This is a genomic window from Candidatus Paceibacterota bacterium (genome assembly GCA_035452965.1).
Lineage (GTDB): Bacteria > Verrucomicrobiota > Verrucomicrobiia > Limisphaerales > UBA8199 > UBA8199.
Genome location: DAOTCE010000002.1, coordinates 296,912 through 354,582 on the forward strand (window position 1 = coordinate 296,912; position 57,671 = coordinate 354,582).

The following is a 57,671-nucleotide window of genomic DNA, read 5'->3' on the forward strand; positions in this document are numbered from 1 at the left end:
CTTGCAGTATGAGATCTTCCGGCGCGTGTTTGCCACGCCGGAGCATCAGCTCTTCCTGATCGGCGACCCCAAGCAGGCCATCTACGGATTCCGGGGAGCGGACATCTTTACTTACCTCGAGGCCAGCCGGCAGGCCAGCCAGACCTATACCCTCAAAGAGAACTGGCGCTCGGAGTCGGGCCTGGTCCGCGCCGTCAACACCGTGTTCGGCGAGTCCCCACAGCCGTTCGTGTTCGACGACATCGGCTTCCACGCCGTCGAGGCCAGGGGCGAGGCGGACAAGCACCCGCTGAAGGTGGACGGCGAGCGGCAGCCGGCCCTGCGGTTCTGGTTTTGCCGGCGGGACGAGAAGCCGATCACCATGGAGACAGCCAAGGTGAGGTTGCCGGCAGTAGTCGCCTCAGAGATCGTCGCGTTGCTCAACGGCCCGGCACGGGTGGGAGACCGGGACCTGTTGCCTCAGGACATCGCTGTGCTGGTGCCAACCAACCGCCAGGCGGAATTGCTGCAGCAGGCGCTGGGCCGGCTCAAGATCCCCAGCGTGCTGCACACCACCGCCAGCCTCTTTGCGTCGCGCGAGGTGGCGGAAATGCAACGTGTGCTGGCCGCCATAGCCAACCCGACGCGGGAATCGGAGTTGCTGGTGGCGCTCGGGACCGACCTGCTGGGTTACACCGGCGCGCAGCTCGAGACCCTCGTCAGGCAAGAGGCCCAATGGCAGGACATTCTGGAGCGCTTCCGCGGTTACCTCGATCTCTGGCTCCGCCGGGGCTTCATCCAGATGTTCCGCAGTTTCATGCAGCGGGAACAGGTCCGGCCCCGCTTGCTGGCCTTCCCCAACGGCGAGCGCCGGCTCACCAACCTGCTGCACCTGGCGGAAGTGCTTCACCAGGCCAGCCTCGAGCGCCGGCTCGGCGTCGCCGGCCTGCTCAAGTGGATCGCCGAGCAGCGGGAGGTTAAGGACCAGGCCAGTGAGGAACACCAGCTCCGGCTCGAGACCGACGAGCGGGCGGTGAGGCTGGTCACCATCCACAAGAGCAAAGGGCTGGAATACAACGTGGTCTTCTGCCCCTTCTCCTGGAAAGACAAGGACATCGAACACCATGGCGAAGACCAGGTCCTCTACCACGAGCAGGGGGATGGAAGACTCACGCGCGACCTGGACAGTCCCGAGTACGACGCCCATCGGCAGTCGGCCCTGGTCGAGCGGCTGGCGGAGAATGTGCGTCTGCTCTATGTGGCGCTGACGCGCGCCCGGCACCGCTGTTACTTCGTCTGGGGCGCCTTCAACGGCGCCGGCACTTCCGCCCCGGTCCGCCTGTTGCATCCGCCCCCCACCAACCAACCCAACGTGGTCTCGGCTCAGGAGCAGCACTATAAGAATCTGAGCGACGAGCAGCTCCTGGCTGACCTGCGCCAGCGGGTGGACCAGTCGGTAGGCCCGGAGGATGGCCCTGCCATCGAGGTGCAGGACCTGCCCGAACCAGCGGAGACGCCGCTTGCCGCTCCGGTCTCAACCGCCCCGGCGCTGACATGCCGCAAATTCACTGGCGCCATTGCTCGCGACTGGCGCATCAGCAGCTTCACTTCGCTCACGGCCAATCAAGACGAAGAAAGGCCCGACCACGACGAGCTCGGCGCCCAGGGCAGGGACGGCCCGCCGGGGCGTCCGGAGTCCATTGCCTCCGGCATCTTCGCCTTCCCCGGCGGCGCCAAGCCTGGCACCTGCCTGCACAAGATTCTGGAGCAGCTTGATTTCACTCAATGGAACCAGCCGGCCACGCATGAGCTTGTGCGCGACCAACTCCAGGCGCACGGCCTGCCCGCAGCTGAATTCTCCGACATCATTGTTGAGATGTTGGGCCGGGTGCTGACCGTCCCGCTGGATGAGAAGGTTGCTGGCCTGACCCTGGCGAAGCTCTCTACCGGGCAGCGCCTTCAGGAACTCGAGTTCCACTGCCCGCTCGGCAGGATTTCGCCGGAGACACTCCGGCCCCTGCTCCGGGAACACCGGTTCGCCGGGGCGAAGGATCCCGGCATCGAGCCGGAGGGCTTCTCCTTCACCCCCGTTCGCGGGATGCTCAAGGGGTTCATTGACCTGGTGTTCGAGTTCGGGGGCCGGTTCTACGTGCTGGACTGGAAGTCTAACCACTTGGGCAACCGGGTCGAAGATTACGCGGCGGCCGCTTTGGCTGACGAAGTGCGCCGCCGGCATTATTGCTTCCAATATCAGCTCTACACCGCTGCCTTGGATCGGTATCTCCGCTTGCGGCTGCCGGGGTATAGTTACGAGAAGCACTTTGGTGGCGTGTATTACCTGTTCCTGCGCGGCATTGACCCGGCCCGGCCTGGCTTCGGTATCCACCGGGACCGATTGAAGGAGTCCTTCGTCCGAAAACTCAATGGTCTGCTGACCAGCGGCGCGGGAGGATCGACGGCATGAGGATTATCCGCCAATTGCTGGGCAGCGCGGCCTTTAGCGATGTGGACCGCCACTTCGCGGCCTTCATCGAGGCACAGCATGGCCGGGCTCAGCCGATGCTGGCCTTGGCGGCAGCGCTGGCGAGCCGGCAACGGGGTGAAGGGCATATCTGCCTGGATCTGGCGGGCCTTGCAGGAAAGGTCTTTCCGGACAAGCCGACTGCGGGCGTCATCCCGATCCAGCTTCCGCACCTCAAGGACTGGCTGAAAGACCTCGGGGCCTCCGAGGTGGTCGGGGTGCCAGGCGAATTTCGGCCACTGATACTGGATGACCGCCACCGGCTCTACCTGCACCGCTACTGGAACTATGAACAGAGCCTCGCCAAGGCAATCCGGGCTCGCGCAATCGAACAATCGGATGGACCAGACCCAGCCGCATTCAAGCAGAAGCTCCAGGCGCTGTTTCCACCCGAACCCGGGGGAGGCGTTAACTGGCAGGCGGTTGCCGCGATGGCCGCGGTGCGACGGAAGTTCTGTGTCATCTCCGGCGGGCCGGGCACGGGCAAGACTCACACGCTGGTGCTGATCCTTGCGTTGCTGCTGGAACTGGACCGCTCCCGCAAATTGCGCATCGCCGTCACTGCGCCGACCGGAAAGGCTGCGGCTCGCATCCAGGACTCTATCCAGCGAGTCAAAGAAAAGCTGCCCTGCGGCGACACGATCAAAGCCCAACTGCCCGAGCGCGCCACGACCATCCACCGTTTGCTGGGATACGTCCCTGACTCGACTCAATTTCGATACAACGCCGACAACCTGCTGCCCTATGACGTGGTCGCAGTGGACGAAGCCAGCATGGTGGACCTGGCCCTCATGGCCAAGCTCTTCGACGCCATATCCCCCTCAGCCCGCGTGATACTCCTGGGAGACAAGGATCAGTTGTCTTCGGTCGAGGCGGGGGCGGTTTTGGGCGATATATGCTCCGCGGCCGTTCCTGTGAATCCTGATGCTGGTGGATTACCTGAGAAATCTGGGTCTGCGGGGTCGCTCGCCCTCCCCGCCAATCACACTTTGGGCGACTGCGTCGTCCAACTCCAGCGGAACTACCGCTTCGGCGAGCAAAGCGGGATCTATCGGCTAAGCAGTGCCATCAACGCCGGGCAGGCCGAGGAGGTCTGGCGAGTTCTTCGCGACTGCCAGGGCAGCAGGGAGGGCGACCTTGTCGGGGTGGCGCTCCCTTGCCGCGCGGCGTTGAAGGAGGCTCTGCGGCAGCAAGTGATAGCCGGTTTCAGCGCATTTCTGAAAGCCTCCGATCCACTCCAGGCATTGGCGGCGCTGGCGCAGTTCCGCATCCTGTGCGCCTTGCGCGAAGGCCCGTTTGGAGTCGCCAGTCTGAACGAGATGACGGAGGACATTGTGGAAGAGGAAGGACTGATCAGCCGACAGGATCCCTGGTATGACTGCAGGCCCATCATGATCACGCGCAATGACTACAACCTCAAGCTCTTCAACGGCGACATCGGCCTGATCCTGCCCGAGGGCGGGAGCGGCGAGCCGCGGGCCTTCTTCGCCGGGCCGGACAACACCGTGCGCAAGTTCCTCCCGCTCCGCTTGCCGGAGCATGAAACCGCTTACGCGCTGACCGTGCACAAAAGCCAAGGCTCGGAGTTCGACCGCGTCCTGCTCGTCCTGCCCGACCGCGACAGCCCCGTCCTGAGCCGCGAGCTCCTCTACACCGGCATCACCCGCGCCCGGAAAGGTGTGGAGCTATGGTATGCCGAGGCGGTCCTCTGCGCCGCTCTCGCGCGCCAGGTCCGCCGCACCTCCGGACTCCGCGACGCCCTCAGAAAGTAGTGGTAAACTTGCCCCGCCCATAGTTCACGATCGGACGGTCCCGGTCCCACTTCACATTCCAGAATTGGATGTAGTTGCCGTGGGGTTTCCATTCGAACGCCGAGAAGACCAGCCCCCTTTTGTGCTCGACTACTTCCCAACCGCTCCACAAGCCGGGGGCCGGCCAGTTAAAGTCCAGGGCTTCCCAGTTCTTAGACTTGGGATCACGGGTTTTGTAAAGCTTGCGGCCGAGGCTGCTGCTGGCAAAAAGGTAATAGGTGCCGCGGTGTTCGAAGACGCGCGGGCTTTCTGGTTGGCTGAATGTGATCACGGCCGGGCCGAGGTCTTTCCAGGTCACCGCATCCGGCGAACTCAGCAGGGCGATCGCCCCTTTGCCCTCCCGGGTGGTCGTCATGATGAACAGGAGGAATTCCTTCTTGTAACGGATGATGTGGGCGTCGCGCCAATCCACCCAGCCGTTTGGGTGGTGCAGCACCCATTCCGGCGCGGTGCTGATCGGATTAGCCGAGTGACGCACCCAGTCGAACAGATTCCTGCTGGTTGCAAGCCCGATGCTCTGTTTCCCGAGCGCGCGATTGTCGAACCCGGTGTAAACCATGTAGAACAACCCGGAGTGCTTCACGATGGAAGGCGCTGACACCACCTGCCCTTCCCAGGTGTTGGAGCGCACCTGCAGTATGCGGGGATGATGCTCCCATTCCCAAAGATCGGGCGAGGTCGCATGCCCGAAGGCCTTTTCGTTCGCTGGTTCCTGCCAATCCTGGGTGGCTCCGGCGTCGCCCACGTTGTAGTACAAGTGGAAAGTCTTCCCTTCCTTGAACACGTAATAATCCTTCAGATACTCGCCTTTGCGCTCGAACCAGCCCACGCCTCCGATTCGAGAGACCTGAGTGGGAACACTGGCCTTTGTTCCGGCCGTGTTTTCGGCGGCGAGAACGTTGGCGGACAATAGGCTAATCAGCGGGAAGGAACAGTAGGCAGCTGCCATCCAGTCATTCAATCGTCTGGTTTCCGTCATGGTGGGCTCGGAGCATTTCGCGCCCGTTGCCGATTGTCGAGAAGATTGCGGTGAGAGGGAAGAATACCACGCCTGACATGATCAACTCCATCATCGACCAGGTGAAGCCGGACTATATCCAAATCGATTGCAAGGGTCACCGCGGACTCTCCGGCTACCCCACGAAGGTTGGCAACCTCACGCCCGGCTTTTTGGGCGACCCGCTGCGCACATGGCGCGAAGTGGTCCGGGTTGAGGTCATAGATGGCCAGCCTGTCTGGCACACCTTCCCCCCACTCACGCGCCACCCCCGGTGGAGGCGTCCGCGGCCTACATCCCCATGATCTGGTAGCCGCAATCCACGTAAATCACTTGCCCGGTGATTGCTGCGGCGCCGTCGCTGGCAAGGAATAGGCCGGTCGCGCCCAGTTCCTCGGGCAGGACGTTGCGCTGGAGTGGAGAGTGGGCCTCGTAATGCTTGAGCATCTCGGTGAAGCCGCCAATGCCGCGCGCGGCCAGCGTGTTCACGGGGCCGGCGCTGATGCAGTTGACGCGGATCTTCTTCGGGCCCAGGTCGTAGGCGAGGTAACGGGTGCTGGCTTCGAGCGAGGCCTTGGCCACGCCCATCACGTTGTAGTGCGGCACGACCTTCTCGGCCCCGTAATAGCTCATGCCGATGATGCTGCCGCCGTCGGTCATCAGCGGCGCGGCGGCGCGCGCCAGCGCCACCAGCGAATAGGCGCTCACATCGTGCGCGATGCGGAAGGCCTCCCGGCTGGTGTTGACGAACTCGCCTTCAAGGGCGTCCTTGGGGGCGAAGGCCACCGAATGCAGCAGCAAGTGCAGCTTCCCGAACTTATCGCCCACCGCCTTGAACACGCTGGCGACTTCCTCGTCGCGGGTCACGTCGCAGGGCAGGATGAGAGTGTCCGCGCCGAACGCTCCCGCCAGTTCCGCGACGTTCTCCTTCAGCCGCTCGCCCTGGTAGGTGAACGCGAGCTTCGCCCCCGCGCTGTGCCAGGCCTGGGCGATGGCCCAGGCAATGGAACGTTTGTTGGCCACGCCGAAGACGATTCCATGTTTACCAGCCAGTAGGCCCATACTTGGTCAAATAAGTTGTCGAGTTAATCGGGTTAAGTCGGTGGAGAAACCAGTAGGCCAAGCCGGGCCGACTGGCAAGGGCTTTTGGCGGCGGACCTCACGTCCCTCTTCGCCAAACGGCCAGCAGGCCGCCCAGCCCCAGCAGCAGGAGGCCGCTCACAGCCAGCGCGCCGCTGTGTGTATATTGGGGCAGGAAATAAAGCGAGGCCGCGCCGACCGCCGGGCCGGCGAAGTTGCCCAGGCCTATGGCCGCTTCGTGAATGCCGCCGTGCTCGCCTTTGGTGTCGCCCAGGTCCATGGAGTAGAAAAGCGAGGAGTAGTAAATCAGACCGGCGACCACACCAAAGATGAGCTGGGCCAGGATGACAACCGCAAGGTTCGGCGCCATGACGATGACGGCGAAGGTGACGATCATCGTCACGTAGGAAGCCGCCAGCCAGCGGAAGCGGTAATGCCAGCCCGCCCAGTGCCACAGCACGAAGAACGACGCCACCCGTGAAAAGCACCAGAGCGAACAGCAGAAACCGGCGGCGGTCGTTGAGAGGTCCAGGCGGCCCGCGACGCCGGGCATCACGGCGATGAGCGTGTTAATGGCGATGTAGGCAAAGGGGTTGGCCAGCCACGCGAGTTGCAGGAACACCTTGGTCCTGGTGGCTGATACGAGCGGCGGGGTCGCGGGTGCAGAGCGCTCGGCGGGCGAGTGCGGCGCCAGCCCGGCCTTGGCTTCCAGCCAGAAGGTAAGGCAGAACTGCACGAGCACGATGGCCGCGGGGAGATAGAAAAGGCTGCGGGGGCCGAGCACCTCGAACACGGCGCCGCCGATGAAGTAGGAAACGGCGGCCGTGCCGGACCACATCACATTGTAGATGCCCACCATGCGCTGGACGCCGGCGCGGCTTTCGCCCTCGCTGACGAGCGCTTCGAGGGTGGGCCAGGTGAAACACATGCCGACCACCGCCAGGGCCATGATCATGATGTGGCCGGCGGCGGAATGAAGCTGGCTGCCGACCGCCAGGGCGGCAATCATGATGCCGAAGCCGAGCTTCAGGGCGGTGAAGTAGCCAAAGCGCTGGGCGAACATGCCCCCCAGCCAGGCCATGAGGGCATAGACGCCGCCGTTGAGGGCGGCCAGCAACAGGTTGGCCCGGTTGCCGTAGCCGAACTCCGTCTGCATGAAGAAGTAGAAATAGTAGAAGTAGTAAACGGTGGCGAAGGAGTTGAGTCCTTCGAGGACGAAGCAGCCGGCTTTGAGGCGACGAGGGAACATGGAAGCTATGGCTCGGTGTTTGGTGCGTGTGGTGTGGGGTGCTTTCGGGGTCTGCCCCCCTCCACTTTCAACCCTCAACCCCTTCCAGCGCCGCGCGGCAATACCACTTGACCGCGTTAGTCATCGGAGGCTGGAGCTGCTCGAGGTCGGCGGCGGCGCACCAGCGGATATCGTGATGTTCGGAGGCCGACAGCGTCAGCGTGCCGTTCCTGAGCCGCGCCCAGTAGATCATGCCGATGTGCTGGTGGGTGTCCGTGATGCGATGGATGTCCAGAAAGCGCGGGGCGATCAACGCGCGAGTGCCCGGCTCGGTCGTCGGGGGGCGTTCCCCCACCAACTCGACTTCCAGCCCGCTCTCCTCCCTGGCCTCACGCAGCGCGGCGATCTCCGGGTCTTCGTCCAGCTCCACATGTCCGCCCAAAGGCAGCCACTTGTTCAAGTTGCGGTGGTGAACGAGCAGCACCTTGCCCCGGTGAATAACGAAGATGGCGACGGTGAAGTCAATTCTCTCGTGGATGTGAGCCATGCGGGCTAATCACCAGCCATCAGCCGCCGGTGGGCTTCAGTAGTCATACAGCCCGCTATCGTGCGAGTAACCCCCCATCCCGCCGGGGCCACCCATGCCGCCTTCTTCGTCTTCTCCGCCCATGAAATCGCCGAGCACATCGCCCATATCCGCCTCGATCTTCTCCGGGTCTTCGCCGGCTTCGAGGCGCTTGATGGCGACCTCGAGCTCTTTGGGCATAGTGCCAGGCGGCATGAGGTCCTTCATCTTGCGCATCATGTGGGCCATGTGCCTGGGATTGTTCTCATCCAGATGCTCCATATCGCGCTCCATCTCCATCATGGCGCGCTCCATCCGCGGATCTTCGAAATCGGGCATCGGCGGCTCGCCGGCCTCAGGCTCCTTCTTAGCCGACGGTTCCTTGAGACCGCGCGAGGTGGCAAAACGGCTCATCTGCTTCAACAGCTTCTTGTTGCCGCACTTGGGGCAGACCGGCGAGCGGTCGGGATTGATCCGCTTCGAGAGGAAGTTAAATATCACCCGGCACTTCGGGCAGGCATATTCGTAAATTGGCATAGTGTGCTGGTAAACTCGTCAGGAAAATATTAGCAGAAGGGCAGCAGGACGGAAAGTGGGAATCGGTTCCCCTCGCGCAGCCCGCGGTGGACTCAGGCGCCCACAGCCGTCCCAGGCCCTCCAGTGCTAGCTGACCAGCCAGCTTAGGATCGCCTTCTGAACGTGGAGGCGATTCTCTGCCTGGTCGAAAATGGTCTGCGCGTTGGCTTCGAAGGTCTCCTCGTCTATTTCCTTCCCGCGATAGGCGGGCAGACAATGCATTACGAGCGCGCCGGGCTTGGCCAGCCGGACAACCTCGGCGTTAAGCTGGTAGCCGCCCATCTGCTGGTTGCGCTCGACAGACTCCTTTTCGCGTCCCATCGAAACCCAGACGTCCGTATAGAGCAGATCCGCCCCTGCGGCCGCGGCTCGGACGTCATCCGTGAGCACGATCCCGCCGCCCGCCCGTTTGATGAGTCCCGCCGCGGGCTGGAACGCTTTCGGAGCGGCAATGCGCAACTCGAAGCCGGCCTTGCCGGCAGCAAAGACATACGACGTGGCCATATTCCCCGCACCGTCGCCAATGAAGGCAACTGTCTTGCCCCGGATTGCCCCCCGCTTCTCCTGATAGGTGAAGATGTCCGCCAGAATCTGGCACGGGTGCTCGTGGTCCGTCAGAGCATTGATGGTCGGAATGCCCGCGTACTGGGCGAATTCCTCGACGTCGTTCTGGGCAAAAGTCCGGAAGACAGCGCCGTGCACCATCCGCCCCATGACCCGCGCGGTGTCCTTGATCGGTTCGCCGCGGCCAAGGTGGATCTCGTTGGACGGCAGAAAGATCACCTGCCCGCCCAACTCGCGGATGCCGACCTCGAACGAGAGACGGGTGCGCGTGGAGGACTTGGTGAAAACCATTGCCCAGGTTTGCCCGGCCAACGGCAATCTGGTGTGCCGCCCCCGTTCCTTCTTCAACGTCACCGCCTCAGCCAGAATGGCATTCATGTCCGGCTCGGCCAGTTTCTCAATGCTCAACAGATGCTTCATGTTCAATGCCGGCCAGGTGTCGAACCTGGCCGGAAGCTGGCTAGTCTGCCAAACCAGCGACCACCGACTCAAGTATCTTTAAGCCGTCCTCGGCCTCGGCGGGCTTCAGATTCAGCGGAGGCAGGAAACGCAGGACCCGGCTTCCGGCGGGAATTGCCAGCAGTCCGGACGCATGCAGCAGGTTGGCGAACCGGGCGGACGGGTTCTTGGCCGGGTCGCCGGGCAGCTTCGGCAGGGCGGGTGCCAGCTCCATCCCAAGCATCAAGCCAAGCCCGCGCACGGCCTGGATGACGGTGGGATACTTGCCGGCCAGTCGCTGCAGGCCGGCCTTCAGCAAAGCGCCAACCTGCCGTGCGTTGTCGGCCAGCTTCTCGCGCTGAATCACCTCGAGAATCTTCAGGGCGACGGCGCAGGCCAGCGGCGAACCGCCATACGTTGTGCCGTGCGAGCCCGCGCCCAGCAAATCGGCGTAGGGCGCCCTCACCCAGAATGCGCCGATCGGAAAACCGCCGCCCAGCGACTTTGCCATCGAGATGCCGTCCGGCAGAAAACCGCCGCCCCCCGGCACGCCCTCCAGGATGCGCTGGAAGCTCTGGAAGCGCCCGCTGCGGAAATGACCGCACTGCACGCTGTCCATGAGCAGCAGCAGCTTCTTCTCATCGCACAGCCGCCTCAACCCCAGCAGGTAGTCCGGTGCGGCCGCCAGCACGCCTCCTTCCCCCTGGATGCCTTCGATCATGATGGCCGCCGTGGCGGGCGAAAGGGCCGCGCGCATGGCCTCCAGGTCGTTGTAGGGCACCTGCCGGAAGCCCGGCACCATCGGTTCAAAGCCCTTCTTGACCTTCTCCTGGCCGGTCGCGGCAATGCCAGCCAGCGTCCGTCCGTGGAAGGAATTCACTGTGGTGAGGACCTCGAAGCGCCCTTCGTCGTGGCCGAACTTGCGCGCCAGCTTGAACAAGCCTTCATCGGCCTCCACGCCGCTGTTGCAGAAGAAGCACTTGCCGGGGCCAATGAGCCCAACCAGCGCCTGCGCCAGCCGGCCCTGCGGCTCGTGGTAATAGAAATTCGACGTGTGGATCACCTTGCGCGATTGCTCGACCAATGCTTCCGTGATCGCCGGGTGCGCATGGCCCAGCGAACTCACGGCAATGCCGCCGCCCAAATCCAGGTATCGCCGCCCCGTGATGTCGCAAAGGTAGCTGCCCGAGCCGTGGCTGAGCACGATGTCGAAACGACCATAGCTGGGCACGACATTCTGTTGAAAAAGGGCCTGCACGGCTGCGGCGTCGTTGCGGACAACCGGTGGCGGCGACGGAACAATATCTTTCATAGTCTGCGCGTCTAACGGATTAGGGAGATTGTTAACAGGAGTCCGTGGTGAGGAAAGCCAAATACCCGGTCGCTTGTGGCCGCCGGTGCCTTCAGTCGGGGCCAGGCATACCAAGGGATACACACCATATACGCGCCGTATCCACACCGTATCCACACCGTGGATACAGCCTTGACACCTGGAACGGGGGCTTTTGGCATAACCCACTGTCCTTATTGCACTTATATGCCATTTTGACCAAATAGCATCTCGGCAGGCCCAACGGGGCGCCCGCAGGCGCTTCTTGTGCCGCGGAGACGATTTCTGGCAGATAGCTTGAGTCACCGCACCCGCTTGCCTAGATTGGTCGAATCATGAGCACACCGTTGAACGAGCAGGTGCAGGCGACAGCCGGCTGGATTCGCAGGCTGCGCGAAGAGATCGCCCGGGTCATCGTTGGCCAGGAGCAACTGGTGGACCGGTTGCTGGTCGGCGTGCTGGCCAACGGGCATGTCCTGCTGGAAGGCGTGCCGGGCCTGGCCAAGACCATGTCGGTGCGCACGCTCGCGGCAGCCGTTCACGCCTCCTTCCATCGCATCCAGTTCACCCCCGACCTGCTCCCCGCCGATATCGTCGGCACGCTCATCTATAGCCCCCAGGACGGCAAATACCACGCCACCAAAGGCCCCGTGTTTGCCAATTTCGTCCTGGCCGACGAAATCAACCGCGCGCCCGCCAAGGTGCAATCCGCCCTGCTCGAAACGATGCAAGAACGGCAGGTGACGCTCGGCGGCGAGACAATGCCGCTGCCGCTACCCTTCCTCGTGCTGGCCACCGAGAACCCGATTGACCAGGAAGGCACCTACCCCTTGCCCGAAGCGCAGGTGGACCGCTTCATGTTCAAAGTGCTGCTCGACTACCCCTCCTTCGCGGAGGAACGGAAAATCCTCGACCGCATGGCCTTCACCGCGCCCGAAACGCAGGTCCAGCCGGTCATCCCCCTGGAGGAAATCCTCCGGACACGCAAGCTGGTGGACCAGATTCACGTGGACGAAAAGGTGCGGGATTACGTGGTGCACATTGTGTTCGCAACCCGCAAACCGGAGCAATACAAGCTGGACCTGAAGCATTTCATCCAGTTTGGCGCCTCGCCGCGAGCAACCATCTACCTCACGCTGGCCGCCAAGGCCTGGGCGCTGTTGCAGGGCCGGGCGTATGTCACCCCCGAGGACGTCAAAAGCATCGGCCCCGATGTATTGCGGCACCGGATAATCCTCACCTACGAGGCCGAGGCGCAAGCGGTGACCACAGATGCTATCATCAAAAAGATCTTCAACGCCGTGCCGGTGCCGTGACCATTTCTGAGCTGCTCGAAAGCGTTCGCCGCGTGGAGGTGCGCACCAACCGCCTGGTCAACGACACCATGGTGGGAGCCTACCTCAGCCATTTCAAAGGCCGGGGCATGGACTTCGAGGAACTGCGCGAGTATATCCCCGGCGACGAGGTCCGCGACATTGACTGGAATGTCACCTTCCGGATGGGGCGTCCCTTCGTCAAGCGCTACCGCGAGGAGCGGGAGCTGGCCATGGTGCTGGCCGTGGATGTCTCGGCCTCGTCCGCGTTCGGCTCCCTGCGCCGCACCAAACGCCAGTTCGCGGCCGAAATTGCCGGCACGCTGGCAATCTCGGCCACCCGCAGCAGCGACAAAGTGGCCCTGCTGCTGTTCACCGACCAGGTGGAACTGTTCCTGCCGCCGCGCAAAGGACGGCGCCACATCCTGCGGCTCATCCGCGAGATGCTCGGCTTCCAGCCGAAGCATAGCGGCACCAACATCCCCGCCGCGCTGGCGTTCCTGAACCGCATCCTGCACCGGCGCTCGATCGTCTTCCTCCTCACCGACTTCCTCCACAGCTTCGGCCCAACGGTCACCCAGCCGGGCTCCGGCCGCGACACCGTCCAGGAAATCGGCCTCACCAACGCCCGCCACGACCTGGTGTGCGTGCACCTGCATGACCCGCGCGAAAGCAGCCTGCCTTCCGCGGGTTTGCTCACCGTCGAAGACGCCGAGACCGGGGAGTTGCTCGAAGTGGACTCCGGCCGCGCCGTCGTGCGCGCGAAGTTTGCCGAGACCAACGCCGAGCGCCTCGCGGAACTGGATCGCGCCCTGCGCCGCGCCGGGGTGGACACGTTGCGCTTCAGCACCGCCGAATCCTTCGCGCAGACGCTGCAATCCTTCTTCGAAACCCGCCGCGGCAGGAGGAGAGGATGAAAGGCCGAAATCCGAAGGCCGAAATCCGAAGGCCGGACAGCGAGATCCTGAGCGCCGGCGGAATGCCGTCATTGCCAACCCCAGCCGCCGAGGCACACATGCCTCGTGCTGGGTCCTCATTCAGCCTTCGGATTTCGGCCTTCGGCCTTCGGGTTTTACCCTTGAGCCTTTGGCTGCTCGGCGTCCAACCGCTATTGGCCGTCGTTACCAACACCACCGCCTCGAAAGTGGTCCCCCCTTCCGAAGTTCGGGTCGAAGGTGCCGTGCGTGGTGATGTTACCAACACGGCCGAACTGGAGGACATCCCCGCCCTGCGCCCGCCGCATGCCGAGATTCCGCCCAGCTTTCAGGAGCGATACGGCCTTTGGGTGATCCTGGCCGGAATAGCCCTGCTGGCCCTGGTTGGCGCCGCCGTTTGGCTGATGCTCCGGCCCAGGCCGCCGGAAGCCGTGCCACCGGACGTCGCGGCCCGCCGGGCGCTCGAGCCGCTGAGCCAGCAGCCGGAAGACGGCCTGCTCTTGAGCCGGGTTTCGCACATCCTGCGCCATTACGTCGCCGCGGCATTCAACCTCCCGGCCGGAGAGTTGACGACGGCCGAGTTTTGCCGCGCTGTCGCCGGGAACGGCCAGGTCGGCCCCGAACTCTCCGCCGCGCTCGGTGAGTTCCTCCGCCAGTGCGACCAGCGCAAGTTTTCCCCTCCGCCCGCGCCCGCCGCGCCGTTCGACGCGGTGCTGGAGGCGCTCAAACTCATTGACCAGGCCCAGATCCGGCGCATCGCCACGGCCCGGGCAACTGCCCCACCCAACCCCAACCTTGCCGCCACCCCGTCCGCGACGGGCGCACAGATATGATCTCCCTGAGCCTATCGCGGCCTGCAGCGCCCGGCTTTCGGGGGGTGGACTTCCGTAAATGACCGGCAACCTGGAGTTCCAGTATCCCTGGCTGCTGGGGCTTTTGGCCTTGCTGCCGATCTACGCCTTTCTGCGCGGGCGCATCGGCAAGCTGGCGGCACTGCGCTTTCCCAGCGCCGACATTGCCCGCGCTGCCGGCGCCGCCGCCCGGGCCGCCTCCGGCCGCCTGTTGCTCTTCCTGCGGCTCCTCACGGTCGCCTTGTGCATCGTGGCGCTGGCCGGGCCCCGCTTTGCCAACGACCACACCGAGACCGAGGCCAGCGGCGTGGACATCATGCTCGTGCTGGACCTGTCCTGGTCCATGATGGCGCTGGACATGAGCGGGCCGAATGAGCGCGTCTCACGCTTCGACATCGCCGCCCAGGTGCTCGAGGACTTCATCCGCAAGCGCCCCAACGACCGGCTCGGGCTGATCGTCTTCTCCGCCGTGCCGTACCTGGCCAGCCCGCTCACGCTCAATCACGACTGGCTCATCGAGAACCTCCGCCGCCTCCACGTCGGCCTCATCCGCGACCTCGGCACCGCCATCGGCGATGCCGCCGCCGCCGGCGCCAAGCGCCTCAAAGCCCTCAAGGACAGCAAAAGCCGCATCATAATCCTGTTGACTGATGGCGATAACAACAAGGGCGACATTGATCCCGTCCCGGCCGCCCAGCTGGCCGCCGCGCTGGGCGTGAAGGTTTACACCATCGGCATTGGCATCGAGCAGCCCTGCACCTTGTTCCTGTTCGATCCTTCGACCGGCAAGCTGGAGTTCGACGCCAACGGCAACCTCAGGCCGGGGATGAGCTTGCAGCCGGCTAATTACACCGTGCTTGGCAAAATGTCCGCGCTGTCCCGTGCCAAGTCCTACCGCGCCACTAACCGCCGCGAGCTGCAACGCATCTACAACGAGATTGACCGCCTGGAGAAGACCGAGATCAAGCTCCGCCGCTTCACCACTTATCGGCCGTTGTACCAGTGGCCCCTGCTGGCCGCCTTCGGGCTGCTGGCTCTGGAACTGATCCTGGCGAACACGCGCCTCCGGAGGGTGCCATGATAGACCTGGGCAACCCCCATTTCGCCGAACCGGCCTGGCTCTGGCTGGCCCTGCTGGCCCCGCTGCTGCTGGCCGCCTTGCAGCGTTACTCCGCCTGGGCGCGCCGGAAGCAACTCGCGCAGCTCGCCGCCCCCGAGTTTATTGAAGAGCTGACGCGCTCCCACAGCCGCGCCCGCCGCGCCGTCAAAAACCTGCTCCTGCTCCTGGCGGTGGCCGGAATCGGGCTCGCCCTGGCACGACCGCAACTGGGCGAGCAGGCCGAGGTCAGCCGTCTCTACGGCCAGGACACCCTCTTTCTGCTGGATTGCTCCCGCAGCATGCTCGCCAGCGACGTGACGCCCAGCCGCCTGCAGCGCGCCAAGCTCGCCATCCTCGACTACGTCCAGCGCCGCTGGCACGGTCGGGTCGGGCTGGTTGCCTTCGCCGGCCAGGCCTTCCTCCAATGCCCCCTCACGTTCGACTACGGCGCCTTCCAGGAGGCGCTCATGGCGGTGGATGACAGGACTATACCCATCCCCGGCACCGACATCGGCCGCGCCCTCGACGAAGCCAGCCGCGCCGTGGACAAAAACCGGCGCACCAGGCTCTTCGTATTGCTCACCGACGGTGAAGACCTCGAACACAGCGGCATCCGCCAGGCCCAATCGCTGGCGACCAACGGCGTGGTCATCTTCACGATTGGCGTCGGCACGGCGGCGGGCGGCGAGATTCAGTTCCTCAACGAGCAAGGCAAGCCCGAGACGCAGCGCGACAGCCGCGGCCAAATCGTTCGCAGCCGGCTGGACGAGGCGACGCTGCGCGGCATCGCGCAGGCCACTCGCGGCGCCTATCACCCCCTCGGCCCGCTGGGCGAGGGGCTGGCCAAAGTCCGGCTCGCGGTCGAGACGATGAACTCGGGCTCCGCCGGGGCCCCCGCGCGCAAGTTTGGCGTGGACCGTTTTCACTGGCCGGTCGCCGGTGTGCTGGTCCTGTTGGTGGCGGAATCTTTGATTGGCACCCGCCGCCGCCTGCGCGACATTGCCTCCTGACTGGTTTGCTATGAGACCGTTGATAACAACTTTCGGCCTTCGGACCGCGGTTTTCGGGCTCGGGGCCTGCCTGCTTGCCCTGGGCACCGGCGCCACTTCCGACTCCGCCCCGCCGTCCTCCCCGCGCGAGGTCTTCAACACTGGCACCCGGCAGCTTCACGCCGGTAAATTGCGCGAGGCGGAAGCTTCCCTCGAAGCCGCTCTTGCCAGCCAGCAACAGCATCTCCAGCCGCCCGCGCTCTATAACCTCGGCCTCGTCCGGTTCGGGCAGGGAGTCGAGGAATTGAAAAAGGGGCCGCCGGCCCGGCCAACCCTGGACCGCGGCCGGGCCGCGAGCCAGCGGGCTGGCAACGCCATCCGCGAGGCGGAGGACGCGCTGGCCAGCAATGACGTGCAGCGAATGGTCGCCGCCTACCTCCGCGGCAGGGGAGCGCGCAAGGAGCTCAAGGCCGCGACTCAGGCCGTGCGGCGGGCCTTGAAATTGTATGGCGCGGTGCTGGCCCGGTGGGAGCGCTCCGCGGACGATTTCAGAAGCGCCCTGGAACTGAACCGCGCCGACGCCGACGCCCGGCACAACGCGGATGTTCTGGACCGCTGCATCGCCAAGCTCGTGGACAGCATCCAGGAAATGCAGCAGTGCGCCAACGGGATGTGCGACCAGGGCGAGCAGCTGGGCGACGACTTGAAAAAGCTCAAAGGGCGCATCCCCGCGCCCGATATGCCTCCCGGCGCGGGCGACGACGAGGAGGAGGACGACGAGGAACTGCCGGGTAACAAGCCGGGAGAGCAGGAGGCCCCCTCCAAAGACGGCCAGGAAACCCACCTCTCGCCGGAACAAGCCGGCTGGCTCCTCGAAGCATACCGGCTCGACTCCGAGCGGCGCCTGCCGATGGGACAAGGTCCCACCACTGAACCACGGGATCGTTCGCGGCCCCCCTGGTGATTCCGGCGCCGCATGTCTTCCCCTTGCCAGAACTTCAGTACCTCGGCCTTGATCGCGTGGCTGCTCCTGGCGACCACCCTCTGCCTTTCCGCCCAGCCGCCGCCGGCCGCTCCGGCGCGCGACCCGCTCATGTCGCTGATGATCTCCCAGCCCAAGCTGACGATTCCTGCCGTGACCCGCGCCGCGGCCGTCTTCGATCCCCCAATCGTTCGTCCGGGTGAGGAAGCATTCCTGCGGGTCATGTTCAATGCCCTCGAGGAATCAATCGAGTGGCCCGCCCAAATTACCGCGCCGCCCCAACTGGAGCTGCGCCCCGGCGCTCGCAGCCAAGTCCTGCAGGTGAGCCCGACCAACATGGAGCCGCGCACCGCCTTCAATACGCGCGTCCGCCCCTCCAGTGTCGGCTCGTTCACCGTGCCCGCATTTGTGGTCAAGGTGGACGGCAAACCTGTGACGGTGCCGGCGGCACGCCTCGAGGTTGCGTCCGCGACCCCGCCCTCATTGCCCCCGGCGCAGCGCCTCCAACTCGACCTGCCCGTCACCAACCTCATCGTCGGCCAGGCTGTCCTGGCGCGCGTGACGTTGCCGCCGGCCCGCGGGAACGTCGTGCAGGGCCTGGTCCAACCCCAGTTAACCGGGCAGGGGTTCCTGGTTGACGTGGGCACGGCTCGTCAGCGCATCGAAATGACGCACCGCGACGGGGCCGCCGTGCCGACCTTCATCTACGAAACAACTCTCACGCCGCTGACCACGGGCAAGCTGACTCTCTTCGCGCAGGGATTCACGGCCGGCAACCAGTTTGGCGGGCCATTTATCATCACCGGTCCCGCCGTCATTCCGGGCGGTCCGCCCCATTACAATCTCCTCGAATCCGATCCCGTCCATTTGGAGGTGCGGCCCCTCCCGCGCGAAGGGGAACTGCCCGGCTTCACCGGTGCCATTGGCAGCTTCGCCGTGGGCCCGCCTGCGCTGGCCGCCAACGTCCTGCGCGTCGGCGATCCCGTGAAACTGACCGTCGCCGTCACCAATCGCAGCGGCGCCCCGCTGGCCCGCATCGTTCCGCCTCCCCCGCCCAAAGCGCGCGACTGGCATGTCTTTGCGGCCGCCGACTTCGCGCTGGCGCAACCTGTCGGTTCGCCCCCGCCCGGCTCGCCAATCCCGGTTGGGCCGTCCGCTCGGCCTGGCGCGTTCCAGGGGGTCGTCACCTTCCACTACACGCTCATTCCGCTCACCGAAACCGCGCGCGCCACCCCTCCTATTCCATTTTCCTGCTACGATCCCGAGGCCGGCCGCTATGCCAATCTCACCATTCCGTCCGTTCCCGTTGCGGTCAAACCTGGCGCCGTGCCCGGCGACTTCGCAAGCTTCCTCCAGGCCGGCGCCGCGGAAGGCAAACCCGAGAAAGAACTCACCCTCAGCAGCCTGGCCGCTTCGCGCGGCCGGTCGGTGGCCAGCCTGGTGCCGTTGCAGCAGCAAGCGTGGTTTCCGCTCGTCGCCCTCGCCCCGGCGGTTGCCTTCCTGGGCCTGTGGAACTGGGACCGCCGCCGCCGTTACCTGGAAGCGCATCCCGACGTCCTCCTGCGTCGGCGCGCCCGGCGCGCCTTGCGCCGTGAACAGCGCGCGCTCCGGCGGGCAGCCCGCGCGGCGGATGCGCCCCGCTTCGCCGCGGTCGCGGTCAGCGCCATACGCGTTGCCTGCGCGCCGCATTACCCGGCTGAACCGCGCGCCCTGGTCGGCGCCGACGTGCTGCCGCTCCTGCCCGAAGCCGACCGCGCCGGCCGGTCGGGTGAGGTGGTTCGCCGCATCTTCGCCGTGACCGACGCCTCCCGCTTCGGCGCGGCGAACGCGCCCGCGCCCGAACTTCTGCTCCTTCAGCCCGACCTGGAGCGCGTCCTCGAACAGTTGGAGGCCAGGCTATGAATCCCTTGCGGCTCTTCCACCGCCCAACGCCAGCCGCTGCCCGGTCTCGGGATTCCGGCCTTCGGGCTTCGCCTGTCGGAGTTCCTCGCTTCGGCATCTGCCTTCTGGCGCTTGCCATCCTCCCGACGTTGGTCTCCGCCGTTTCGCCGGACGCCCTGTTCCGCGACGGCGCGAAGGCTTACCGCACCGCCAACTATGCGCATGCCGCCGAGTCATTCCGCTTGTCCACCAGCATTCAACCCGCCTCCGGCGCGCTGCAAAACCTGGGCAACGCCGAATGGCAGCTCCAGCACACCGGCGCGGCCATTGTGGCCTGGGAGCAGGCCTTGTGGCTCGATCCGTTCAATCAAGCCGCCCGCCAGAATCTGCGGTTCGTCCGCAAAACCGCCCAGCTCGACGCACCGGAATTGCGGTGGTATGAAGTCGTCTCCACCTGGCTGCCGATGAATTGGTGGGCCTGGATCGCGGGGGCGAGCCTCTGGCTGGCCATCGGCATGGCCACGCTGCCCGGCCTCCTGCGGCGGCGCAAAGCGACCTGGCACCAGGCCGTCGCCGCCTTGGGGTTGATGCTCTTTCTGCTCAGTGTCCCCGCGCTGGTTGGCGTCCACACCCGCTCCCGCATCGGCTTCGTGCAGCAAGGCGACACCCCCCTGCGCCTCACGCCCACCCGCGATGCCCAGGCCGTGACCCGCCTGGCCGCCGGCGAGCCGGTCCGCTTAATACGCGCTCGCGGCCAATACATGCTCGTTCGCACCAACCGCACCCTCGGCTGGCTGGAGCAAGCGCAATTCCGCCTCACCTGCCCGAGACGCGGCACTCGCACCGGTTGAAGGTCACCCGGGCCTGCCTCCCGCCCTGTTTAGCGGAACTGATCTTAAGGGCGCGTGGCGGTCACTTTACGTTGCGCGGGGACATCTGGTTCTGAACGTTGCGGGTGATAGCGACGGCGGCCGGGTGGATAATTCTTCTCTCGGCGGTGATGGCGTAGAACTGCTCCTTGCACTCCGGGCTGACGCCGATCTTGCGGAGGTGGTAACGATGGATGGCTTCGTCGGCGACGACGGCGGGGATGGGGGTGAAGCCTTTTTCGTCGGCGGCCATCACTTTCATCAGGGCGGCGTCGTCGAACTCGGCCACCACGCGAGGCCGAATCTGCCGCTGCTGGAACCAGCGCTCGAGGCAGCGGCGCAAGGCGGTGTTCTCGGTGGGCAGGAGGGCGGGGGCATCGTGGAGCGAACCGGGAAAGCCGCGGCGGAGCCGGGCCGCCAGCCGCGGCGCGGCGCAGAAGACGATGGCGGATTCACCCAGCAGCTGAGTGAAGGCTCTGAACTTGAAGCTGCTGGAGGCGGGCTCGTCGGCCAGCACGATGTCGAGACGGTGCGCGGCCAATTGCGCCAGGAGGTCCTCCAGCTTGCCTTCGCGGCAGATGATGTGAATGGTCTGCGGCAGGGCGAGGACGGGTTTGAGGATGTCGTTGACCACCAGCTTGGGGATGGCATCGGACACGCCGACGTAAAAGCGGAGAGATTGGAGGCCGGGGCGCTGCTTGACGGCGCGCAGGAGCTCGGCGCCGAGGCCGAAGATCTCTTCGGCATAGCGGAAGACGATCTGGCCGGCATCCGTGAGAACGTTGGAGCGGCCGCTGCGGCGGAAGAGGGGCTCGCCGAGAGACGCCTCCAGCTCCTTGATCTGCTCGGAGATGGAGGGCTGGGAGACATGAAGCTTCTCGGCGGCCCGCTTCAGGCCGCCTTCCCTGGCGGTGACATAGAAGTAACGGAGGTGGTGATAATTGAGCCATTCCATGGGCAGAATGATGATTCGGATAAACCTAAGAGTAAATGAGAATTTGTGTATTAGAGCGGGCCGGGCCCGCGGCCTAGGTTGCCGCCATGAAAGCAGCCGCCGCCAGGCGGTCCCGGGCGGGACCCGCCCGGGCGGCGACAAAGAGAACGAATGAACGAACTATGACACTGTGGATTGTATTTATCGGGACCTTGGCGCTGTCGCTGTTCGCGGCCGCCCGGGTAAAAAGCGTGTATAACCGGCACAGCCGCGGAACGGTGCTCTCCGGCCTGAGTGGCGGCGAGGCGGCGGAGCTGATCCTGCGCCAGGCGGGCATCCGCGATGTGGAGATCACCCATCACGACGAGATGCTGGGCGATCACTATGACCCGTTGCACAAGCGGTTGGTCCTCTCGTCGCAGAACTACTTTGGCACTTCGCCGGCGGCGTTGGGCGTGGCGGCGCACGAGTGCGGCCATGCGATTCAGCATCAGCAGGCCTACCGCCCGCTGCATTGGCGGATGGCGGCGGTGGGCATTACCAGCTACGCGAGCCAGGTTGTGATGTGGCTGCCGCTGGTGGGCATCTTCACCGGGCTGATTCAGCCAATGGTGGGAGCGGCGCTGCTGGCCACGGCCTGGGGCGTGATCATGCTGTTCAACCTGGTGACGCTGCCGGTCGAATTCGACGCGTCGCGCCGGGCCAAGGCGGTCCTGGGCCGGATGAACATGATTGCGCCGGGCGGCGAGGCCGCCGCTGTCAGCCAGGTGCTGAACGCAGCCGCCTGGACCTATGTGGCGGCGTTCGTCACGTCGCTGGTTTACTTCCTGTGGCACCTGCTGCCGTTGCTGGCCGGCCGAAGAGACTAGCGCAGCAGCGAACGCGTGTAACTCATCCCAAGGCAACAATATGAGATTAATCACCGAGCATGAAAACCTGCGATCCACGGCTGAGCTGGACTCACTGGTGGAGGAACGGATTCTGGCCTTTGAGCCGCGCTTGCAGATTGACGAGGCGCGCGTGCGACTGGAGTGCCGCTGGGAAAGGAGCCCGGCCTACCGCGTGGCGATTCACATCGTCACGCCCGGTCCGGATCTGCGGGTGGAAGGCCGCGACCACACGATCCGGGCCGCCATCGGCAAGGCGCTGACAAATCTGGACACGCGACTCCGGCACCGCGAACGCAAGCCTGTGCGGAGGCTCAGAAGCAACCAGCAAACGCCCGCGGCCCGCCGGGCCGGCGGTTGGGGGCGCTAGCTTCAGGGAGATCGCCGCGATCGGAACTCATCTCGAAAACACAGAACTGGCAATATGAAATGGTCATTGAAGATTGGTCGGATCATGGGGATAGACGTGTATATCCACGTGACGTTCCTGCTCCTGCTGGGGTTCGTTGGGGTATTGCACTGGCTGGACGGGCGGACGGCGGGGGCGGCGTTTACCGGGGTGCTGTTCTTTTGCGGGTTATTCCTGTGCGTGCTGCTGCACGAGTACGGGCACGCGCTGGCGGCGCGGCGGTATGGGATTGCCACGCGGGACATCACGCTGCTGCCGATCGGCGGCGTGGCCCGGCTGGAGCGGATGCCGGAGAAGCCGTCGCAGGAGCTGGTGGTGGCCGTGGCGGGGCCGCTGGTGAACGTGGTGATCGCGGCGGGGTTGTATCTGGGCCTGCACCTGAGCGGCGCCTGGCAGCCGCTGGGCACGCTGACCACCACTACCGGCAGCCTCATCGAGCGCCTGATGACGGTGAACGTATTGCTGGTGCTGTTCAACCTGCTGCCGGCCTTTCCGATGGACGGGGGCCGGGTGCTGCGGGCGCTGCTGGCAATGCGGATGGACTATGCGCGGGCGACGGGCATTGCGGCGAGCATCGGCCAGGGGATGGCGTTGCTCTTCGGCGCGATCGGCCTGTTCACCAACCCGATGCTGCTGTTTATCGCGTTCTTTGTATGGATCGGCGCCGCGCAGGAGGCGGCCGCGGTGCAGTTGAAGGCGGCACTGGGCGGGTGCCTGGTGCGGGACGCGATGCAGACTGAGTTCCGCACGCTGTCGCCGCGGAATTCACTGGGCGAGGCGGTTCGGCTGCTGCTGGCGGGTTCGCAGCAGGACTTCCCGGTCGTGGAAAACGGGCGGGTGGCGGGCATGCTACCGCACGCAAAATTGCTGCGGGCGCTGGGGGAGCATGGCGAGGGGGCCCCGGTGGCGTCAGCGATGGAGCAGGAGTTCGAGATGGTGGAGGCGAATGAACTGCTGGATTGGGCCATGGCGCATGTGAACCCGGACCGGGGATTCAGCCGGCCGGTGTTGCGCGAAGGACGCCTGGTGGGCCTGCTGACGGCGGAGAACGTGGGCGAGTTCTTCATGGTGCGGTCCGCCCTGGAGCAGCAACGGAAGCGGCGCACGCCTCCGCGGGAGAAGGGCCACGGCGCGCCGCCCGTCCTGGTCCACTCCGAGGTTCCGCTGAGCCGCCTTGGCAGGCGGGGCTACGCTTAGGGCAATTTGGCATAGAGCATGACGGAGCAAGTCTGGCTTTGGGTCGGGTTCAACGCCTTTGTGCTGGCGATGCTGGCGCTGGACCTGGGCGTCTTCCACCGCAAGGCGCACGTGGTGACCTTCCGGGAGTCCCTTGCCTGGACGGTGGTGTGGGTGGCGCTGGCGCTGGTGTTCAACGGGTGGGTGTGGCACCACTACGGCTCGCCGAAGGCCCTGCAGTTCTTCACCGGCTACCTGATCGAGAAGTCCCTGAGCGTGGACAATGTGTTTGTGTTCGCGCTGTTGTTCTCCTATTTCGCGGTGCCGGCGGCTTACCAGCACAAGGTGCTGTTCTGGGGGATTCTCGGAGCGCTGGTGATGCGGGCGATCATGATCGCGACCGGAGCAGCGCTGATCACGAAGTTCACTTGGGTGGTGTATCTCTTCGGAACGTTCCTGATCCTGACGGGGATCAAGATGATGGCAAAGCGAGAGGAAGAGATTCACCCGGAGCGCAACCCGGTGGTGCGGTGGTTCAAGCGGCTGATGCCGGTCACGGCCGATTACCGGCGGGACAAGTTCTTCGTGTGGGAAAACGGCCGGCGACACGCCACGCCGCTGTTTGTGGTGCTGCTGCTGGTGGAGATGTCGGACTTGATCTTCGCGGTGGATTCTATTCCGGCCATCTTCGCGGTTACGACTGACCCGTTCATTGTCTACACGTCGAACGTATTCGCGATCCTGGGGCTGCGGGCGCTGTATTTCGCGCTGGCGGGGGTGATGGACAAGTTCCACTACCTGAAGATCGGGCTGGGGGCGGTGCTGGCGTTTGTGGGGGTGAAGATGTTGCTGGCACACACGGCCTACAAGATAGACACGCTGGTGTCGCTGGGGGTGGTGGCGTTGATCCTGGCGGTGTCGGTGGTGGCATCGCTGCTGCGGCCGGCGCGGCCGGTAGTGTTTGCCGGAGCCATGGTCCCGAAGGGAAGCCAGGAAGTTGAAGGGTAAATGGGGTAAACCGAGCCAGATACTGATAGCAGGGAATCGTCTCTTGCGCGTCCGCTGGCACGATGCGCTGCGGGAATGAGCCTATTGGTGAAATTCACCATATGTCCGGTTTTGCGCGGATTTCCGGGATGCTCCGGGGCCAATCCCCCGTCCCGGTTTACCATTCTTGCCTCCGGCACTCCCGCCGGACGGGGGAGGATGCCGCCGAGGTGTTCACACGCTGGCATTGGCCTGCGGCTGGCTGGAGAATGGCGTGTTAGTGCGGCCAGGCTACGGTGTGTATCCCATGGGGAGCGCTCCCCATGGGATACACACCGTAGCACCACCATGTCGGCATCGTATCGCCAAGCCAAATATGCCGGGGTCAGCGGGGGCTGGAGCGGGCAAGCAGGCAACATAACTGTCCAAAATTTGGACAGGGTTCGGGCTGGAAGTCGGAATGGTTAAACGGCTTGATTAGGTCGTCCGGTGCGCTTTACGGTGCCGCCGGTATGATGAAAGCGAACATTTTCCGCGCTGCCGGGTCTTTCGCTCTCTGGCGTCCGGTTGTGACGCTCGCCGCCATTCTTCTGATTTGGGGCGCCCCAACTGGTTCGGTGCTCGCTGCCGGTGGGCCAACCTACCATCCGCCGAACGTGTTCCCGCTGATGGCCTGGGATGACTTGCCGGATGCGAAGACCGCCGCGGCGATGCGGGACTGCGGCATCACCTGCGTGGCGTTTGTGCGCCCGGATATGCTCAACGTGTGCCGGGATCACGGGTTGCTTGCGGTCGTGTTTGACGAGAGCGTCGCCGGCACGAACTGGTCCCGCCCCTATGATGGGGAGGCGGCCCGGCGCCACCTGCCGGCGCTGGTGGACAGGGTGGGGAAGCATCCCGCGGTGATGGGATATCATCTGAAAGACGAGCCGGGTGCGCACGAGTTTTCCGAACTCGCAAAAGCGGTTGCCGCGGTCAAGGAACTCGCTCCCGGGAAATGGCCCTACATCAATTTGTTACCGGGCGATGGCGCGGATTATTTGCGCTACGTCGAAGGCTTCATCAATACCTGCAAACCAACGATCATCTCGTATGACCGATACGTGCTGGCTGGCGATAACGACTTCAGCGACGTCTTCTGGAGCAACCTGGCCGCGGTCCGGGATGTTTCGCGCAAGCACGGCCTGCCCTACTGGAACATTGTTTTGACCGCGCCGCACTGGAGCTATCGCGAGCTTACGGAGGTGGATGTGCGCCTCCAGAATTGGGGTTCCCTGGCCTACGGTGTGAGTGGCCTGGCATTTTACAAGTTCTGCTCGAAAGAGCTGTCCATGCTCGACGCGCCGGACCTTGGCAATTTCCGCAATGGCCCGCTGGATCAGTTCGGCGAAAAGACTCTGACCTGGCACTGGCTTCGCAACTGCAATCGCCAGATCCAAAACCTCGCGCCCACTTACATGAAATTGCGCAGCGATAGCGTGTATCACTTCGGCAAGGTGCCCGTCGGGAACCAGGCGTCGGCCGGCACCAACCTGGTCAAAGCTGTCAATGGCGAGGCGGTCGTTGGGGACTTCACCCATGCGGATGGCAGCCGTTATGTGCTGATCGTGAACAAGAGCCTCAAAACCTCGATGAACTGCCAGCCCGAGTTCTACGCGAAACCCTCGGCGGTGAAGTTTGTCTCGCCGCGGACGGGTGAACACAAGCCTTACCCTTTGCCCTATTACTGGCTGGCCCCGGGCCAGGGAGTTTTGCTCCAGGTATTGTGAGCCCCTGCCTGCTGGCACAAGGGGCCAAAGCGAGGCTCCTTTGACGGCTGAAGCAGGTCTTCGAGCTTGAGGACCGAGGCGCCCAACGCGCGCGCCGGGCGAATCCTGAGTGCGGAACTGCACAAGAGATGCCCCACCGCCATCTGCTGATCCCGTCTCTGAACTGGCCAAGCTTGAGGATTTCTCTACGATGCCGCCAGTGAATGTGCCGTTAGCTTGCCCTAAAACAGTGATGTTCCTGCAGCTCGCGCTTGCCCCGGGAGTTGTTTTGGCTCAAGCAGCAACCAATGCCACCGAAAATTTATCGCCGTCCCGGGCGGACACAGATCGTTCAATGGAACTGCCCAAAATGGTCGTGACCGCCACGCGCACGGAAGAGGACCCTTTTTTGCTGCCTTACTCCGTCAGCACCGTTGGTCCCGCGGACTTCGATCGCATGATGCCCCGCACGACGCCCGAGGCCTTGGGGGAGTTGCCCTCCGTGATGCTGCAAAAGACCTCCCATGGGCAGGGATCGCCTTACTTGCGCGGGTTTACGGGCTTTCGCACGCTGATGTTGATCGACGGCATTCGGTTGAACAACTCGACCTTCCGCGATGGGCCCAACCAGTACTGGAACACGATCGACTCCCTGTCACTGGACCGCATGGAAGTGGTGCGCGGCCCCAGTTCTGTGATGTATGGGAGCGACGCGATCGGCGGAACCGTCAATGCCATCAGCAGAGGGCGCGACGCTTATCAGGAGGGATTCGACTGGAACGGGGGTTTGTTCTACCGGTTCTCCTCGGCGGAGGAATCGCAGATGGGCCGGCCGGAGTTGAGCGCCCAATATGACGAGAAAATAGGGATGCATGTGGGGGGCTCCATCAAACGGTTCGGCGATTTGCGTGGCGGCGAGGAAGTGGGCCGGCAGCCGCAGTCAGGATACGATGAATGGGACTTCGACGCCAAGGTGGACTACCTGTTGACCCCCAATTCCCGCCTGGTGTATGGGCACCAGACGGTTCGGCTGGATGATGCCTGGCGCACCCACTCCACGGTGTATGGCGTGCTTTGGTCTGGCACCACCCGCGGCGACGATCAGAAGCGGCTGTTTGACCAGGCGCGCGACCTCGACTACCTCCAATACCACGCGGTGGATCTGCCAGGCTTTGCCGAGGAGGTTCACGCCAGCCTCTCGCGACATTACCAGGGCGAGCAGGAGGATCGTATCCGCGGGGCCGGCAACCGGGAGGTGCAGGATGTTGACGTCAACACACTGGGCGTATCGCTGCAACTGGCGAGCCCTTCACCGGTCGGCCGCTGGGTTTACGGAACGGAGTATTACCGGGACTGGGTCAATTCGTCCTATCGCGGTTATGACAGCGCCGGCAACCTCACTACCATACGCTATCAGGGGCCGGTGGCTGACGATGCGACCTATGACCTCGTGGGGGTCTTTGTGGAGAATCGCCTGCCCCTGTTTGACGATCACCTGGAATTGACGCTGGGCGGCCGATTCACCTACGCGGCCATGGACGCGGCCAAAGTGGTGGATCCCGATACCGACGCCCTGATGAGCATGGCGGACTCCTGGGAGAATCTCGTCGGCAACGTTCGCTTGAGCTACCAGCCCGGGGAAGCCAAACACTGGACCTTCTATGCCGGCGCAGCCCAGGGGTTCCGAGCGCCGAACCTGTCGGACCTGACCCGCTTTGATATCGCGCGAAGCGGCGAGCAGGAAATTCCGGCGTTCGGGCTGAAACCGGAGTCCTTTCTTTCGCCGGAGGTCGGCGTGAAGATGGACTACGAACGTTTCTCGGCTGAGGCGGCCTACTTCTACACGTTCATGGACGACGTCATTGTGCGGGTCCCTACCGGCGGCACCACCTCAAACGGAGATCTCATCGTCAATAAGGAAAACTCAGGCGCCGGCTACGTGCATGGAGTCGAATTGGTTGGGAGTGTCAGGCTGCACCGCGATTGGACGCTATGGGCCAACTTCACCTGGATGCGCGGCGAGCTGGACTCCCCAGTGGTCGCGGGGGGAGCCAATCTCACCGATCCGGTGAGTCGTCTGATGCCCACAACGGTCAATGCCGGCCTGCGCTGGAATGAACCCAAAGGCCGGTTCTGGGCCGAACTCGCCGCCACCGTCGCCGAAAAGCAGGATCGCCTGGCTCCGAACGATATTCGGGACACCCAGCGCATTCCGGAGGGCGGGACGCCCGGCTACGCCGTGTGTCATTTGCGCGCCGGCTGGAACCCCTGCCGCAACGTGACTGTTACCGCCGCGCTGGAGAACTTCACCGACCAGGATTACCGGATTCACGGCTCGGGAGTCAATGAACCGGGCCGCGGCGTTGTTGTGACCGCCTCACTGAGGTTCTAGCCAGGCTCACGGAGCGGGCAGCCCCCCGGGCTCCCGGCTGCCGTGCCAAGTCACTCGCATGAAGACCGTCGTTTTCAAACTCATACGCCCGGCAGGGCGGAGGTTGAGTCCGTCGGGGGCGGGGGGCGAGATCAAAGAGGCGGAGCCGGGAACGATCATCACGCTTGTGTTGTGGCTGGGTTGCGCCGCCGTGGGAGTTCTGGGTTTAGTCCTGCCTTACCCGCGGCCGGTTCAGGCGCCGCCGGCGCTTCCGCTTCAGGCCCAGTTGGTGAATGTGGACATTGTCGAGCTGCCGGCGCCGCTGCCTGAGCCGCCCGCCAGCGAGGCCACAGTCCCGTTTGCCCTCGTGCCTGCTCGGCCGGAAGCGCACCGAATCCCAGCGCTTGTACCGATGGCGCCCTCGCCGGCCAACGTCGCCTTCGCCGTGCCAGCCGACCTCCCCTCCGCGGTCTTGGCCACAACACAAGCCATGCGGTTCGAGCCTCGTGTTTCACGTGCCACCACCGCCAGCCCGGCTCCGGCGGCCGAATCCCTGACACTGGGGCAGGGGGAAGGAACGCAACCGGCTCCCGAGTATCCACGCGCAGCTGTGCGTGCGGGCCAGGAAGGAACCGTGCGCATCGGTCTCCTGGTGGGTGAGGATGGGCGCGTGGTCGCGGCAGAAGTGGTTGCGCCGTCGCCTTGGCCGCTTTTGAATGAGGCGGCCCTGCGGGTGGTGCGCCAGCGCTGGCGGTTTGCTGCGGGAACGCTGCGCCGTTACGAGGTGCCCATCCAGTTTCAGCTTCAGAAATGACTCAAGACTGTTATGCTCGCCAACGTGGTGATTGACCTTTTTATCCGGGGTGGCCCGGTGATGTGGCCGTTATTGCTCGCCCTGCTGGCCGCGCTGGTCGTGATCGTCGAGCGGTCCTTGTGGTGGTGGAACCTGAAGCGTGCCACTCAGACCGACGAGCTTCAGGCCAGTTTTGACGCCATCGCTGCCGGAGCTTTCGACCAGGCACAGCGCCTGACGGCCCGGCCCAACGACCCGTTCCTAGGGACCATCCAGGCGGGCCTGACCCATGCCCACAGTTCCCTCCTGGGGGCCATGCAGTTGCGGGCCTCCGACGCGCTGGACCACGCCGAGCGCCGCCAATGGATCCTCGGCACCCTGATCACCCTTGCTCCGCTCTTGGGCCTGCTGGGCACAGTCACCGGCATCATGCAGTCCTTCAGCTTCGTTGGGGAGGAACAGTTGGCGCCGACCCGCGTCAGCGGGGGCATCGCCGAAGCCCTGATCGCCACCGCCTGCGGCCTCGGCATCGCGATTCTCTCGCTGCTGCCTTACAATTACTTCAACCGTCGGGTGGCGCAACTGCGCGGGCAATTGGAGCGCACGATTAACCACGTGGAACTGCTGGTTGAATCCGCCAAGCACCACGGCCATGACCTGGAAGCCTTCGCTCGCCAACGAGTCCTGCAAGGCCGGGCCCTCGATTCCCCCGCCACGGACGCCCCCGGCTCCTGATCCACCTGCACCGAGCTTCCTGCCACCACTCATGCCGGTCAAACTTGGCACCAAACACACAGCCGATAATCCCGAGGCGCGCATCGAGATCATTCCGCTGATTGACATCATGTTCTTTCTGCTCGCGGCCTTCATGCTCGTGAGCCTGAGCCTGGTCAACCTCAAGAGCGTCAAGGTGGACCTCCCCACCGCGTCGGCTGCCAGCGCTGAAGCCATGAGGCCTTTGGTCAGCCTCACGGTCAACCGCTCGGGGGTGGTCTTCCTGGACCGCAAACCCGTCGGATCCCGCGAACTGATGACCACTCTGGCGGCCTGGCACACGACCAACCAGGCGCTCCGCGTCTGCATCAGCGGGGACCGGGAGGCTCGCCATGGCGATATCATCCGAGTGCTGGACCTGGTGCATGCCGCCGGCGTGGACAAGGTGGCCTTTGAGATCCGAACGCCGACCGCCCAACGCGCGCCATGAACCGGTTTCTGCGCTGGTTCAATTTCTTAGGGGTTCTGGTGCTCCTGGGGCTCTGTGTGGTTCAGTGGCAGGCCAACCGGCGGATGCAGGTTGAGTTGATCCGGGTGGACCGCGCTCACCGTGAACAGGAATCCCGGCTCGATCAACACCTCAAGACGAACGAAGGCCAGGCCCAGGACTTGTCGCGCCTCCAGGGCCATTTGAGCCGCCTCACCGGCGAACTGGAACAAACCGCCAGCCAGCTTGCCGCGGCCGAGCGCCAGGCGAGCCAATATGCCGCCCAGTGCGAACAACTCAAGTCGAGCGTAACCAACTGGGCGGCGGCGGTCGCGGCCCGCGATGCTCAGTTGCGCCAGAATGCCGCCCAGCTCAAGCAACTTGCCGAAGCCCGGAACGCAGCCGTGCGTCAGTTCAATGACCTGGTCGGGCGATACCACCAATTGGAGACGAACCTCGAGGCATGGCGCCAACGTTCTATCGAGCTAACAACCAACTCAGCTCGACTCCCGCGTCAACCTTGACCTCCAGGGAACAGCCAGCGGATGGAAGTTGCTTTTGCGCGCGGCGCCTGCTCAGCGCTGCCCGGGTGAGCCCGCTCTAAGCGTAGCAGCGGATTTCGTACACGCGCGCCGTGTCGGCGCCGTTCGTGGCGGTGATATGCAGGCGGACGGCCTTCGCCTCGACGGGCGTGAACTCGTGGCGGTTCAAGCGCTGGTAATTGCCGGCCACTTTTGCCAGCGAGCGGGTCCGGCCGGCCGCGTCCGTCCAATGCAACTCGTAATCGCGCACCGTCTCCGGTTGCGGCCCGCGGATGATGCGCGTGCTGTAACTGGCCTGCGCGGTCAATCGGAGCAGCCGCTGGAACCCGGTGTCGAACGTGATTTGGATGTGGCGGAGCTTCTGCGGCTGCGGCCAGGTCAGCTCGATCCAGGCACCGTTTTCGGACATCCGGGCCGCCCAAACGTGCTCCGTTCGCTTCGGCAGGTCGCGCACCCAGCCGTCCAGGACATGCCTGGCCTCGGCGCCCGGCAATTCGTCCGACGCCGAAACCGCAGCCTGGCGCGCGAGGTCTTTCGGGTCGGCGTTGCGCGCGCCGACGATCGTCTGGTCATCGCGCAGGAGGACCTGCTGCAGCTCGGCCAACCGCGCGTTGTCCTGGGCGAGCTGGCGGGGGACGAGGCCGGCGCGGGTGCAGAGCGCCGCCGCGGTGCCCGCGGCCTGGCCCATCACGGCGCAGGTGGACATCACGCGCGTGGAGGAGAACGCCACGTGGCTGGCGGAGATGTTCCGCCCCGCCATCATCAGGTTGCGAACGTTGCGGCTGTAGAGTGAACGCAGCGGGATGTTGTAGGGCTGCCGCGGGTAGATCTGGATGCCCGGCTTTTCGTCCGAACGGTCAAAGCCGCTGGGCGGATGGTCGTCCAGGGGCCAGCCGCCCATACAAACGGCGTCCTCGAATCGCACGTCTTCCTCCGTCAGGTCGCGCTGGGTGAGGATGTGGTCGCCCATGATGCGGCGGGACTCGCGTTTGCCGGGGATCATCCCAACCCAATCCATGCCCCAGTTCGCGCTGTCGGGTTTGTCGCCCGAATTCTTGATGTAGTCCCACACGCCCATGACAATGCGCAACAGCTCGAAACGGATGCGCTCGTTGTCGCGGATCGTGTTGAGCTGCCCGCCCCATTCGATCCACCAGTAGCCGTATTCCCAGGACCTGATGGGCCGAAGCTTGAGCTGCTCCCGGGTGACTTTGCGCGCCCACGGAGGCGGCGTGAAGGGCACGGGCTTTCCATAATCCCGCGCCGTAAAGAGGATGCTCGAGCCCTGCGTCTGCCGGTCTGCGGTGTCGAGGGCGAGTGATTCGTTGAACTCGCCTTTGGCCTCGCGTCCCCAGCGCAGCTCCGCGCCGGCTTCGAGCGCCAGCCGGCTGTCGCCCGTGCAATCGAGATAAACCTTCGCCCGGATGCGGTAAAGGTGCTCCGTCTTGTCGCACCGCACCATGACCCGCTGAATTTCGCCGCCCTTCGTCTCGGCCGCGAACAAGGTCGCATCGAGCAGCAGCGTGGCGTTGGGCTCGCTGCGGACCTTGTCGTAGAGCAGCAGGTCCCACAGCTCGAAGCAGCGGTGCGGGTTTTGCGCCGCGTCGTCGAGCCGCAATTCCTCGATTAGCCCGCCCTCGCGCCAGCCGAGGCGCTTGCCGCTGCAATCCGCGCCGACGATGTGCATCCGCACTTCGCTCGAGGCGTTGCCGCCGAGCCGCGAGCGGTCCTGCGCCAGGATCACCTTCGCGCCATGGCGCGCCGCCGAGATGGCCGCGCACACGCCGGACATGCCGCCTCCCGCCACGAACACGTCGCACGCCAGGTCCACCAGGATCATGTGCGGCTCGCCGGCAAAGCGCGCTGCCGGGGGCGCGGCCGGAGCAATCGCGTCGAAGGCCCGGGAGCCGTCCTCTGGCGCAGCAGCCAGGTTATCGGCGCGGACAAGCACGGTGTACCCGGCAGTGGCGCTGGCAAGGCTGAGAAAGTCCCTGCGATTCATGTGTCGCGAAGACGATACCAATAGCCCCGCCGCCAGCAATCCCGCATTCAAGCCTCGTCCACCCTCGATTCCGTTACCAGCGGAGCGGCGCGTGCTCAGGCGGGCTGGTGCCCACTTTGGCTTAGTACTGGGCGGGCGTGACAAGCCCAATTCCAGGGCCAGTCACTCGGCCAGCAGTTTCTCAATGGCTAGCGGGCGATCAGACCTGTCAACAGGTGATACCACCTGGCGAGAAACTGATATTCGCATGAACTGATCCCTTCACGGCCCCGCCTTCACTTTTTCTGAGCGCGCGAGTAGGTGTCGTAGAACTTCTGGAGCTGGTCTTTCCCGAGGAGATTCCTGTGCACCAGCACCCGGTAACTGCAAACGATGTCCCTTCCGGCCGGAAAGGTCTGCGCCTCCACGCCGGGCCATCCCACGCACAGAACGCCATAATGCCGCGTGAGCCACATGGGCGGGAAATCGGGGTGCTTCGGGGAGATGAAGATCGCCGCGCCGCTTGGGCGACCCACTCCGGGGTAGGCCGCCGTCAGATCCGCCCAGGGCAACCGGGTCATCGGCAAGTCTTTCTCGTCAATGCCCAAAGGAGTCGTGATGACCGTGTCCGTTCGCGGAGCGAATCGCAAGGTTAACCCGCCATAGCTTTTCCCTTCGGCGCCGGCCAGGGTGATCGGCTGTTTCAGGGGTGTCCAGGTGAACTTTACGTCAATGGCCCTCGCATCCTTTGTGGCGGGAAACACAGTGAACTCCGCGACTTCTTTCATGACCCTGCACCCGTCAGCCACCCAGTAGTTCTGCACTTTGAGCACGGCTCTTCTCGATTTGGCTTCCTGTTCCCATTGATCGAACTCGTGTCGAATGCCTTTGAGCATCCACAAATCGTAATCCTTGCCGTCTATTGTCACATGGGGCCAGGACCAGAACAGCCCGCGATGATGGTAATGGTCCTTCGGGAAATCATCGGTGAGCACTTCGCCATCCAAGCCATAAAGGGGATGAACATATGAACTGCGAGCCCGGTCGGCCGGGACGCCCTCTTTGAGCATGACTCCGTGGTTATAGACAAAAACAGGCTTCTCTCCTTCCCACAGTCCGCAGGATTTGTCGTCGATTGAAGTGAAGCGGAAGGTCGCCGCTTGTGCCACCATGCCGGCGAACAACAGGGGGACCAGGATTAATCGTTCTGCACTCATGCCAGACTTTTAAGGCGAAGCGAGACTCTTGGAAAGCACGAAGCAGCCGGGCAATTTTGCGAAATACCTGCCTTTTCCGGTCCCCGCTGACCCCGGCACCTTTGGCCTGGGGTTACGGTGACGAGACGGTGGTGCCCCGGTGTGTATCCCATGGGGAGCGCTCCCCATGGGATACACACCGGGGCACCACCGCACTGACAAGCCATCGTCCAGCCAGCCGCAGGCCGCCGCCAGCAACTGCGGGAGCCGACGCTGTGAGCCCGGCTTCCAGAGCGGTGCAAGGGGTTCCGCGACCGGATTCTCCAGGTGGACACGGCGGTGCGCCGGTTGGCCTGGGAGGTGCGTTTAAGGCCTGAGCAGGTCTAGCTCCAGGATGGGCCGGAGTGCCTGGAAGAAGCTCTCGGCCAGTTGCTGGTCGCCAGACGGGGCAAGATGCACAAGGTCTATGAATTTGTCGTGCTCGCCGTCAAGCTGAGGACGAGTATCCACAAAGCAGACCTCCGGGTGTTGCGCGGCGGCCGCTTGGACAATCGTGGAATGCACGAGATTGGCTTGGATTTGCCACGGCGCGTTGGGATAACCCGCCTGGTAGAATTCAACGATTGCCGGGGCGCTGCGCTCGTTGACGGCCATGGAGAAATTGGCCAGTGCCAACCGGATGTTGTTGGTGCGGGCCAATTGGATCAACTGCCGGTAGAACTGCGCGTAAGGTGTTGCCAGGGGGTCTGTGAGCGTCGCCGGCGCAGGGATGGGCTTTGGCGGTCGGCGGTTGTGGGAACGCATGAGCCTGAGGCGGTATTCAGCGTCGGCAAGCAGCCGAAGCGGTCGGCGCGTGTAGGCCGGCGGGCTTGCGCCGCTGGCGAACGGGACGGCATCCCGCAGCGAGCTGAAGGCGTTGATGCCGTGATAGGAAATCACCATATCCGGCTTGAGCGGCAGGATTTCCGTCGGGAAGCGATAGAGGTTTTGGTCCAGCCGGTACCCCGGCACGCCAGCGTTGATAACCTGCACGGGGCGGGCAGGTTTGAGCCGCTCCCGGATCAATTGCTCGAGCAACTCCGGCCACGGGCGCTGCTCCCGGTACAGCGTAATGCCAAAGGTGGTGGATTCGCCCAGCGCCACGATGCGGTAGGCGTTGCCCTTCTCCGCGGGGATCTCCGGGCCGCGAAAACCGCGGCTGTTGATGACGAACGCGCTTTGAGCCATCCGGACGCGGGTGTTTGGCCGCAACCGGAACAGCAGGACGGGGTCGGGGTCCGGCACTTTGAACTGCTGTTCGGCCCGCCGCCACTGGGTGATGAAGGAATTCCACCAGCGGCCGAAAGCGACGGGGTCTTCTTGCGCGGCGGCGTAGAGGTAAGACTGTCGGCGCGGGTCGAGATCCCCGCGAAGTGAGCTGACGCACCGAACTGCGAGATCCGTGAGGGGAAGACCCAGGATAAGCAGGATGAACGTGTTGACCGCGAGAAGGGCCGGCATTCTCAGGCGGAACCAGAAGTGGCACAGGACCAGCAAGGCCAGAAGGATCAGCAAGCCCATGAAGAAGGCGCCAGTGTGATTGTTCAAATACGAAGCTCCCAGCCACATCACGCCGCCCAGCATGGCCCAGCACAACCCGAGCAGCCGCCACCATCCCCTTGATTCGCCGCCGGGCATGGCACGGCTCGCCGGGAAAACGGCGGCGGCCATGATCCACGCCAGCGCCACGTAGTAGTAGTCCAGGTAACTGCCAAGCGTGGCCCGCGCGCCGCTTGCCGACACTCCGCCCGCCAGCACGATCCCGATGCAAACCCATGCGATGGCCAACGCCCAAATGCGGAGCCGCAAACGCCGGCTGGCGAGCGGGGCGGCGGCCACTATCGCGGCGACACCCAGCAGCCCCATTCCCGCCGTTACCGGCCAGGGCATTCCCGTCCAGGCACCCATAACAACCGCTGCCCCGGTTAACAGGGCCTGGACCAAAGCCACTATGCAAGCCGTTAAGCGCATTTGGGACTGCCAGCACCAGCATAGGCGGGTGAGCATTGAAAACAAGAACACGCGGCGGTGCCTCTAAGACGCCGGCCGGTGCTCCGGCTGGAATAAGGGTTTGACACTCGAGAGCGGCAACCCTAGCTTGGAGCGAAATCTATTTTATGGCTGAGAATATTCCTAGCATTCCGAGCGGTGCGATTCCGCCGAAGAAGGAGACCGGAAAAGTCCAACCCAAGAAGGAGACGGTCCGCATCAATTTGCCGCCCAAGCCCTCAGCCGCCCCGACCATCAAGCTGCCGACCCTGCCTCCCGGAGGACCGGGCGGCGGGCCAGCTGCGGCCGTCCCGGCCGCCCCGCGCGCCGCGGCTCCCGCGCCCGTGGCGGGCGCGCCCCGCACCACCGGCCCCGCGCCGGCTGCGCCGCGCGCAGCCACGGCCGCCCCGCGTTCCGTCGCGCCCGCCGCTGCCCGTCCCGCCTTCAGCACGCTGGACACCGCGCTCGCGATTGCGGCGGCCGTCATTGGGGTGATTGCGGTTCTCACCACCCTGAACAACATGTTCGAATGGATCTGGAACACCTGAGCCGGCGCTGACGGGTTTGGATTTCGGCAGCGCGGGCGCAGTGGATTCCGATTGAGTGGCACGGTTAGCCTGGTTCCTGTTCCGTCACCTTTATTATTATGGCAGCTCCCAATATTGTAGCTTTGACAAAGGAAAACTTTGGCGCGGAAGTGTTGAAATCCACCGCGCCGGTGCTGGTGGATTTCTGGGCCGAATGGTGTGGTCCGTGCAAGATGATCGGGCCGATCCTGGATGAGTTGGCCGAGGAATACAACGGGCGCGTCCGAATCGGCAAAGTCAACATTGACGAGCAGCAGGAGCTGGCGGCCGAATATGGCGTCCGCGCCATTCCCACGTTGCTGCTGTTTAATCAGGGCCAGGTGGCGGACCAAATGGTCGGCCTGCGCAGCAAGCGCGATCTCAAGGCCAGCTTCGAGCGCGTTGGCGCCTGAGCGACGGCGCGACTCGGTTATTCGATCCGCCGGTTCTCAAATGGCCGGCGGGAAGTCTGCGGCAGGCCTTTGCGTTCGGCCCGCCGGCGATCAGTGATATTCCTGGAGCGTCTTGACCCCATAACCGCCCCGCCGCAGCGCGGCGATGCCCAGCGCGGCGGCCTTGGCCCCGCTGAGCGTGGTCATGATCGGCGTGCCGGTATAAACGGCGGTCGTGCGGATCCTGACGCCGTCGGCATGAGGCATGGCGCCCGACGGGGTGTTAATGACGATCTGGATTTCGCGGTTCTTGAGGAGGTCCACCGCATTGGGCCGGCCCTCGTCGAGCTTGAAGATGCGGCGGACCTTGAGCCCGGCCTCTTCCAGCACCTCCGCGGTGCCGCTGGTCGCCACCAATTCGAAGCCCAGCGCGGCAAATTGACGGCCTGCCTCCGCAACTTCACTTTTGTGCGAGTCGCTGACGCTGATGAAAACGCGGCCGCTGTCGGGCAAAGGAGCGCCCGCCGCCATTTGTGATTTGGCATAGGCGACCCCCAGGTCGTCGTCCAGCCCCATGACTTCACCCGTGGACCGCATTTCGGGCGAGAGGAGGATGTCCTGACCGTGGAAACGATTGAAGGGGAACACCGATTCCTTGACCGCCCAATAGGACGGCCAGACTTCCCGGGTGAACCCGAGCTGCTTGAGCGTCTTGCCGGCCATCACCCGCGCGGCCAGCTTTGCCAGCGGCACGCCGATGGCCTTGCTCACGAACGGCACCGTCCGCGAGGCGCGCGGGTTGACTTCCAGCACGTAAACAGTGTCGCCTTTGACCGCGTACTGCACGTTCATCAGGCCGACGACCTTCAGCTCGCGGGCCATGGCGTGGGTGTATTCCCGGATCAGGCCGATCACGCGTTGCGAGAGCGTGTGCGGCGGCAGAACCATCGCCGCGTCGCCGGAATGCACGCCGGCAAACTCGATGTGCTCGAGGACTCCGCCGACGACGATGGTGCCCTGGTTCGGGTAGTAGAAATTGCCGATGTCGGCAATGCAGTCCACGTCCACCTCGGTCGCGTCTTCGAGGAACCGGTCCACGAGCACCGGACGCTCGGGGGAGGCCTCGACGGCGAAGCGCATGTAATGCTGCAGTTCGGCGTCGGAGTAGACGATTTGCATCGCCCGCCCGCCGAGCACGAAACTCGGGCGCACGAGGATTGGATAGCCAAGGCGCTTCGCCACGGCGAGCGCCTCGCCCTCGCTGGTGGCGATGCCGTTGGGCGGCTGGGGAATTTGAAGCTTCTGCAGCATGGCCGCAAAGAGCTTGCGGTCTTCGGCAATCTCGATGCTCTGGGGTGAGGTGCCGATGATGTTGACACCGTTCTTCTGGAGGTCCAGCGCGAGGTTCAGCGGCGTCTGGCCGCCAAACTGGGCGATGGCCCCCCAGCATTGCTCGCGCTCGTAGATATGCAGCACATCCTCCAGCGTGAGCGGCTCGAAATAGAGCTTGTCGCTGGTGTCGTAGTCCGTCGAAACGGTCTCCGGGTTCGAGTTGACCATGAGCGTCTCGAAGCCGTCCTCCTTGAGCGCGAAGGCGGCGTGCACGCAGCAGTAATCGAACTCAATGCCCTGCCCGATGCGGTTGGGCCCGCCGCCGAGAATCATCACCTTCTTGCGCTGGCTGGGTTTCACCTCATCGTCGCCCCGGTCGTAGGTTGAATAATAATAGGGCGTGTAAGCCTCGAACTCAGCCGCGCAGGTATCCACCAGGCGGTAGCTCGGCACCAGCCCAAGCTTCTTGCGCTCGGCGCGGACGGCGTCTTCCGTCTGCCCGGTCAAATGGGCGATCTGCCGGTCGGAGAACCCGAGCGACTTGGCTTTGGCCAGTTGATCTGCGTTCATGGTCGGTCGCAACCCCGCAAAGTAAGCCGAAAAGAGCTTTGGGTGTCGAGTGTTGACTCGGCGGCGGAAGAACAAGGAACGATGCCAGCCCTGGCGGCAGACCCGCAGGATGACTCCGGCGCTCAGAATCCGCCCGCGTCCCGCACCATGCTGAAGTAGCCCATGTAAAAATGGATGATGCGGTAGCCGATGATGAGCGCAATGCAAAGGTAGACAGCGCGCGGCACCCAACACGCTACCGCGTGGAGTTTGCGCGAGCCTTCTTCCAGGTAATAGGCGTGCAGGCGCCGCAACGTTTCGTCGAGCTGCCCGCTGATTTCGCCCGTCGCGTATTGGGTGGTAAAGAGCTCCGGAAAGAAGCCTGACGCCACGACAGTCTCGGCTGGGGTTTGGCCTCCGTTGACCTGCGGCCGCCAGGCCAGCACCGTCCGGCGCAGGGCCGGTGATCCGCTCGCGGCCGCCGCCAGCTCCCAGGCTTCAATAATCGTCACCCCCGCGCTTAGCAGCGCTTCAAGCGCGGCCGCCAGGCGTGACAGCGCCAGGTAACGCCGCCCCGAGCCCAGCACGGGTAGCGGATGCAGTATCGCCTCGAACCCGGCGCGCCAGGTCTCGCCGTGGCGGCTTTGCGCGGCGAGGATCATTAAGGCAACCGCCACATAAATCGGGACCAGCACCCCTAGCGTTTGGCTCAAGTAGGCCAACCAGTTGCCCGTGGTGAACAACTGCGCAAACGGGAAGATAAATACCGCAAAGTGCAGCAGGAAAGCCGGATAGGCCAGGTCGCCGATCATCTGGCGGGCGAGGCGGGCGCGGTCGGTATAATAGTTGGCCAGCAGCCGGAAACACGAGTCCAGCCGCCCGCTGTGCTCGCCCGCTCGCAGCAGCGCGGTGTCGAAGGCCGGCAGCCAATGGCCGCAGCGCTGGAGCGCATCGGTCAGGGTGCAGCCGCCGGCGATCTCCTCGAGCAGCCGTCCGATCGGTTGCCGGTAGGATCGATCCGGGGGGCTGCGTTGGAGTTGTCCCAGAGCCTGGACCAGCCCAAACCCCGCCCCGGTGAGCTGGCCGAGCTGATGGTAGAAGTCAGCGCGACGCGACAACTGTCCGGGCGTGATGATGAGCGGCATGATTCAGGCGCCACGCAGGCGCCAGCTATGCCGCATTCTGGCCTCAACGCGGACAGCAGTGCAAGTCCGCGGGTTTGCCCAGAGTCCCGGTCTCAGGTAGAGTCTCACTGGACATGGTTTCCGATGCTGAAGCTGAATTGCTCGCGCGCTGCCGTCGAGGCGAAGCAGAAGCCTGGGACGAGTTGTTCGACCGGTATTACGCGGCGGCGGCGCGCTTTGTTTTCCAGCTTGGGCATGACCTCTCGCGCGAGGACGTGGAGGAGATATGCCAGGAGGCCTTCCTGTCGGTCATCCGGAATCTCGGTTCTTTTCACGGCGGCAGCCAGTTTCAGACCTGGTTGTTCCGCATTGCGGCCAACAAGGCGCGCGACTACCGCGAGCGGCAGCACGCTGCCAAGCGCGGCGGCGGCCAGCCGCTCCTATCCCTCCAGGCGGAAGACCCGGAGAGCGGGCTGTCCATTGATCCGCCGGCCACCGCCCCAGCGCCCGACCTCGCGCTGCTTAATGCCGAGCAAGCCGGGCTGGTCCACGAGGCCCTCGGCCGGCTCGAAGAACCTTGCCGTGAGATCATCCAACTGCGCTACTTCGGCGACCTGAGCTACGACGAGATCAGCCGCTCCCTTGATCTCAACCCGAAAACCGTCAGCTCGCGCCTGAGCAAATGCCTGGACCGCCTGGAGACAATCGCGCGGAGCATCTTTGCGCGGGGAAAACCGGCGGATATCCCGTCTAACCGATAGCTGATATGGCAAACGAACCGGTACGCCCGATAGAAAGACTGCTGCAGGCCGCGGCGAAGAAACGCCGCGACGAGGCTGGCGCGCCCTTCGAGCTCCACCCGGCCACGCGTCGGCTGTTGCAAGGTGAAGTAACGCGGCAGTTTGCCAAGGCGCGGCCCGAAGCCCGGCCCACACTGCCGCTCCTGGCGCGGTTGTGGCCGCGTTGTGCCTGGGCCATGGGCATCTTTGCCGTTCTGGCAGTCGCGGTGTGGCTCTCGCTTCCTCCGCCGGACAAGGCCAGCCAGGTTGTTCTCCTGACCAGGAACGCACCTGAGGAACAAGCCCTGCAGAGGAGTGAGACTCCCCCGCTGCCATCCCCCGCGCCAGTTGCGCCAGCCTCTGAACCAGCGGTTGCTCCCGAGGCAGCGGCTTCGACCTTGGCCCATTTGGGGACCGATCAAGCTGCCGCCCGCAGGCTCGCCTCCCCAGCCCCATCTGAAGCTCCACTGCTGGCGAATGGCCGTCTAGCCGCAGACACGGGCAGAGACTCCCAGGACAAGGTGCCGCTCGCATCCACACTCATACCCTCGGAGCGGGAAGCGGCTGTCGGCGAGCAGAAGGCATTTTCCGATGACACCCGCGCACAAGGACCAACCGACCGTGCCGGTCGTGCCTTCCAACAGCGTTACGGTTTGGCGGCCAGTCCGACTCTACCCGCCCGGGCCCCGGCGCCTCTGCCTCCCGCCCCCGTCGCGACGATGTCCACGGCAGTTCCTACGGAAGCCGCGGAAAAATCAGCGGGCGTGACAACTGAAGGAACTGTCTCTTCCGGCTACGCCTCCAAATCCCAGCCTTCCACCGCCTCGGCCGACCATGCCGCAGCTTCTTCGGAGGCGAAGAACAGCCTGGCCAAATCGTCCGCCCAAGCCCGGAAGGAAGCCAGGAGCGGCAGCGGTTCGCAGCGCTTTCTACGGGTGTCGCCGGACCGCAGGGCAGCCGTTGCCCTGGCGGACAGAGCTGAGGCTGCACAGTCCGCGCTGGCTTCATTCGAGGTGGAGCAGGTCGGCCAGCAACTGCGAATTACCGACGAGGATGGTTCGGTATATACGGGCTACATGCGGCCCGGCGACTCGGTCCGGCGCTCGCGCGCAGCAAAGCTCGAATCGCCGGCAGCCGCCCCGGCGGCCAGGACAGCCGTTGAAAGGCTCGAACCCAGCGAGCCGATCGGCGTTGTTTCACAACAGCCGCTAATCGAGAACTACTCCTTCCGTGTCGTCGGCACGAATCGAACTCTGCGGCAGAAGCTCGTCTTCACCGGCAACCTGACCCGCCAGCCGTCGGCGGCCACCAGCCTTGCCGTCGGCAGCCGCCTTGTTGACGCCAGGAGTGGCGCTATCGAGCCAGGTGTGGTGCCACTTCTCAACACGCACATCAGCGGCAAGGTGGTAATTGGCAGCGGCAGACCCGTCGAGGTCAACGCCGTTCCCGCCGCCCCGTAACCGCTCCTGAAAGCCTGACAACGCCTCCACGGCAACGATCGCGCCAGCGCGTATGCATGAAGGCGTGCGGGCATCTGGCCCGCTTGTCTCCTCCGGCAGCTTCAGGCATACGCGCTGAACCTGCCCACTGCGCCTGCTGCTAGAGCGTCTTCAGATGGTGTAGCCGCCGACGTCAGTCGGCGCACACCGTGGAGGCAGGAGATGATATGGCGCGAACTAACGTTCGCGGCTACAGAGTTGGTTAAAGCGCTCTAGCCCGCAACAGCTATGACGTTCGGCGGCGGAAGAGCTTTGTGAGGCATGCGCGGCACGACGCTTCAGCAGGCAGACCTGCCAAAAGTGGCAATAGTGGGGGGGGATGGTGACGGGACGGCTACTGGATGGCCACTGGATGGCCACTAGATGGCCGGGAGGTTACGGGAAGCAGTGACTTTCGCAGAAACGGCCTAAAAGGGCGGTTGAATTGTCTGGTATCACCGCACGATTGTGTGGCAAAGGCGCACGTCATGAGCGCGCTGGCGGAATTGCTCGGGTTAAAGGTGAAGGCGGAGGTGTTCCGGCTGCTGTTCGGGGCGGGAGAAGGACCGCTGCACCTGCGGGCCATGCCCCGGCGGTTCATTGTTGGAGACGAGGGGAGTTTGGCGGAGCTGTAACACACTCTCCGCTTGGGCGATGCACCGGTCGGAGGCCGGGTGAATCTCTCACCCCGGCCCTCATCTCGGCAACGGCACGGGAAAATCGAGCCGCTGGGTGGCAGCGCGTATGCATGAAGCTGGCGCACGAGCGCGGGCCCGCTTTGCGGATTGCGGGCCAGACACGCGGGCAAGATACCCGCGCGCCTTCATGCAGACGCGCTGCGATCGCGCCACCGCGCCACGCATTGAATTGACGTTCCGGTCGGGCGGTGTTAAATGTCCAGCGCGGATCGGCCGTTACAGTTAGGATGGATGCCATGAAATTATCAAAGCGCCCCAAATACAAACGAATCCTGTTGAAGCTAAGCGGAGAAGCCCTCGGCGGCCCGACCGGGTTGAACATCTGTCCAAAGGCCGTAGCGGGCATGGCGGAGCAGATACGCGAGGTGCGCAACCTGGGCGTGCAGGTAGTTCTGGTTGTGGGTGGCGGAAACATCTTTCGCGGGCTGAGCGGCAGCAGGCGCGGCATCGAGCGCGCCACGGGGGACTACATGGGAATGCTGGCGACAATTATCAACGCGCTGGCGTTGCAGGACGCGCTGGAGAAGATCGGCGTGCCCACCCGCGTGCAAAGCGCCATCAGCATGTCGCAGGTGGCCGAACCCTTCATCCGCCGGCGCGCCGTGCGGCACATGGAAAAGGGTCGCGTGGTGATCTTCGGCGGCGGGACCGGCAATCCCTACTTCTCCACCGACACCACGGCAGCCTTGCGTGCCAACGAAATCGGCGCGGAGGTCGTCCTGAAGGCGACCAAGGTGGATGGCATTTACGACAGGGACCCGAAGAAGGATCCTAAAGCGAAACGGTATTCGCGAATCAGTTTCGCCAAAGCGATACGGGAACAGCTCAAGGTAATGGACACTACCGCGTTCTCGCTCTGCATGGAGAACAACTTGCCGATCGTCGTCTTCGATTTCTTCCGGCCCCATAACCTCAAGCGCGTCGTCATGGGTGATCCGATAGGCACGCTGGTGACGCAGTGATCGCCCCCCCGTCCAGGAGGGTGTGGGCGCGTCTCCTCGGCGCGGGCGCGCTTACTTTGCGGCTGGCGCAGGAGCGGGGAGGGATTCGACCACCGCCTTTGCGACCGTGGCGATGATGTCGCGTTCACTGGCGTGGTCCACGGTGAAGGTAACGAGAATAAACTTCGAGCCATTGGGCAACTCCACGTAAGCGGCATCGTGGCGGGTTGCACTGGTCCAACCGGCTTTTGACCACAGCTTCGCGCCGGGTGGCAGGCCCAGGGCGGTATAGGCATGGGCCTGGTCATTCTTGTTGCCGGACCCGGGCGTGGGATCGCGCTTGAGAAGTTCCATCATTTCCGCGCAGCGCGCGGCGGAAACCGTTTGGCCGGTGACGATTCCAGTCAGCAGCCGGGCGGTGGCATCAGTGGTCAGCCAGTTGCGGTGGTTGGGTTTGTGCAGTTGCACCGACTGCATCTCGCGGCCATAGGGGCCTTCGCACCACGGCTTGCGGTTGACGTTGATGTTGGTGTAGCTCAGCGAAGCGAAGTACCGGTTGACGGCATTGCGTTTGAAATACCACTGCTCTATCTGCTTCGGGCCCAGCTCAGGACCGCTGGTCGTGCCAGTCAGCAGATCCACGAGGTAGCCGGTCGCCTCGTTGAGGGAGTCCACAATCATGTCGCGCATAGCGCGACGAAGTTCCGCGGTATCCTTGAGCTTGCCATCCTCCATCCACTGATGCGCAGCCACCATGTAGAATAGCTTAATGACACTCGCCGGGTAGATCTGCTCCCCGCCCCGGTAGCTGCCTTGCGCAAGTTGCTGCGGGTCGCGCATATCCACGAGCGTCACGGCGAGCTGATCGGGGCCGAGCTTCTGCGCCGCAAACTTCTCCAAGGTGTGCTCGACAGCTTTGTTCACAACCTCCTGGAGGCGGGCAGAGCGGGCGGGTTGAGTCTGGGCCGAGCTGGTTTGCACGGGCAGCAGAGTTAGCAGAGCCAGCGCGGTGAGGGTAGTGCGGATTGATGTGGACACAGGCGTATTAAAGCAAGACCCGTGTTTCTGGCAAGGTTTGGCAAGGAAATGTCCGGCAATACGAGGCTTGAACTGGTTCGTGAAACCGCGGGCAGATCAGAGCCTCGTAACATCGGCTGCCGCCAGTCACGCGGCCCCTTTGAGCAAGCTGCTATGGCTTATGGAGCCGGTAGAAAGCCGCCGCGCCGGCCATGTTGGTGGTGAGGATGAAATTGTTTCCCGCCATCGCGATTCCATTCGTAAGCGGCGTCCAGACGGCGCCGGCAGCGACAGTGCCGGCTGTCTCCAGAACAAAGCCTGTCAGGTAAGACGGCCAGGCAAGTGCCAGTTCGTTTCCTGCGACAGAGAATTGCAGCAGGGGCTCCACCACCGCTGTCGTCCGGATGGCGTTGTTGCCGGAATCCGCCAAGTAGAGATTGCCCGCGGCGTCCAGCGCGGCCCCGACCGGCAAGCCAAACTGCGCCGCGCTGCCTGTGCCGTCGGCGAAGCCGGCTATGCCCGGCAACCCGGCGACCGTGCTGACCACCCAGTTGGTACCATTGGCGGCAAGCTTGCGCAGCGCCTGGTTGCCGGAATCCACGACGAACAGCGTGGCGGCGTCGGCAGCGCAAATTCCCTGTGGGTGGAAAAAGCGGGCGGTGCTGTTCGTGCCATCGGCGCTGCCCCAGACACCCGCCAGGCCGGCAATCGTGCTCACCGCCCCGCCGGGCGTGATCCTTCGGATCGTGTGATTGAGAGAATCCGTGACGTAGAGATTCGCAGCGCCGTCGAGGGCAATCGCCGCCGGTCGGTTGAAGCGTGCCTTGCTGTTGGTGCCGTCGGCGGAACCTAAATTCCCTGCCAGCCCTGCCAGGGTGGTCACGACACCCGCCGGGGTGATCTTGCGAATCGTGTGATTCCACGCATCCGCGACATAAACATGGTCGTCGCCGTCCACCGCAAGTCCTTCCGGTTGGTGGAAATAAGCGTTGGCACCCGTGCCGTCGAGGCTGTTGGCGTTTCCGGTGGAACCGGCGAACAGGCTGACAGTTCCCTCGGGCGAGATCCTCCTGATTGTCGCGTTGGCGGTGTCCGCCACGTAGATAAAGCCAACGCTGTCCACGGCGATTCCCTGCGGTCCGTAGAATCGCCCATTCGTGCCGGCCCCGTCCGCGCTGCCGAAAGTTCCGGCCAGCCCGGCGAAGGTGCTCACGGCGCCCGCCGGAGTGATCTTCCGAATCGTGCTGTTTGCGGTGTCAGCCACATAGATATTCCCCGCGTTCTCCGCGGTGACACCGAGCGGCAGGTTGAAGCGCGCGCTGCTGCCGAAGCCGTCGGCGCTGCCCTGGGTAGCATTGCCCGCCAGCGTGTTGATCGCGAGGGACTGCGAACGAGCAGTCGTGGAGCACGCGAGCCATAAGCTGCAAGCCAAAGTCGGCGCCACCTTCGCCGCGAGGTGGATGCGCCGACTGAGATCGGCGGCGGCGCGGGCAAGTGTTCGGGCCAGGTTCATGCGAGTCAATTCCAGTTCGGACGATAGACAACGCCAGTGGAGTTCGTGCCGCCGCGTCCCATGACCGACGCCGCCAGGGTATAAGTCGCGCCGGGCCTCCGCGCGGGAAGGCGCAAAACGTAGGTCGGCCTGGCGGGGGTGACACCGGTGAATCCCGCGTGCGTGTCCCGATCAATCTCCACGCCGTTCTCCAGCAGTGCAGCCCACGCAATTTCCAGCCCGTGATTTCCCGTCTTCCAGCAGAAACTGACGTCAATTTCGCCCCGCGCGGTGACGCTGGAGGTGATGTCCCAGGTTCGCGTCTCATAGGTCGCGGGCGTTTGCGCGGGGATCCACGTCCCGAGCTGGGGGGGCGTGGCGCTGGGATTATAGTTGACGCCCATCTGCGTGAGCCGTTGCTTGTGAACCACGAGACGGTTCGTAAAGTCCGTCCAGTTCTTCAACGCTGCCGAGGTCCAGTCCACTTCCGCAATGGCCGACAGGCGCGGGAACATCCTGAACTGCATATTCAGCAGGGAGGGAATCCGTTCGGTCCAGCAGGGGCCTTCGGCCCCAAGGATGTAATTGGTGTAAGCCGCCGGAAGATTCGCGGGAATGGGTTCGTAGGCGTACACGTCGGACAGCGGCGTGTAGCCCGACTGCGCAGGCGGCTCGTTGGACCAAAGCACACCGCTGCCGGCCGAGCCGCCGTTCTCATACTTGTTGATGTAGAGCGTCGCGCTGGGGGCCATGACAACGTATTGCCGGTTGGTGGCCGTCTGCACGGCGCGGGTGTTCAGCCAATCCATCAGCGCCGCATTGGTCACTATGCCGCCGTTCATGATCTCGCTCCACCCCATCATCGTGCGGCCCTGGCTCTTGATCCAGTTGGCGATCTGCTGGGCGAAGTAGCCCTGGTACTTCTGCATGTCTGTGGTGCCCAAGGCGTTTGTCAGGGCCTGGTCGAGCGAATGTCTCCGCCAGTTGTCAAACTTCACCTCATCGCCTCCGATATGAATGTAAGGGCTCGGAAACACCTCCATTACCTCGGTGAGCACGTCCTTCAGAAAGTCCATCGTCTCGGGGCGGGCAATGCAGAATACCCCACCCACGTAGCTCGTAACGTTCAGGCTGTACGGGCCGTTGTAGCAGGTGGGGCAGCCGCAGGCGAATTGCGGATAAGCAGCCAAAGCCGCTGACGAGTGCCCCGGCATCTCGATCTCCGGCACCACCATGATGTGCCGCTGGGCCGCGTAGGCCACGATCTCGCGCGCCTCGGCCTGGGTATAGAAGCCGCCGTAGTTGGTGCCGTCCCAGCACAGGCTCGCGCGCGGGTTCAGGTCCCACATCATATCCGTGCGCCAGGCGCCCACCTGCGTCAGCAGCGGCCATTTCCGGATCTCGAGCCGCCAGCCCGAATCGTCGTCCAGGTGCCAGTGGAGCACATTCAGCTTGTGCAGCGCCAACGCATCGAGCAGCACCTTGACCTCGTCCTTGGTGAAGAAATGCCGCACGCTGTCCAGCATGAATCCCCGCCACTGGAAGCGGGGCCAATCCCGGATATAAACGCAGGGCGCCGTCCACGGCACGCCCGTCACGGGTTGTGAGGAATAGATCTCCGGCGGCAGCAGCTGCAGCAGCGTCTGCACGCCGTAGAAAAGCCCCGCGGACGCCGGCGCGCGGATGACGACCGAGTTCGTTGCCACGGTCAGCTCATATCCCTCGGCGCCCAGGCTGCCGAGTGCGCTATTCGTTGTGAGAAGAATGGCGTCCGGCACTGCCGAAACCCCGGCGTTCGTCACGATTTGAAAGCGGTGACCGGTGGACTTAAAGAGGCTGGTCGCCAGATACTCTCCCGTTTCGCGCGCGGCGTCGTTCACGAGGATGCGCGTGGGGGCCAAGACGGGCGCGCCGGGTATGACCTGGGCCGGGCAGACGGTGAACGATCCTGCGTTGGTTTGCATCAACTGCGGCAGCGGAACGAGCGCCGGTGGCGCAGCGAACAGCCCCGCCGCCTGCAGCAGAAGCAAGATGCAAACGACTCGGGCTGTCATGCAGACACCGGAAGCATGTGCATAATATGGGCCGCACAGTTATGGGAAAGCAAGCCCTTTGAGACCTAATTCTTGAATGAGGGTGGAAAGTGTTCTAATGTTGTCGTCGAAATTGACCCCAGTCATGAGCAAGTCCAGTAACCATGGGCTGGAGGTGCTGTATCGCACTCAAGGGAAAAGCAGCCGGAGCAACTTAATGAACTTCGGGAACAGGGCTTTGGGATTATGTGTTGTACACACTGGACGTCTCGCCGCTCGCATATGAAGACCAAAACCGCATTTCTCCCGCTCGCGCTCACGCTGGCCGCATTGGGATTTGGGCTATTTGCCATTCAGCCGGCTCAAGCCGCCGCCTGGGATACCAACAGCTCCATGACGGTCACGCGGCAGATTCATACCGCCACCTTGCTGCCCAGCGGCAAGGTGCTGGTTGCCGGGGGCTTTAGCAGCGGTGGCGCCACGAACAGCACCGAGCTCTATGACCCGGCCACTGGGAAGTGGGCGGCCACCGGCGCGCTGATCACCTCGCGCGGGTATCACACAGCGACTCTGCTCCCCAGCGGGAAGGTCCTGGTCGTCGGCGGCTACAACGGCGCAGCCGGCTTTCTCCCCAGCGCGGAACTCTATGATCCCGCCACCGGGATATGGACGGCCACTGGCGGGATGACCGCCGCGCGTTACGGCCACACCGCCACCTTGCTGACCAATGGGCTGGTGCTGGTTACCGGCGGCACGAACAGCACCAGCGGTACCTTGGGGAGCGCAGAGATCTACGATCCCGCCGCCGGGATCTGGACCACTTCGGGCGTGATGAGCACCGCGCGCGCGTACCACACCGCGACATTGCTGCCGGATGGGAGGGTGCTGGTCGCGGGAGGCAGAAACGCCGGCGTTACCTACCTGGCGAGCGCGGACCTCTACAACCCGGCCAGCCGGACCTGGGGAGCGGTCAACTCGCTGAATACCGGACGCAACAGCCATACGGCGACTCTGCTGCCCAATGGCAAGGTGCTGGTCGCGGGAGGAAACGCCAGCGGCAATAGCGCGGAACTTTACAATCCCACCAACGGGATGTGGGCAGTCACCGGCGCGGTCCCCCTGACGCGCGCAGGACACACGGCCAACCTGTTGCCCAGCGGGCTGGTGCTGGTCGCCGGGGGCTATGGCGGCGGCTTTCTGTCCAGCACGGCGCTCTACGATCCCGTTGCCGGATCCTGGGCAAACCTCGACGTGCTGGCCACCGCGCGCGCGAATCACACCGCCACCTTGCTGCCCAATGGCAGCGTGCTTATCGCCGGCGGTTATGGCGCCGGCATCCTTTCCAGCGTGGAATCGTTCGATCCGGCGTTAGGCACGTGGCCGTCGCAGGGCCTGCTCAATGCGCATCGCGGAAGCCACACGGCGACCCTCCTGCCCGATGGCAAAGTCCTCGTCGCGGGGGGCACCAGTGACGGTAATGCCGGTCTTGCCAGTTCGGAGTCGTTCGACACGGCTGCTGGGGCATGGACGACGCGCGGCTCGCTGGCCGGCGCGCGCGCCGGCCACACCGCAACCTTGCTTCCCAACGGGAAGGTGCTGGCCGCCGGCGGCTATGGCGGCGGCTATCTCGCCAGCGCGGAGCTGTTCACTCCGGCCGGCGGAACGTGGACGGCTGCCAACCCAATGGCCGTCGGGCGCGCGTTTCACACCGCCACATTGTTGCCAAGCGGGAAGCTGCTGATCGCGGGAGGCCAAGGCAACGCCGGAGCCACCAACAGCGCTGAACTCTATGACCCGGCCAGCGGAAACTGGGCTGCTGCCGGTTCGCTCCTCACCGCGCGCTACTCCCACACCGCCACCTTGCTGTCGAACGGCAAGGTGCTGGTTGCCGGCGGCACGAACAGTACCAGCGGCGCCCTTAGGGTCGCGGAGCTCTACGATCCAGCCGTCGGAACCTGGACGGCGACCGGCTCACTCACCAACAAGCGCTGGGGTCACACGGCCACTCTGCTCCCCAATGGCAAGGTGCTGGTCGCAGGAGGCGCTGACGCGACCGACTCGATTTCCACTGCGGAGCTCTACGATCCGGCCGCCGGCACGTGGACGCCAACGGGGAAGATGACCATTTCCCGCAACGGCCATCGAGCCGCCTTATTGCTCAACGGCGAAGTGCTGGTTGCCGGGGGCTACTATCGCAGCAATAGCTTTCTCGGCATCTACCTATTCAGCGCGGAGCTCTACCAACCGGCCAGCGGGAAGTGGACGGAGACCGCCGGGTTGACGGTTGCCAGCGGGGGGCATACAGCGACCTTGCTGCCTGACGGGCGCGTGCTGCTTGCGGGAGGCTACAACCCCGGCATCGTTCCCGCTTATCTCCACCGATGGGAGCTGTACGAAGCCGGTTTGGGCTTTACCAACTCCTGGCGGCCCAGGGTCAGCGGTGGCACCACGCCGCTTAAGCTGGGTGGAAGCCTCACGCTGACCGGCGCCGTCTTTCGGGGCATCTCCGAAAGCTCCGGCGGCAATGGTCCCCAGAACTCGGCCTCCGGTTATCCGCTGGTGCAGTTGCGCGCCCTGGAAAACGAGCAGTCCCTGTTCCTGCTGTCCGCCCCCGGCACAAACTGGTCGGCCGCGACATTCACCTCCGCGCCAGTCTGGGGCTTCCCGCCCGGCTACGCGCTGGCCACAGTCTTCGCGAACGGCATCGCCAGCACCGGCAGTGTGCTCAACATCAGCATTCCCGTTCCAACTACGACCAGGCTCACCAACCCCAAACGGCTGACCAACGGCGCCTTCCAATTCTCCTTCACCAACAGTTCGGGAGCACTTTTCAGCGTGCTAGCCAGCACGAACCCGGCGCAACCCCTCAACACTTGGGTGGTGCTAGGCGGTGTCACGGAAGCCGCCCCCGGCCAGTTTCAGTTCACCGACCCGCAGGGCGCCAACTTCATCCGCCGTTTCTACCGCCTCCGTTCGCCGTAAAGACCGCGGGTTAAGGCTTGTTCCCCGGCCGGGAGGTTCCACTCCTGCTGGAGGACGAGCGCGAAGAATCAGGGCGCGGCTGGGTTGGCGGTGCCGAGCGGACCGGGGCGGTCTGCAACTGGCTTTTCGGTTGATAGACGTGTGAGCTGGCGGACGGGGCGGTGCTTGGCCGTGTTGTGGTTCGCGGCTGCGCCGCCATGCGGGCGTTGTTCAGCGCCGGCAGGCCCGAGTCAGACCGGTAGCCCGGCGCAGTGCGGATGCCTTGCTTCCAGTTTTCAGGCGCGCGCGGCGCGGTTACCGCGGGAGGTATGGTCGGGACGGCTTGCGTCGGGCGCGGGGCTGACTGCACTTGCGGCGCCGGGGTGGGTCTGGCTTCCCGGGACACGGACGCGCTTCGTGGAGCCTGGGCCGAGGACGTTACCGGGGCCATCGAGGCGGCACTCGGTGCTGAATTAACTTGTGATGACGAAGCAGGCCTGGAGTCGCGGGACCAGTTCGAGGTTTGGGGCGCCCTGCCGGCCGGAGCGGCGGGTGTCGTCTGCGGCGCGGATGCGGGCCTGGCGCTACGTGACCAGTCCGACGTTGTCCGGGCGTTGTCCGGGCGTGTGGCCGGCGCGGATTTCATGGCGCTGGGCGTGGCTTGGGCTTGCTGTGAGGGCGCGGCCTTAACATTGCTCGACCAGGGCGAGGTCTTGGGCGACCCCAATGACGTTCTGCCCGCGGCGGCGCCGCCGCGGCTGGAGCTTGCGACCCGCTCGGTTTTGGCCGGCGCGCGGAGGGCGTGGCGAATGACCGGATTCTGCGCGTCAACTCTCTGCGCCTCCATGCGCGCGGGCCGGGCCGGCACCTCGAGGCGCGGCCGATAGACCACCGAACTGGCGCGCGTGGGCATCCGCTCCGGCCGGTCAGACCAGTCGCGCACGGTGGCTCGTGGAACGCGCCCGCGGGTGGCCGAGGAAACGCGGTCATACGGAATGCCCCGGTGCTCTATCCGGTTGTTGTGCACGACATAGTTGTTGATGATAGTGGTTTGGTTGTAGATGTTCTGGACGCGCGCCGGCGGCAGGCAACGCCGGTGCAGGTCGCGGTGGTGGAAGTCGCCAAAGGAGACGAACAGGAACGCATCGCTGCCCAGGCCAAACCCGAAGCTCGCACCGACGCTAACGCCGTTATAGCGCCAGCCCAGGTGCAAATCAAACGTGGAGTGCGGCGGCAACGGCGCCCAGCCGTAGCAGTCGGCGCCCGAGCGCCAAGTCACCCACGCGGGCCCCCAGACCCGGTCCGGCATCCAAACCCAGCCGCAACGCGCGTGCATGTGCCAGCGGCCATAGTGGAACGGGGCCCAGCCCCAGGAGTACGAGGATTGCCAATACCAGCCGTAATCGGAATAGATCCAGTGTCCGCCGTCACAGTAAGGCCGCCAGCCGCGGCGCAGCACGACCGCCGTAGGCTGCCAGCACCAGCCGTAACCATCCAGTTGGACCCAGGTGCCATAGGGTGCCAGGTCGTTGTAGAAATACGTCACGTCGGGCGGCGGGCTGCTGACATAGACCGGCGCGGGAGCAGCGGCCACGGTGGGCGCGGGCGGTGCTGTCGGCGCCGGAGCGACTGCGGCCGGCGCGGCCGGAGCCGGACTGGCGGCGGCTGGGGCGTATTGCTGCGGCTGGCCGCGCAGCGTGCTGTCATGGTTCAGCATGGCCGAGGTGACTTCGGGAGAGAGCCCAAGGTCCTTGAGATAAAGAACGTCGTCGGCTGAAAGGTTGAATGCGGCTTGTGAATTCTTGATGTAGGCCAGGACCACCTCATCCCCAACGCCCGAGCTGGCGAGTTTCACCACCTCCGCCGCTCCCGGCGAGAGGGTAGCGGGGACTTCCACCAACGCCCTCTCCGGCACGCCCGGGGGTGGGGCCTCCGGCGCTTGGGCCAGGCCGGACAACGATGGAAGGGCCAATAGTGCAACCAACCCGAACCATTTCGTAGTTTTCATAATATGCGCACTCGCGTTCATAATTAACCGATTAGACCGCCGGGGCGGAGCTTTATTCAGCAGAACGGATCCGATTGATAACAGGGAGGATATAATCGGCAGGGACCGAAGTCTATTCTGAATGCCACCCCCTTTTTCGGCGTTCCGGGAGTTCGGCTGTTTTAGAGTTGGCAGCGCGCGGGGATGGTGCTTCACTCCGACACGTAGATGGCCGCCACGACGCCGACAAGCCTCGCCGGGCAAAGCCGCAATGACTAACTCGAACGCGCACGAATAATCGAAGGAGAACAGATATGCTCACTAACGTTTCACGCAGGTGCTTCCTCAAATCAACTGCCGCCGGAGTGATTTCGGCCGGCGCGCTGGCCGCGTTGGCCGAGCGGCTGTCGGCCATGACCGCGACATCCGCGCTGGGGCCCAAGTCGAAGGTCCGCATCGGCAAGCTTTATCTTGGCCGCGAGCATCCCGGCTGGCCGACGCACAAGGTGGACGTGAACGCCGAGATGAAGCAGTTCGAGGCCGAGTTGGGCAAGCTGGGCGCGGGCCTGGCCGACGTGGAGTTCGTCGAAGGCGGCTTGATCGCCAGCAACGAGCAGCTGGCGGCGGCCAAGGAGAAGTTCAAGGGCGTGGACGGCATCCTGGTCGTCCACCTGACGATGGGCATCGGGGCGCAGTTGCAGAGCTTGATGGAGTTGGGGATACCGATTGTGCTGTTTGCCCTGCCTTACACCGGCCATGAATGGCACACCATGGCCGGCTGGCAGCGCCAGGGCAAGCTGATCGAAGTGTTCCCCACCAGCCGCGTCGAGGACGTGCTGGTCGCCATCCGCCCCTTCCGGGCGATTCACCGGCTGAAGGAGGCGCGCGTGCTCCATGTGAGCAATGGGCCCGCCGACGCCGCCTACTGCCAGGCGCTCAAGGCCAAATTCGGCACGGAGATCATTTCTCTCACGCTGCCCGACTTGCAGAAAGCTTGCGCAGCCGCCGACCGCGGCGAAGCGATGGCCGACATGCGGCGCTGGATCAAGGAAGCCAGGAAGATTGTTGAGCCGACCAAGGAGGAAATCCTCAAGTCCTCGGTGATGTATATCGCGATGCGCGACCTGCTGGCGCAACACCAGGCGGTGCTCATCACCATGAACTGCCTCGGGATGGGATTAATGGACCGCGGCATGGGTTATCCGTGCCTCGGCTTCGTCCGCTTCAACAACATGGGCCTGGGCGGCGTCTGCGAAGCCGATTTGAAGTCGAGCATGACGCACCTCATCTTTGTCAACCTCGTGGGCAAACCGGGCTTCGTGACCGACCCGGTGTTCGACGTGTCCACCAGCACGATCATCCACGCCCATTGCGTGGCCGCCACGCAGATGCTGGGGCCGGACAGCAAGGAGTCGCCCTACGATATCCGCAGCCACCTGGAAGATGGCCGCGGGGCGTCGCTCATGGTGAAGCTGCCGATCAAGCAGAAGGTGACCATGGCGCGGCTGCTCGGCACGGACAAGATGCTCTTCTCGACCGGCGACGCGGTGGATAGCCCGTTCGTCGAGCGCGGCTGCCGCACCAAGCTTACGGTGAAAGTGGACCACATAGACAAGTTCCTGGAGAACTGGTCGTCCGGCCTGCACCGGGTCATCTTCTACGGCGACCACACGCGGGACGTGCAGCGCTACTGCCGGTTCGCCCGGATCCGCCTCCTGAACGAAGGCACCGACGAGGTGCAGAAGGTGGACGGACTGGACTGGGACCCGCACGTGCACGCGTAGGCGGGCCCTGCCAGAGACGCTAGCAATTGCCCCGCACTTCCAGTTCGTAGAGCCGGGCGAGTGTCTTGAGGTGCGCGGCAAAGTCGCCGCAGTACAGGATCGGGTGCGGCCCGCCGTAGATGGTGCAGATGTCTTTCACGTCCGGCACCTTGACCAGGACGCGGGTCGCGCATCCGCCCGTCGGCGGGCAGGTGGGAGAGGAGACCAACTGGCCGCGCCAGGCATCCAACTGCTTCTTGCCGCTGTGATACTTGCACAGCGTGACGGTCTCGCCCACCGGCCATTGCACGTCCAGCGCCAGCGTCTTGGGCAATTGATGGAAAAACGGGCGCAGGCTGTAGGGCGTTTCCTTCCCCTGCGGTCCGTGCAGGCGCGTGGTGCAGGTGCAATGCGCGCCGAAGTAGAGGTTCTGTTCGGTGTCGAACTCCGGGTTGTGCTGGAAGCCGCCCCGCCCGAAGCAATTGGCGCCCAGCATGAGCGTCAGGGAGGCGTTCAAGTCGTTCTCGCAGCCGCAGGGGCGGAGGGTGCCGTTGTTGAGGGCAAAACTCAGGCACGGTTTGCGGTGCTTGAGCATCAGGCACTCGATGGTGATGGCGTCCGCGTCGTGCCGCTCCATGATCTTCTGCACGGCCGCGTGCGAGCGGACGGCATCGTGGAAGGCCGTTGGGCTCAGATCGGTGATGTGGCGCGCGCGGCTGCGCACAGACTTCGCCAGGCGCTCCATTTCCCGGGTTAACCGGGTCTCGTCGAAGAGGTGGTTGAATTCATCAGCCGGCACGCCACGGATGGCCAGGCCGAAGAAGGGTTCCGTCGTGTCGTGCCGCTCCTTAAACGGGCTTGCCACGCGCAGCAACCGGCTTTGCGCCATTCGGTTCATGGCATGGACGGCGCGCAAGCCGCGTTCCAGCGCGTCCCAGTTTTCGATGGAATGGATGTACTGCACGCGCGGCGCGGTCCGCAAATACTCGGGCGGGGCCTGGTGACTGGCGCCAACGGGATGGTAGAGAATAATCGGCCCCTTCCAGGCTTCGAAGATGGGAAGCATCTTCTGGCTGAAGCTGTTCCAGAAGTTGAAAAGCAGCAGGGCGTCGGGCTTGTTGCTTTCGAGGCTGGCGAGGAAGGCGCGGATGCCCGCGTCGGTATAGAGCGCCTGCTCCTCGAGATCGATAGTAAGGTCGAGGCCCGCGGTGAGCCGGTTTAGCTGGGCGAGGAACTTCCTCTGCTGCTGTTCCGGTTCAAACTGATTGCCCGGCCAGGTGAACCACTCGTGCTGTTGCCAGCCGTCTTCGTTCTTGCCCGCAATCACGACCTCCGCCGGCGGGTAAAAGAACGCGCCGCGGATGAGGGCGGGTTTCTTCTTGCGCGGCGAGAGGATGAGGTTGTCTGGCGCCGCCTCCAAAGCGCCCATCGGCCACAGCGCCAGCCCGGCCAGCGCGCTGGTGGATTTGATGAAGGTGCGGCGGTCGCAGGGAGAGGAGAGTCCGTTACTGCTCAAATTCATGCGCCGAGCATAGTCCCGGGACACCATGAGTCAATGCGGGACAACCAACGCCGCCGCGCCGCTGCCAATTACCCTTCGTCTTCCGTCCATCCTGGCGTCCGGCCAGGAGGATGAGGTAGAGAGGGAGGGCAATGCCCGCTAGACCCGACCCAGGCGCTCCAGCAACTTGCCGTGGATGCCGCCGAAGCCGCCGTTGCTGAAGACGATCACGACCTCTCCCCCCTGCGCGCCCTTCGCAACGTGATCCACGATGGCGTCCACGTCCGGCAGGTAGGCGGCGTCTTTGCCGGCGGCTTTCAAGTCCTGCATCAGCCGTTCGGGGTCCAGGCGCTCCTCGGGCGCCAGCAGCTCCAGGCGGGCCACCTGGGCGACGACCACCGCGTTGGCCTGGGCAAACGCGCTGGCCAGCTCGGCCTGGAAGACGTTGCGCCGGGTAGTGTTGGTGCGCGGCTCGAATACGGCCCAGAGCTTCTGCGTGGGATACTTGTGGCGCAGCGCGCTCAGGGTCTCGCGAATCGCGGTGGGATGATGGCCGAAGTCATCCACCACGATCACCCCGCCGCCAATGCCGCGCACCTCCAGGCGGCGCCGGATGCCTTTGAAGGTGTCGAAGGCGGATTGGATCTGGTGGTTCTTGAGCCCGCAATGCTTGGCGCAGGCAACCACCGCCAGCGCGTTGCGCACGTTGATCTCCCCCAGGAGGTTGGTGCGGAACTTGAAGCTGGGAATCTCGAACTCCGTCGCCGTCGGCCCGTAGCGGAGGTTGAAGGCCCGGA

The 57,671-nt window shown here is 64.4% G+C and carries 47 protein-coding genes (2 of these 47 running past the window's edge); 28 read left to right on the forward strand and 19 right to left on the reverse strand.

Annotated features, from left to right (window positions below; genetic code table 11):
- Positions 1-2,443: the 3' portion of an exodeoxyribonuclease V subunit beta gene (recB, locus tag P5205_03180; GenBank protein ID HSA09352.1), read on the forward strand. The gene continues 1,163 nt to the left of window position 1, outside the view; the window shows 2,443 of its 3,606 coding nt (coding positions 1,164-3,606); its start codon lies off the left edge, out of view; it ends in the stop codon at positions 2,441-2,443.
- Positions 2,440-4,272: an exodeoxyribonuclease V subunit alpha gene (gene recD, locus P5205_03185; protein ID HSA09353.1), complete on the forward strand. Its 1,833-nt coding sequence runs from the start codon at positions 2,440-2,442 to the stop codon at positions 4,270-4,272. The genes recB and recD overlap by 4 nt, the downstream gene beginning before the upstream one ends.
- On the opposite strand, the gene P5205_03190 is transcribed toward recD, so the two are convergent.
- The 7 genes from P5205_03190 to P5205_03220 form a co-directional block, all read right to left on the reverse strand.
- Complete coding sequence (locus P5205_03190; protein ID HSA09354.1) at positions 4,262-5,260, reverse strand: hypothetical protein; 999 nt, start codon at positions 5,258-5,260, stop codon at positions 4,262-4,264. The genes recD and P5205_03190 overlap by 11 nt on opposite strands.
- Positions 5,261-5,599: 339 nt before the next feature.
- Entirely contained in the window at positions 5,600-6,370 is a 771-nt protein-coding gene (locus P5205_03195; protein ID HSA09355.1) for an enoyl-ACP reductase, read from the reverse strand.
- Positions 6,371-6,467: 97 nt separating this feature from the next.
- The gene (locus P5205_03200; protein HSA09356.1) at positions 6,468-7,637 is read right to left on the reverse strand and encodes an MFS transporter; all 1,170 of its coding nucleotides are present in this window, start codon (positions 7,635-7,637) and stop codon (positions 6,468-6,470) included.
- A 67-nt stretch (positions 7,638-7,704) separates the two neighbouring features.
- Positions 7,705-8,163: an NUDIX domain-containing protein gene (locus P5205_03205; GenBank protein HSA09357.1), complete on the reverse strand. Its 459-nt coding sequence runs from the start codon at positions 8,161-8,163 to the stop codon at positions 7,705-7,707.
- A 36-nt stretch (positions 8,164-8,199) separates the two neighbouring features.
- The gene (locus tag P5205_03210; protein HSA09358.1) at positions 8,200-8,718 is read right to left on the reverse strand and encodes a zinc ribbon domain-containing protein; all 519 of its coding nucleotides are present in this window, start codon (positions 8,716-8,718) and stop codon (positions 8,200-8,202) included.
- A gap of 126 nt (positions 8,719-8,844) precedes the next feature.
- Entirely contained in the window at positions 8,845-9,741 is an 897-nt protein-coding gene (gene argF / locus P5205_03215) for an ornithine carbamoyltransferase (protein HSA09359.1), read from the reverse strand.
- Positions 9,742-9,781: 40 nt separating this feature from the next.
- Entirely contained in the window at positions 9,782-11,071 is a 1,290-nt protein-coding gene (locus tag P5205_03220; protein HSA09360.1) for an acetylornithine transaminase, read from the reverse strand.
- A gap of 353 nt (positions 11,072-11,424) precedes the next feature.
- Between P5205_03220 and P5205_03225 the strand changes: the two genes are divergently transcribed.
- The 8 genes from P5205_03225 (at position 11,425) to P5205_03260 (ending at position 19,990) form a co-directional block, all read left to right on the forward strand.
- Complete coding sequence (locus P5205_03225) at positions 11,425-12,405, forward strand: MoxR family ATPase (GenBank protein HSA09361.1); 981 nt, start codon at positions 11,425-11,427, stop codon at positions 12,403-12,405.
- Entirely contained in the window at positions 12,402-13,319 is a 918-nt protein-coding gene (locus P5205_03230; protein HSA09362.1) for a DUF58 domain-containing protein, read from the forward strand. The genes P5205_03225 and P5205_03230 overlap by 4 nt, the downstream gene beginning before the upstream one ends.
- A gap of 161 nt (positions 13,320-13,480) precedes the next feature.
- A complete protein-coding gene (locus tag P5205_03235) occupies positions 13,481-14,170 on the forward strand; it encodes a DUF4381 family protein (protein ID HSA09363.1) in 690 nt (229 codons plus the stop codon).
- A 58-nt stretch (positions 14,171-14,228) separates the two neighbouring features.
- Positions 14,229-15,269: a VWA domain-containing protein gene (locus P5205_03240; GenBank protein ID HSA09364.1), complete on the forward strand. Its 1,041-nt coding sequence runs from the start codon at positions 14,229-14,231 to the stop codon at positions 15,267-15,269.
- Positions 15,266-16,297 (forward strand): VWA domain-containing protein, encoded by a 1,032-nt coding sequence (locus tag P5205_03245; protein HSA09365.1) that lies wholly within the window; start codon positions 15,266-15,268, stop codon positions 16,295-16,297. The genes P5205_03240 and P5205_03245 overlap by 4 nt, the downstream gene beginning before the upstream one ends.
- 10 nt (positions 16,298-16,307) lie before the next feature.
- Positions 16,308-17,240, forward strand: a complete 933-nt coding sequence (locus tag P5205_03250) for a hypothetical protein (protein HSA09366.1) — start codon at positions 16,308-16,310, stop codon at positions 17,238-17,240.
- A gap of 12 nt (positions 17,241-17,252) precedes the next feature.
- Positions 17,253-19,160 (forward strand): BatD family protein, encoded by a 1,908-nt coding sequence (locus P5205_03255; protein ID HSA09367.1) that lies wholly within the window; start codon positions 17,253-17,255, stop codon positions 19,158-19,160.
- Positions 19,157-19,990 carry an SH3 domain-containing protein gene (locus tag P5205_03260; GenBank protein ID HSA09368.1) on the forward strand — a complete coding sequence of 278 codons (834 nt, stop codon included), beginning with the start codon at positions 19,157-19,159 and terminating at the stop codon, positions 19,988-19,990. Before P5205_03255 ends, P5205_03260 begins: the two co-directional genes overlap by 4 nt.
- Positions 19,991-20,051: 61 nt before the next feature.
- Here the strand turns inward: P5205_03260 and P5205_03265 are convergent, their stop codons facing one another.
- Positions 20,052-20,963 carry a LysR family transcriptional regulator gene (locus tag P5205_03265; protein ID HSA09369.1) on the reverse strand — a complete coding sequence of 304 codons (912 nt, stop codon included), beginning with the start codon at positions 20,961-20,963 and terminating at the stop codon, positions 20,052-20,054.
- Positions 20,964-21,124: 161 nt separating this feature from the next.
- On the opposite strand from P5205_03265, the gene P5205_03270 reads away from it, so the two are divergent.
- The 10 genes from P5205_03270 to P5205_03315 all read left to right on the forward strand — a co-directional run bounded on the left by P5205_03270 (position 21,125) and on the right by P5205_03315 (position 31,038).
- Complete coding sequence (locus P5205_03270; protein ID HSA09370.1) at positions 21,125-21,811, forward strand: zinc metallopeptidase; 687 nt, start codon at positions 21,125-21,127, stop codon at positions 21,809-21,811.
- Positions 21,812-21,851: 40 nt separating this feature from the next.
- Complete coding sequence (locus tag P5205_03275) at positions 21,852-22,199, forward strand: HPF/RaiA family ribosome-associated protein (GenBank protein HSA09371.1); 348 nt, start codon at positions 21,852-21,854, stop codon at positions 22,197-22,199.
- A gap of 54 nt (positions 22,200-22,253) precedes the next feature.
- Complete coding sequence (locus P5205_03280) at positions 22,254-23,435, forward strand: site-2 protease family protein (protein HSA09372.1); 1,182 nt, start codon at positions 22,254-22,256, stop codon at positions 23,433-23,435.
- Positions 23,436-23,453: 18 nt separating this feature from the next.
- On the forward strand, positions 23,454-24,422 hold the full coding sequence (locus tag P5205_03285; GenBank protein HSA09373.1) for a TerC family protein: 969 nt from the start codon (positions 23,454-23,456) through the stop codon (positions 24,420-24,422).
- Positions 24,423-24,913: 491 nt separating this feature from the next.
- Positions 24,914-26,170 carry a hypothetical protein gene (locus tag P5205_03290; protein ID HSA09374.1) on the forward strand — a complete coding sequence of 419 codons (1,257 nt, stop codon included), beginning with the start codon at positions 24,914-24,916 and terminating at the stop codon, positions 26,168-26,170.
- 334 nt (positions 26,171-26,504) lie between these two features.
- Positions 26,505-28,541 carry a TonB-dependent receptor gene (locus P5205_03295; GenBank protein HSA09375.1) on the forward strand — a complete coding sequence of 679 codons (2,037 nt, stop codon included), beginning with the start codon at positions 26,505-26,507 and terminating at the stop codon, positions 28,539-28,541.
- Between the two features lie 58 nt (positions 28,542-28,599).
- A complete protein-coding gene (locus P5205_03300) occupies positions 28,600-29,334 on the forward strand; it encodes an energy transducer TonB (GenBank protein HSA09376.1) in 735 nt (244 codons plus the stop codon).
- 12 nt (positions 29,335-29,346) lie between these two features.
- The gene (locus P5205_03305) at positions 29,347-30,048 is read left to right on the forward strand and encodes a MotA/TolQ/ExbB proton channel family protein (GenBank protein HSA09377.1); all 702 of its coding nucleotides are present in this window, start codon (positions 29,347-29,349) and stop codon (positions 30,046-30,048) included.
- A gap of 31 nt (positions 30,049-30,079) precedes the next feature.
- Positions 30,080-30,517: a biopolymer transporter ExbD gene (locus tag P5205_03310; GenBank protein ID HSA09378.1), complete on the forward strand. Its 438-nt coding sequence runs from the start codon at positions 30,080-30,082 to the stop codon at positions 30,515-30,517.
- A complete protein-coding gene (locus tag P5205_03315) occupies positions 30,514-31,038 on the forward strand; it encodes a hypothetical protein (protein HSA09379.1) in 525 nt (174 codons plus the stop codon). The genes P5205_03310 and P5205_03315 overlap by 4 nt, the downstream gene beginning before the upstream one ends.
- A 76-nt stretch (positions 31,039-31,114) precedes the next feature.
- Here P5205_03315 and P5205_03320 read toward each other — a convergent pair whose 3' ends face one another.
- The 3 genes from P5205_03320 to P5205_03330 all read right to left on the reverse strand — a co-directional run bounded on the left by P5205_03320 (position 31,115) and on the right by P5205_03330 (position 36,180).
- On the reverse strand, positions 31,115-33,058 hold the full coding sequence (locus P5205_03320) for an FAD-dependent oxidoreductase (protein HSA09380.1): 1,944 nt from the start codon (positions 33,056-33,058) through the stop codon (positions 31,115-31,117).
- A 275-nt stretch (positions 33,059-33,333) separates the two neighbouring features.
- The gene (locus P5205_03325) at positions 33,334-34,254 is read right to left on the reverse strand and encodes a PmoA family protein (GenBank protein HSA09381.1); all 921 of its coding nucleotides are present in this window, start codon (positions 34,252-34,254) and stop codon (positions 33,334-33,336) included.
- Positions 34,255-34,599: 345 nt separating this feature from the next.
- A complete protein-coding gene (locus tag P5205_03330; protein ID HSA09382.1) occupies positions 34,600-36,180 on the reverse strand; it encodes a GDSL-type esterase/lipase family protein in 1,581 nt (526 codons plus the stop codon).
- A gap of 209 nt (positions 36,181-36,389) precedes the next feature.
- Here P5205_03330 and P5205_03335 point away from each other — a divergent pair, with 209 nt between their 5' ends.
- The gene (locus tag P5205_03335) at positions 36,390-36,809 is read left to right on the forward strand and encodes a hypothetical protein (protein HSA09383.1); all 420 of its coding nucleotides are present in this window, start codon (positions 36,390-36,392) and stop codon (positions 36,807-36,809) included.
- A 98-nt stretch (positions 36,810-36,907) separates the two neighbouring features.
- Positions 36,908-37,240: a thioredoxin gene (gene trxA / locus P5205_03340; GenBank protein ID HSA09384.1), complete on the forward strand. Its 333-nt coding sequence runs from the start codon at positions 36,908-36,910 to the stop codon at positions 37,238-37,240.
- A gap of 90 nt (positions 37,241-37,330) precedes the next feature.
- Here trxA and carB read toward each other — a convergent pair whose 3' ends face one another.
- Both carB and P5205_03350 read right to left on the reverse strand, forming a co-directional pair.
- A complete protein-coding gene (gene carB / locus P5205_03345) occupies positions 37,331-39,121 on the reverse strand; it encodes a carbamoyl-phosphate synthase large subunit (GenBank protein HSA09385.1) in 1,791 nt (596 codons plus the stop codon).
- Between the two features lie 122 nt (positions 39,122-39,243).
- Entirely contained in the window at positions 39,244-40,245 is a 1,002-nt protein-coding gene (locus P5205_03350) for a type II secretion system F family protein (protein HSA09386.1), read from the reverse strand.
- 113 nt (positions 40,246-40,358) lie between these two features.
- Here P5205_03350 and P5205_03355 point away from each other — a divergent pair, with 113 nt between their 5' ends.
- The 4 genes from P5205_03355 (at position 40,359) to pyrH (ending at position 44,141) form a co-directional block, all read left to right on the forward strand.
- Entirely contained in the window at positions 40,359-40,985 is a 627-nt protein-coding gene (locus tag P5205_03355; protein ID HSA09387.1) for a sigma-70 family RNA polymerase sigma factor, read from the forward strand.
- Between the two features lie 5 nt (positions 40,986-40,990).
- Positions 40,991-42,463, forward strand: a complete 1,473-nt coding sequence (locus P5205_03360) for a hypothetical protein (GenBank protein HSA09388.1) — start codon at positions 40,991-40,993, stop codon at positions 42,461-42,463.
- A gap of 488 nt (positions 42,464-42,951) precedes the next feature.
- Positions 42,952-43,116, forward strand: a complete 165-nt coding sequence (locus tag P5205_03365) for a hypothetical protein (GenBank protein ID HSA09389.1) — start codon at positions 42,952-42,954, stop codon at positions 43,114-43,116.
- A 299-nt stretch (positions 43,117-43,415) separates the two neighbouring features.
- Positions 43,416-44,141: a UMP kinase gene (pyrH, locus tag P5205_03370; GenBank protein HSA09390.1), complete on the forward strand. Its 726-nt coding sequence runs from the start codon at positions 43,416-43,418 to the stop codon at positions 44,139-44,141.
- A 51-nt stretch (positions 44,142-44,192) separates the two neighbouring features.
- On the opposite strand, the gene P5205_03375 is transcribed toward pyrH, so the two are convergent.
- From P5205_03375 to P5205_03385, 3 genes are all read right to left on the reverse strand, one after another.
- The gene (locus tag P5205_03375) at positions 44,193-45,158 is read right to left on the reverse strand and encodes a serine hydrolase (protein HSA09391.1); all 966 of its coding nucleotides are present in this window, start codon (positions 45,156-45,158) and stop codon (positions 44,193-44,195) included.
- Positions 45,159-45,309: 151 nt separating this feature from the next.
- Positions 45,310-46,650: an NHL repeat-containing protein gene (locus tag P5205_03380; protein ID HSA09392.1), complete on the reverse strand. Its 1,341-nt coding sequence runs from the start codon at positions 46,648-46,650 to the stop codon at positions 45,310-45,312.
- Between the two features lie 5 nt (positions 46,651-46,655).
- Positions 46,656-48,683 carry a beta-N-acetylhexosaminidase gene (locus P5205_03385; protein ID HSA09393.1) on the reverse strand — a complete coding sequence of 676 codons (2,028 nt, stop codon included), beginning with the start codon at positions 48,681-48,683 and terminating at the stop codon, positions 46,656-46,658.
- Between the two features lie 261 nt (positions 48,684-48,944).
- Between P5205_03385 and P5205_03390 the strand changes: the two genes are divergently transcribed.
- Positions 48,945-51,644, forward strand: coding sequence for a kelch repeat-containing protein (locus P5205_03390; protein HSA09394.1), 2,700 nt, complete (start codon positions 48,945-48,947; stop codon positions 51,642-51,644).
- 10 nt (positions 51,645-51,654) lie between these two features.
- Here the strand turns inward: P5205_03390 and P5205_03395 are convergent, their stop codons facing one another.
- Entirely contained in the window at positions 51,655-53,631 is a 1,977-nt protein-coding gene (locus P5205_03395; GenBank protein HSA09395.1) for a hypothetical protein, read from the reverse strand.
- A gap of 293 nt (positions 53,632-53,924) precedes the next feature.
- Between P5205_03395 and P5205_03400 the strand changes: the two genes are divergently transcribed.
- Complete coding sequence (locus P5205_03400) at positions 53,925-55,394, forward strand: hypothetical protein (protein HSA09396.1); 1,470 nt, start codon at positions 53,925-53,927, stop codon at positions 55,392-55,394.
- Positions 55,395-55,413: 19 nt separating this feature from the next.
- On the opposite strand, the gene P5205_03405 is transcribed toward P5205_03400, so the two are convergent.
- Together P5205_03405 and mpl are read right to left on the reverse strand one after the other, a co-directional pair.
- Positions 55,414-56,895 carry a hypothetical protein gene (locus P5205_03405; GenBank protein HSA09397.1) on the reverse strand — a complete coding sequence of 494 codons (1,482 nt, stop codon included), beginning with the start codon at positions 56,893-56,895 and terminating at the stop codon, positions 55,414-55,416.
- A gap of 138 nt (positions 56,896-57,033) precedes the next feature.
- Positions 57,034-57,671, reverse strand: the 3' portion of a protein-coding gene (gene mpl / locus P5205_03410; GenBank protein ID HSA09398.1) for a UDP-N-acetylmuramate:L-alanyl-gamma-D-glutamyl-meso-diaminopimelate ligase. 757 nt of this gene lie beyond the right edge of the window; only the last 638 of its 1,395 coding nucleotides appear in the window; its start codon lies off the right edge, out of view — the gene reads right to left on this strand; the stop codon is at positions 57,034-57,036.

Coding starts and splice junctions, on each gene's coding strand:
- P5205_03330 (HSA09382.1), bottom strand. CDS start 36,180: ATGGGTGCCTGGACGGGAATGCCCTGGCCGGTAACGGCGGGAATGGGG.
- P5205_03315 (HSA09379.1), top strand. CDS start 30,514: ATGAACCGGTTTCTGCGCTGGTTCAATTTCTTAGGGGTTCTGGTGCTC.
- P5205_03210 (HSA09358.1), bottom strand. CDS start 8,718: ATGCCAATTTACGAATATGCCTGCCCGAAGTGCCGGGTGATATTTAAC.
- P5205_03320 (HSA09380.1), bottom strand. CDS start 33,058: ATGAATCGCAGGGACTTTCTCAGCCTTGCCAGCGCCACTGCCGGGTAC.
- P5205_03200 (HSA09356.1), bottom strand. CDS start 7,637: ATGTTCCCTCGTCGCCTCAAAGCCGGCTGCTTCGTCCTCGAAGGACTC.
- recD (HSA09353.1), top strand. CDS start 2,440: ATGAGGATTATCCGCCAATTGCTGGGCAGCGCGGCCTTTAGCGATGTG.
- P5205_03275 (HSA09371.1), top strand. CDS start 21,852: ATGAGATTAATCACCGAGCATGAAAACCTGCGATCCACGGCTGAGCTG.
- P5205_03280 (HSA09372.1), top strand. CDS start 22,254: ATGAAATGGTCATTGAAGATTGGTCGGATCATGGGGATAGACGTGTAT.
- P5205_03380 (HSA09392.1), bottom strand. CDS start 46,650: ATGAACCTGGCCCGAACACTTGCCCGCGCCGCCGCCGATCTCAGTCGG.
- P5205_03250 (HSA09366.1), top strand. CDS start 16,308: ATGAGACCGTTGATAACAACTTTCGGCCTTCGGACCGCGGTTTTCGGG.
- P5205_03290 (HSA09374.1), top strand. CDS start 24,914: ATGATGAAAGCGAACATTTTCCGCGCTGCCGGGTCTTTCGCTCTCTGG.
- P5205_03205 (HSA09357.1), bottom strand. CDS start 8,163: ATGGCTCACATCCACGAGAGAATTGACTTCACCGTCGCCATCTTCGTT.
- P5205_03225 (HSA09361.1), top strand. CDS start 11,425: ATGAGCACACCGTTGAACGAGCAGGTGCAGGCGACAGCCGGCTGGATT.
- P5205_03360 (HSA09388.1), top strand. CDS start 40,991: ATGGCAAACGAACCGGTACGCCCGATAGAAAGACTGCTGCAGGCCGCG.
- P5205_03295 (HSA09375.1), top strand. CDS start 26,505: ATGGAACTGCCCAAAATGGTCGTGACCGCCACGCGCACGGAAGAGGAC.
- P5205_03390 (HSA09394.1), top strand. CDS start 48,945: ATGAAGACCAAAACCGCATTTCTCCCGCTCGCGCTCACGCTGGCCGCA.
- P5205_03300 (HSA09376.1), top strand. CDS start 28,600: ATGAAGACCGTCGTTTTCAAACTCATACGCCCGGCAGGGCGGAGGTTG.
- P5205_03195 (HSA09355.1), bottom strand. CDS start 6,370: ATGGGCCTACTGGCTGGTAAACATGGAATCGTCTTCGGCGTGGCCAAC.
- P5205_03395 (HSA09395.1), bottom strand. CDS start 53,631: ATGAAAACTACGAAATGGTTCGGGTTGGTTGCACTATTGGCCCTTCCA.
- pyrH (HSA09390.1), top strand. CDS start 43,416: ATGAAATTATCAAAGCGCCCCAAATACAAACGAATCCTGTTGAAGCTA.
- P5205_03240 (HSA09364.1), top strand. CDS start 14,229: ATGACCGGCAACCTGGAGTTCCAGTATCCCTGGCTGCTGGGGCTTTTG.
- P5205_03325 (HSA09381.1), bottom strand. CDS start 34,254: ATGAGTGCAGAACGATTAATCCTGGTCCCCCTGTTGTTCGCCGGCATG.
- P5205_03285 (HSA09373.1), top strand. CDS start 23,454: ATGACGGAGCAAGTCTGGCTTTGGGTCGGGTTCAACGCCTTTGTGCTG.
- P5205_03350 (HSA09386.1), bottom strand. CDS start 40,245: ATGCCGCTCATCATCACGCCCGGACAGTTGTCGCGTCGCGCTGACTTC.
- P5205_03305 (HSA09377.1), top strand. CDS start 29,347: ATGCTCGCCAACGTGGTGATTGACCTTTTTATCCGGGGTGGCCCGGTG.
- P5205_03220 (HSA09360.1), bottom strand. CDS start 11,071: ATGAAAGATATTGTTCCGTCGCCGCCACCGGTTGTCCGCAACGACGCC.
- P5205_03270 (HSA09370.1), top strand. CDS start 21,125: ATGACACTGTGGATTGTATTTATCGGGACCTTGGCGCTGTCGCTGTTC.
- P5205_03245 (HSA09365.1), top strand. CDS start 15,266: ATGATAGACCTGGGCAACCCCCATTTCGCCGAACCGGCCTGGCTCTGG.
- P5205_03265 (HSA09369.1), bottom strand. CDS start 20,963: ATGGAATGGCTCAATTATCACCACCTCCGTTACTTCTATGTCACCGCC.
- P5205_03355 (HSA09387.1), top strand. CDS start 40,359: ATGGTTTCCGATGCTGAAGCTGAATTGCTCGCGCGCTGCCGTCGAGGC.
- P5205_03335 (HSA09383.1), top strand. CDS start 36,390: ATGGCTGAGAATATTCCTAGCATTCCGAGCGGTGCGATTCCGCCGAAG.
- P5205_03255 (HSA09367.1), top strand. CDS start 17,253: ATGTCTTCCCCTTGCCAGAACTTCAGTACCTCGGCCTTGATCGCGTGG.
- P5205_03260 (HSA09368.1), top strand. CDS start 19,157: ATGAATCCCTTGCGGCTCTTCCACCGCCCAACGCCAGCCGCTGCCCGG.
- P5205_03385 (HSA09393.1), bottom strand. CDS start 48,683: ATGACAGCCCGAGTCGTTTGCATCTTGCTTCTGCTGCAGGCGGCGGGG.
- carB (HSA09385.1), bottom strand. CDS start 39,121: ATGAACGCAGATCAACTGGCCAAAGCCAAGTCGCTCGGGTTCTCCGAC.
- argF (HSA09359.1), bottom strand. CDS start 9,741: ATGAAGCATCTGTTGAGCATTGAGAAACTGGCCGAGCCGGACATGAAT.
- P5205_03405 (HSA09397.1), bottom strand. CDS start 56,895: ATGAATTTGAGCAGTAACGGACTCTCCTCTCCCTGCGACCGCCGCACC.
- P5205_03190 (HSA09354.1), bottom strand. CDS start 5,260: ATGGCAGCTGCCTACTGTTCCTTCCCGCTGATTAGCCTATTGTCCGCC.
- P5205_03310 (HSA09378.1), top strand. CDS start 30,080: ATGCCGGTCAAACTTGGCACCAAACACACAGCCGATAATCCCGAGGCG.
- trxA (HSA09384.1), top strand. CDS start 36,908: ATGGCAGCTCCCAATATTGTAGCTTTGACAAAGGAAAACTTTGGCGCG.
- P5205_03400 (HSA09396.1), top strand. CDS start 53,925: ATGCTCACTAACGTTTCACGCAGGTGCTTCCTCAAATCAACTGCCGCC.